The organism is Polaribacter sp. Hel1_85 (assembly GCF_000766795.1).
Classification (GTDB): Bacteria; Bacteroidota; Bacteroidia; order Flavobacteriales; family Flavobacteriaceae; genus Polaribacter.
In genome coordinates this window covers 1,100,757-1,158,427 of sequence record NZ_JPDS01000001.1, presented here as the reverse complement: position 1 = coordinate 1,158,427, position 57,671 = coordinate 1,100,757, and the positions used below count along the sequence as shown (strand labels likewise).

Annotated in this window: 51 protein-coding genes (2 of these 51 cut by a window edge); 18 read left to right on the top strand and 33 right to left on the bottom strand. The window is 29.0% G+C overall.

Features of this window, described 5'->3' with window-relative positions; translation table 11 throughout:
• The 7 genes from PHEL85_RS04985 to PHEL85_RS04955 form a co-directional block, all read right to left on the bottom strand.
• Nucleotides 1–641 carry the 5' portion of a Ppx/GppA phosphatase family protein gene (locus PHEL85_RS04985; protein ID WP_036821859.1) on the bottom strand. The gene continues 256 nt to the left of window position 1, outside the view, so only the first 641 of its 897 coding nucleotides appear in the window; the start codon lies at nucleotides 639–641; the stop codon falls past the left edge of the window.
• Nucleotides 642–647: 6 nt separating this feature from the next.
• A complete protein-coding gene (locus PHEL85_RS04980; RefSeq protein ID WP_036821855.1) occupies nucleotides 648–1,136 on the bottom strand; it encodes a SixA phosphatase family protein in 489 nt (162 codons plus the stop codon).
• A gap of 34 nt (nucleotides 1,137–1,170) precedes the next feature.
• The gene (gene pdxH, locus PHEL85_RS04975; RefSeq protein ID WP_036821853.1) at nucleotides 1,171–1,818 is read right to left on the bottom strand and encodes a pyridoxamine 5'-phosphate oxidase; all 648 of its coding nucleotides are present in this window, start codon (nucleotides 1,816–1,818) and stop codon (nucleotides 1,171–1,173) included.
• A 3-nt stretch (nucleotides 1,819–1,821) separates the two neighbouring features.
• Complete coding sequence (locus PHEL85_RS04970; protein ID WP_036821848.1) at nucleotides 1,822–2,247, bottom strand: hypothetical protein; 426 nt, start codon at nucleotides 2,245–2,247, stop codon at nucleotides 1,822–1,824.
• Between the two features lie 55 nt (nucleotides 2,248–2,302).
• Nucleotides 2,303–3,490: an aminoacetone oxidase family FAD-binding enzyme gene (locus tag PHEL85_RS04965; RefSeq protein ID WP_036821846.1), complete on the bottom strand. Its 1,188-nt coding sequence runs from the start codon at nucleotides 3,488–3,490 to the stop codon at nucleotides 2,303–2,305.
• 121 nt (nucleotides 3,491–3,611) lie between these two features.
• Entirely contained in the window at nucleotides 3,612–4,340 is a 729-nt protein-coding gene (locus PHEL85_RS04960; protein ID WP_036821844.1) for a sulfite exporter TauE/SafE family protein, read from the bottom strand.
• Nucleotides 4,337–5,773: a sodium:solute symporter gene (locus tag PHEL85_RS04955; RefSeq protein WP_036821841.1), complete on the bottom strand. Its 1,437-nt coding sequence runs from the start codon at nucleotides 5,771–5,773 to the stop codon at nucleotides 4,337–4,339. Before PHEL85_RS04955 ends, PHEL85_RS04960 begins: the two co-directional genes overlap by 4 nt.
• Before the next feature lie 129 nt (nucleotides 5,774–5,902).
• On the opposite strand from PHEL85_RS04955, the gene recR reads away from it, so the two are divergent.
• Nucleotides 5,903–6,520 (top strand): recombination mediator RecR, encoded by a 618-nt coding sequence (gene recR / locus PHEL85_RS04950; protein ID WP_036821838.1) that lies wholly within the window; start codon nucleotides 5,903–5,905, stop codon nucleotides 6,518–6,520.
• A 35-nt stretch (nucleotides 6,521–6,555) separates the two neighbouring features.
• Here recR and PHEL85_RS04945 read toward each other — a convergent pair whose 3' ends face one another.
• From PHEL85_RS04945 to PHEL85_RS04920, 6 genes are all read right to left on the bottom strand, one after another.
• Nucleotides 6,556–6,978, bottom strand: a complete 423-nt coding sequence (locus tag PHEL85_RS04945) for a lipocalin family protein (protein WP_036821835.1) — start codon at nucleotides 6,976–6,978, stop codon at nucleotides 6,556–6,558.
• A gap of 157 nt (nucleotides 6,979–7,135) precedes the next feature.
• Nucleotides 7,136–8,209, bottom strand: coding sequence for a serine hydrolase domain-containing protein (locus PHEL85_RS04940; protein WP_036821832.1), 1,074 nt, complete (start codon nucleotides 8,207–8,209; stop codon nucleotides 7,136–7,138).
• 55 nt (nucleotides 8,210–8,264) lie between these two features.
• Complete coding sequence (locus tag PHEL85_RS04935) at nucleotides 8,265–8,858, bottom strand: CopD family protein (protein WP_036821829.1); 594 nt, start codon at nucleotides 8,856–8,858, stop codon at nucleotides 8,265–8,267.
• 294 nt (nucleotides 8,859–9,152) lie between these two features.
• Entirely contained in the window at nucleotides 9,153–10,169 is a 1,017-nt protein-coding gene (gene hemH / locus PHEL85_RS04930; RefSeq protein ID WP_036821827.1) for a ferrochelatase, read from the bottom strand.
• Between the two features lie 52 nt (nucleotides 10,170–10,221).
• The gene (locus tag PHEL85_RS04925) at nucleotides 10,222–10,740 is read right to left on the bottom strand and encodes a TrmH family RNA methyltransferase (protein ID WP_036821824.1); all 519 of its coding nucleotides are present in this window, start codon (nucleotides 10,738–10,740) and stop codon (nucleotides 10,222–10,224) included.
• Nucleotides 10,741–10,742: 2 nt separating this feature from the next.
• Nucleotides 10,743–11,627 carry a helix-turn-helix transcriptional regulator gene (locus PHEL85_RS04920; protein ID WP_036821821.1) on the bottom strand — a complete coding sequence of 295 codons (885 nt, stop codon included), beginning with the start codon at nucleotides 11,625–11,627 and terminating at the stop codon, nucleotides 10,743–10,745.
• Between the two features lie 205 nt (nucleotides 11,628–11,832).
• Between PHEL85_RS04920 and hemA the strand changes: the two genes are divergently transcribed.
• The 9 genes from hemA (at nucleotide 11,833) to hemF (ending at nucleotide 20,642) form a co-directional block, all read left to right on the top strand.
• Nucleotides 11,833–13,068: a glutamyl-tRNA reductase gene (hemA, locus tag PHEL85_RS04915; RefSeq protein ID WP_036821818.1), complete on the top strand. Its 1,236-nt coding sequence runs from the start codon at nucleotides 11,833–11,835 to the stop codon at nucleotides 13,066–13,068.
• Between the two features lie 10 nt (nucleotides 13,069–13,078).
• Nucleotides 13,079–14,674, top strand: a complete 1,596-nt coding sequence (hemC, locus tag PHEL85_RS04910) for a hydroxymethylbilane synthase (RefSeq protein ID WP_036821815.1) — start codon at nucleotides 13,079–13,081, stop codon at nucleotides 14,672–14,674.
• A 79-nt stretch (nucleotides 14,675–14,753) separates the two neighbouring features.
• The gene (gene hemB, locus PHEL85_RS04905; RefSeq protein ID WP_036821812.1) at nucleotides 14,754–15,719 is read left to right on the top strand and encodes a porphobilinogen synthase; all 966 of its coding nucleotides are present in this window, start codon (nucleotides 14,754–14,756) and stop codon (nucleotides 15,717–15,719) included.
• A 1-nt stretch (nucleotide 15,720) separates the two neighbouring features.
• On the top strand, nucleotides 15,721–16,059 hold the full coding sequence (locus PHEL85_RS04900; protein ID WP_036821811.1) for a hypothetical protein: 339 nt from the start codon (nucleotides 15,721–15,723) through the stop codon (nucleotides 16,057–16,059).
• A 6-nt stretch (nucleotides 16,060–16,065) separates the two neighbouring features.
• Entirely contained in the window at nucleotides 16,066–17,355 is a 1,290-nt protein-coding gene (hemL, locus tag PHEL85_RS04895) for a glutamate-1-semialdehyde 2,1-aminomutase (RefSeq protein WP_036821809.1), read from the top strand.
• A 3-nt stretch (nucleotides 17,356–17,358) separates the two neighbouring features.
• Complete coding sequence (locus PHEL85_RS17255) at nucleotides 17,359–17,805, top strand: protease complex subunit PrcB family protein (RefSeq protein WP_052108451.1); 447 nt, start codon at nucleotides 17,359–17,361, stop codon at nucleotides 17,803–17,805.
• A gap of 5 nt (nucleotides 17,806–17,810) precedes the next feature.
• Nucleotides 17,811–18,839, top strand: a complete 1,029-nt coding sequence (hemE, locus tag PHEL85_RS04885; protein ID WP_036821806.1) for a uroporphyrinogen decarboxylase — start codon at nucleotides 17,811–17,813, stop codon at nucleotides 18,837–18,839.
• A 164-nt stretch (nucleotides 18,840–19,003) separates the two neighbouring features.
• Nucleotides 19,004–19,759, top strand: coding sequence for an EI24 domain-containing protein (locus tag PHEL85_RS04880; RefSeq protein ID WP_036821803.1), 756 nt, complete (start codon nucleotides 19,004–19,006; stop codon nucleotides 19,757–19,759).
• Nucleotides 19,740–20,642, top strand: a complete 903-nt coding sequence (hemF, locus tag PHEL85_RS04875; RefSeq protein ID WP_036821801.1) for an oxygen-dependent coproporphyrinogen oxidase — start codon at nucleotides 19,740–19,742, stop codon at nucleotides 20,640–20,642. The genes PHEL85_RS04880 and hemF overlap by 20 nt, the downstream gene beginning before the upstream one ends.
• Before the next feature lie 403 nt (nucleotides 20,643–21,045).
• Here the strand turns inward: hemF and PHEL85_RS04870 are convergent, their stop codons facing one another.
• Together PHEL85_RS04870 and PHEL85_RS04865 are read right to left on the bottom strand one after the other, a co-directional pair.
• Entirely contained in the window at nucleotides 21,046–22,383 is a 1,338-nt protein-coding gene (locus tag PHEL85_RS04870) for a hypothetical protein (protein WP_036821797.1), read from the bottom strand.
• A 21-nt stretch (nucleotides 22,384–22,404) separates the two neighbouring features.
• Entirely contained in the window at nucleotides 22,405–22,977 is a 573-nt protein-coding gene (locus PHEL85_RS04865) for a YceI family protein (RefSeq protein ID WP_052108450.1), read from the bottom strand.
• Nucleotides 22,978–23,584: 607 nt separating this feature from the next.
• On the opposite strand from PHEL85_RS04865, the gene PHEL85_RS04860 reads away from it, so the two are divergent.
• The 3 genes from PHEL85_RS04860 to PHEL85_RS04850 all read left to right on the top strand — a co-directional run bounded on the left by PHEL85_RS04860 (nucleotide 23,585) and on the right by PHEL85_RS04850 (nucleotide 33,861).
• Nucleotides 23,585–24,907 (top strand): dihydrolipoamide acetyltransferase family protein, encoded by a 1,323-nt coding sequence (locus PHEL85_RS04860; RefSeq protein WP_036821793.1) that lies wholly within the window; start codon nucleotides 23,585–23,587, stop codon nucleotides 24,905–24,907.
• Nucleotides 24,908–24,964: 57 nt separating this feature from the next.
• Nucleotides 24,965–32,992, top strand: coding sequence for a fibronectin type III domain-containing protein (locus PHEL85_RS04855; protein ID WP_036821790.1), 8,028 nt, complete (start codon nucleotides 24,965–24,967; stop codon nucleotides 32,990–32,992).
• A 134-nt stretch (nucleotides 32,993–33,126) separates the two neighbouring features.
• A complete protein-coding gene (locus PHEL85_RS04850) occupies nucleotides 33,127–33,861 on the top strand; it encodes a DUF6263 family protein (protein WP_036821787.1) in 735 nt (244 codons plus the stop codon).
• Nucleotides 33,862–33,936: 75 nt separating this feature from the next.
• Here the strand turns inward: PHEL85_RS04850 and PHEL85_RS04845 are convergent, their stop codons facing one another.
• The 5 genes from PHEL85_RS04845 to htpG form a co-directional block, all read right to left on the bottom strand.
• Nucleotides 33,937–34,839 (bottom strand): neutral zinc metallopeptidase, encoded by a 903-nt coding sequence (locus PHEL85_RS04845; RefSeq protein ID WP_036821784.1) that lies wholly within the window; start codon nucleotides 34,837–34,839, stop codon nucleotides 33,937–33,939.
• A 99-nt stretch (nucleotides 34,840–34,938) separates the two neighbouring features.
• On the bottom strand, nucleotides 34,939–35,448 hold the full coding sequence (locus PHEL85_RS04840; RefSeq protein ID WP_036821782.1) for a DUF3124 domain-containing protein: 510 nt from the start codon (nucleotides 35,446–35,448) through the stop codon (nucleotides 34,939–34,941).
• Nucleotides 35,449–35,583: 135 nt separating this feature from the next.
• On the bottom strand, nucleotides 35,584–35,760 hold the full coding sequence (locus PHEL85_RS17925) for a hypothetical protein (protein ID WP_200882313.1): 177 nt from the start codon (nucleotides 35,758–35,760) through the stop codon (nucleotides 35,584–35,586).
• A gap of 73 nt (nucleotides 35,761–35,833) precedes the next feature.
• The gene (locus tag PHEL85_RS04835; protein WP_036821779.1) at nucleotides 35,834–36,199 is read right to left on the bottom strand and encodes a hypothetical protein; all 366 of its coding nucleotides are present in this window, start codon (nucleotides 36,197–36,199) and stop codon (nucleotides 35,834–35,836) included.
• 90 nt (nucleotides 36,200–36,289) lie between these two features.
• Nucleotides 36,290–38,194, bottom strand: a complete 1,905-nt coding sequence (gene htpG / locus PHEL85_RS04830; RefSeq protein ID WP_036821776.1) for a molecular chaperone HtpG — start codon at nucleotides 38,192–38,194, stop codon at nucleotides 36,290–36,292.
• Nucleotides 38,195–38,461: 267 nt separating this feature from the next.
• Between htpG and PHEL85_RS04825 the strand changes: the two genes are divergently transcribed.
• From PHEL85_RS04825 to PHEL85_RS04815, 3 genes are all read left to right on the top strand, one after another.
• On the top strand, nucleotides 38,462–40,033 hold the full coding sequence (locus PHEL85_RS04825) for a GMC oxidoreductase (RefSeq protein ID WP_036821773.1): 1,572 nt from the start codon (nucleotides 38,462–38,464) through the stop codon (nucleotides 40,031–40,033).
• 111 nt (nucleotides 40,034–40,144) lie between these two features.
• Complete coding sequence (locus PHEL85_RS04820; RefSeq protein WP_036821770.1) at nucleotides 40,145–41,569, top strand: aldehyde dehydrogenase family protein; 1,425 nt, start codon at nucleotides 40,145–40,147, stop codon at nucleotides 41,567–41,569.
• A 216-nt stretch (nucleotides 41,570–41,785) separates the two neighbouring features.
• On the top strand, nucleotides 41,786–42,793 hold the full coding sequence (locus tag PHEL85_RS04815) for a 3-oxoacyl-ACP synthase III family protein (protein WP_036821766.1): 1,008 nt from the start codon (nucleotides 41,786–41,788) through the stop codon (nucleotides 42,791–42,793).
• Between the two features lie 212 nt (nucleotides 42,794–43,005).
• Here PHEL85_RS04815 and PHEL85_RS04810 read toward each other — a convergent pair whose 3' ends face one another.
• The 4 genes from PHEL85_RS04810 to PHEL85_RS04795 all read right to left on the bottom strand — a co-directional run bounded on the left by PHEL85_RS04810 (nucleotide 43,006) and on the right by PHEL85_RS04795 (nucleotide 49,018).
• A complete protein-coding gene (locus PHEL85_RS04810) occupies nucleotides 43,006–43,434 on the bottom strand; it encodes a hypothetical protein (RefSeq protein WP_036821763.1) in 429 nt (142 codons plus the stop codon).
• Nucleotides 43,434–43,892, bottom strand: coding sequence for a DUF4365 domain-containing protein (locus PHEL85_RS04805; protein ID WP_052108449.1), 459 nt, complete (start codon nucleotides 43,890–43,892; stop codon nucleotides 43,434–43,436). Before PHEL85_RS04805 ends, PHEL85_RS04810 begins: the two co-directional genes overlap by 1 nt.
• Nucleotides 43,893–44,019: 127 nt before the next feature.
• Entirely contained in the window at nucleotides 44,020–46,434 is a 2,415-nt protein-coding gene (locus PHEL85_RS04800; protein WP_036821758.1) for an outer membrane beta-barrel protein, read from the bottom strand.
• Nucleotides 46,435–46,576: 142 nt separating this feature from the next.
• Nucleotides 46,577–49,018, bottom strand: a complete 2,442-nt coding sequence (locus tag PHEL85_RS04795) for a TonB-dependent receptor domain-containing protein (protein WP_036821755.1) — start codon at nucleotides 49,016–49,018, stop codon at nucleotides 46,577–46,579.
• A 95-nt stretch (nucleotides 49,019–49,113) separates the two neighbouring features.
• Between PHEL85_RS04795 and PHEL85_RS04790 the strand changes: the two genes are divergently transcribed.
• Nucleotides 49,114–49,476 (top strand): CoA-binding protein, encoded by a 363-nt coding sequence (locus PHEL85_RS04790; protein WP_036821752.1) that lies wholly within the window; start codon nucleotides 49,114–49,116, stop codon nucleotides 49,474–49,476.
• A 169-nt stretch (nucleotides 49,477–49,645) separates the two neighbouring features.
• On the opposite strand, the gene PHEL85_RS04785 is transcribed toward PHEL85_RS04790, so the two are convergent.
• From PHEL85_RS04785 to pyrR, 6 genes are read right to left on the bottom strand one after another with little or no spacing between them, the layout of a single operon-like run.
• Nucleotides 49,646–50,416, bottom strand: coding sequence for a response regulator transcription factor (locus tag PHEL85_RS04785; protein WP_036821745.1), 771 nt, complete (start codon nucleotides 50,414–50,416; stop codon nucleotides 49,646–49,648).
• Nucleotides 50,417–50,437: 21 nt separating this feature from the next.
• Entirely contained in the window at nucleotides 50,438–51,352 is a 915-nt protein-coding gene (locus tag PHEL85_RS04780) for a ribonuclease Z (protein WP_036821744.1), read from the bottom strand.
• On the bottom strand, nucleotides 51,349–51,669 hold the full coding sequence (locus PHEL85_RS04775; RefSeq protein ID WP_036821743.1) for a T9SS type A sorting domain-containing protein: 321 nt from the start codon (nucleotides 51,667–51,669) through the stop codon (nucleotides 51,349–51,351). The genes PHEL85_RS04780 and PHEL85_RS04775 overlap by 4 nt, the downstream gene beginning before the upstream one ends.
• Before the next feature lie 11 nt (nucleotides 51,670–51,680).
• Nucleotides 51,681–52,013 (bottom strand): hypothetical protein, encoded by a 333-nt coding sequence (locus PHEL85_RS04770; protein WP_036821742.1) that lies wholly within the window; start codon nucleotides 52,011–52,013, stop codon nucleotides 51,681–51,683.
• 3 nt (nucleotides 52,014–52,016) lie between these two features.
• On the bottom strand, nucleotides 52,017–52,946 hold the full coding sequence (locus PHEL85_RS04765; protein ID WP_036821741.1) for an aspartate carbamoyltransferase catalytic subunit: 930 nt from the start codon (nucleotides 52,944–52,946) through the stop codon (nucleotides 52,017–52,019).
• Nucleotides 52,947–52,948: 2 nt separating this feature from the next.
• On the bottom strand, nucleotides 52,949–53,488 hold the full coding sequence (gene pyrR / locus PHEL85_RS04760; protein ID WP_036821740.1) for a bifunctional pyr operon transcriptional regulator/uracil phosphoribosyltransferase PyrR: 540 nt from the start codon (nucleotides 53,486–53,488) through the stop codon (nucleotides 52,949–52,951).
• Between the two features lie 193 nt (nucleotides 53,489–53,681).
• On the opposite strand from pyrR, the gene PHEL85_RS04755 reads away from it, so the two are divergent.
• Entirely contained in the window at nucleotides 53,682–55,052 is a 1,371-nt protein-coding gene (locus PHEL85_RS04755) for a tetratricopeptide repeat protein (protein WP_036821739.1), read from the top strand.
• 65 nt (nucleotides 55,053–55,117) lie between these two features.
• On the opposite strand, the gene PHEL85_RS04750 is transcribed toward PHEL85_RS04755, so the two are convergent.
• The 3 genes in view from PHEL85_RS04750 to PHEL85_RS04740 are tightly spaced (at most 20 nt apart) and all read right to left on the bottom strand, a layout consistent with a single transcriptional unit that may run on beyond the window.
• Nucleotides 55,118–56,284, bottom strand: coding sequence for an ABC transporter permease (locus PHEL85_RS04750; RefSeq protein ID WP_036821738.1), 1,167 nt, complete (start codon nucleotides 56,282–56,284; stop codon nucleotides 55,118–55,120).
• A gap of 7 nt (nucleotides 56,285–56,291) precedes the next feature.
• A complete protein-coding gene (locus PHEL85_RS04745) occupies nucleotides 56,292–57,251 on the bottom strand; it encodes an HlyD family secretion protein (RefSeq protein WP_036821737.1) in 960 nt (319 codons plus the stop codon).
• Nucleotides 57,252–57,271: 20 nt separating this feature from the next.
• Nucleotides 57,272–57,671, bottom strand: the end of a protein-coding gene (locus PHEL85_RS04740; RefSeq protein ID WP_036821736.1) for a TolC family protein. 968 nt of this gene lie beyond the right edge of the window; the window shows 400 of its 1,368 coding nt (coding positions 969–1,368); its start codon lies beyond the right edge, outside the window; the stop codon is at nucleotides 57,272–57,274.

Genomic DNA, 57,671 nt, shown 5'->3' with positions numbered 1-57,671 from the left:
AATAACTTGTTAATATTGCCTCCAGAACCAATTAAAGATACCTTTTTTAAATCTTTAGTGTTTTTCTTTACCCATTTTTCTACATTGGCAAAAATCTCTTTATTTACAGATTTTTTATTATTCAATAAACGAACGGTACCCATTTTAAAAGATTTAGAAGTAATAATCTTTCCATGTGAAAAAATAGTAAATTCGGTACTACCACCTCCAACATCAACATATAAATATGAGTTGTCTCCTTCTATTAAATCATTTAAATCTGTAGAAGAAATAATAGCAGCTTCTTCTTTACCACCAATAATATCTATTTTTACTCCTGTTTTATTAAAGATTTCCTCAACAACTTCTTTTCCATTCTTAGCTTCTCTCATTGCAGAAGTAGCGCAAGCTTTATATCTTTCTACACCATGTACATCCATTAATAATTTAAATGCTTCCATGGCATTAATCATTCTGGTTGTATTTTGTTTACTAATAATTCCGCTAACAAAAGCATCTGCACCTAAACGAATAGGAACACGTACTAAGGAAGATTTTTTAAATTGAGGTTCTTTGTCATCAGATACAATAACATTTGAAATTAGCAATCTAATTGCATTTGAACCAATATCTATAGCGCCGTATTTTTTTATTTCTAACAAACTATTTTATTTATGATTTTTAGGGAATTCTACCATAAAAGTTTTTCCTTTTTTTATGTTTTTCCAATGTTTTTCTTCAAACTTGATGCCAACTACTCCACAAGTGGTTACATGAGATATTGGTTTGCTTCCAAATTTATTTACAAATGAGTTGATGCCATGATCGTGACTGAAAATTATGGCAGAATTAAAGCTATCATCTAATGCATTTACAGTTTTTACCAAATAACCATCACTAAAACTATATAGTTGTCTTTTAATTTTAAGGTTAGATAAAGGATATTCGAAATTTTCGCAAAAAATTACTGCTGTATGTAATGCTCTGTTGGCACTACTAGAAACAAAAACGTCTGGTCTGTCAATTTTTTTTGATAAAAATTTAGACATTAAATGAGCGTCTTTTATTCCACGTTTTTTTAGAGGTCTGTCAATATCTTCAATACCAGAGTATTCCCAAGAAGATTTTGCGTGTCTAACAATATATAAAGTTTTCATTCAATTTTAATTGTTGAATTGTAAATATAAAAATTTATGGCGCTAATCTTTCTATTTTCCAAGAAAAATCTTTTTCTAATGTATATCTAATTCTATCATGCATTCTGTTGGGTCTCCCTTGCCAAAATTCTATAGAAATTGGCTTCACTAAATAACCACCCCAATGTTTTGGTCTCGTAATTTCATTTCCTTCAAACTTTTTTTCAAAAGTTTTTAAATTAGCGTCTAATTCTTCTCTAGATGAAACTACAGCACTTTGTTCAGAAGCCCAAGCTCCTAATTTACTTCCATTGGGTCTAGATTCAAAATAACCGTCAGATAAGTTTTCTGCTAAAATTTCTGCATTTCCTTTAATGATAATTTGTTGCTCTAAAGCCGGCCAAAAGAAAGACAAACAAATATTATTATTAACTTTAATAGCTTTTCCTTTTTCTGAATTATAATTGGAGTAAAATATAAAACCTTCCCAAGTATATTTTTTTAATAAAACCACTCTGCTTTTAGGGAAACCGTCTAAACCAATTGATGAAATTGTCATAGCATTGCTTTCATCAACCATTTCAGAATCATCTGCATTTAGAAACCAATCTCTAAATAATTCTAAAGGATTTTCTGGACAACTACTTTCTAGAAGCTCTTGCTTTTCGTAGGATTTTCGGTAATTACTTAAATCTTTTGACATTTTTTATTTGAAAATATATCTAATTCCTATTGAGTTTCTAATTCCAGAAGCATTATTAATATCAGAAAAATGATATGTACTTTCTAAAACCAATCCAAAATTTCTGACTTCTTTAAAAGGTGTTATTTCTATTTGTAAAGGAAGATAAAAACTTTCAAAAAACTTGATATTTTTTGAATGAAATGGAAATGTTGAAACTCCCATCCCAAAATTTAGATTATAATCCTCTTTAGAAACAAATTTATAAAGAAGACTTAATTCTGTATTGAATTCTATTCCTAAATTATCATTTACTCTTAATTCTGCTTGAAAATTTTCAGAAAAGGCATAATTAATACCAATTTCAGCATCAAAATAACCAGTAATTTTAAATTGACCGTATGAAGATATTGTGGTTAAAAGTAATGCGACGAATAATATTTTTTTCATAATTATTTTGAATTTAGTAAAAATACTGAATATTTAAATACTATAAATTTAGTTTTTATTTAATTTTATTGAGATGATTTGCAAGATAAACACCAGAACTTGCACAAGCTTGTATTAGGTATCCACCAGTTGGAGCGTCCCAATTTAACATTTCTCCTATACAATATTGATTTTTAATTTTGTCTAATTGAAAATTAGAATCAACAGCATTTAAATCAATTCCACCAACTGTAGAAATAGCCTCGTCTAAAACTCCTAAATCAATAATTTCTAAAGGAAATTTTTTAATATTTTCTGATAATAATTTAGAATCTAAATATGCTTCTTTGGTAAGGTGTGTTTTTAATAAATCAATTTGTGAATTGCTTAGTTTTAGTTCTTTCTTTAAAACTTGGGTAGTATTTTTAAATGTTGAATTTAAAATTTTTGTAGTAAGGTTTTCCAAAGTTAATGTTGGTTTAAAGTCGATATAAATAATTGCTTTTTCTTGTGACTTTAATTGTTCTCTAATTTGCGGACTTAGGCCATAAATAGCATTTCCTTCTAAACCAAATTTTGTAATTACGGCTTCTCCTTTTTGCTTTTTTTCTGAACAATAAATAGCAATATTTTTTAAAGGATTTCCTTCGTTTTGATTGATAAAATCAGATTTCCAATCAACTTTAAAAGCACAATTAGATGCTTGAAATGGAATTGTTTTTACCTCTTTTTTTTGAAATTTTTCTAACCAACTTCCGTCAGAACTTGTAACCTTCCAGCTTGCACCACCTAAAGAAAAAACAGTATAATTAGAAGTAATTGTTTTATCGTTTATAATTAAATTGTTTTGAGTATCCCAACCAGAAAAAGTGTGTTCATATTTAAAAATAATTCCTTTTTCTTTAATATGATTTAGAATTGTATTTAAAACTGTAATTGGTTTAATTCCTTCTTTTGGGTATACTCTTTTACTACTTCCAATAAAAGTTGGAACTCCAATAATATGTAACCAGTTTCTAAAATCATCATTCGTAAAATTTAATATGGAGTTTTCTAAAAAATCACTAGGAGTATAGCGTTTGATGAATTCAGTAATTGGTTCTGAGTGTGTTAGGTTAAAACCGCCTTTTCCAGCAACTAAAAGTTTTCTACCTGCAGTTTTGTTTTTTTCATAAATAGTAATATCGAATTTTTTAACATCTAAAAAAGCAGCCAAAAGTAGAGAAGAAGGTCCGCTTCCAATAATGGAAATCGTTTTTTTCATCTTATTATTTTGGTTTCTTTATTCAACTTTTAATCGATAATTTTTATGATGTTTTTTTTCTATAATATGTTTTATAGTTCTTAGAATAACTGTGATTGTAAACTTTATCAAAGGTATTATTTTATACCGTAACAATTTTTAAAACTGTAACTATTCCTATTAATAGAATAAAGATTAAAGACAGTTTTTTAAATTTATCCTGTGGAACGAAGTTTAAAATCTTTTTACCAATATAAGTTCCTATAAATCCTATTATTAGTAGAAAAGGAACATAAATCATTAAGTCTTTTTTTATGTACCCATTTTGATAGTAAACAAATGTTCTTGTAAAATCTATCATAAAGTCGATAAATGCAGATGTTGCTATAAAAACACTTTTTTCAAGATTAAAAGATGCCATTGTAAGCCCTCTAATCGCTCCTCCAGTTCCTAATAAACCAGCAGAAAAACCAGATAAACTACCACCAATAATAGAGTTTTTTTTATTTGGATTGAAAGAATAGTTTTTTTTAATTAAAAACAACAAACTAAATGCAATTAGAAAAATACCTAAGAAAATTTCTAGTTTAAAACTATCAATATATTTTGATAAAAGACCTCCAATAATTACAAATAAAACAGAAGGAATACCAATGTTTATAAGTAGTTTTTTATTTAATCCTTTTTTAAAAAGGAAAATCTTACTAAGGTTACTCGATAAATGAAAGATAGCAGTTAAACCTAAAACTTCATAAAATCCGAAATAAAAATTACCTATTGGTACAAAAAATACAGACGAACCAAAACCTCCAATCGTTCCTGTTATTTCTGCAAATAAGGCTAAGATTAAGAAGATTTCGTTTATTTTCATTTTTTCACTTTAAACAAATATAAACTTATAAAAGTTAAAAAACCATTAAGAACTAAAACAAAAAAACCAAAATCGAAACCTAATTTTTCTTTACTATAAAAGCTAATTACATAGGTTAAAATTGGGGCAATTAAACAAATAAAAGGAACTACTTTGTCTTTTACTTTTAGTTTGGTAAACATTCCAAAAGCATATAAACCTAATAAAGGGCCATAAGTATACCCCGCAAATGTGAATATTTTTGCAATTACACTGGCATCTGCAATAAAGTATTTAAAAATTAGAATGGTTGCTATTAAGACAAGAGAGAAAATAATATGAATTTTCTTTCTAATTTTTTCCTGTTCGTTTTTGTCTTTCTTTTTATCAATTTCTAAAATATCGATACTAAAAGAAGTGGTTAAAGAAGTTAAAGCAGAATCTGCGCTAGAATAAGCAGCAGCAATTAAACCTAATAAGAAAAATAGTGCAGTTGCTAAACCTAATATTCCTTTGGTTGCAATGATTGGAAATAATTGGTCTTTATGAGCATCAATTCCGTTTCGTTGTGCGTAATCTGTTAGTAAAACACCTAAAGCTAAAAAGAAAAAGTTTACAATCACTAAAACAATTGTAAACCAAAACATGTTTTTTTGAGCATCCTTTAGATTTCTACATGTTAAGTTTTTTTGCATCATATCTTGGTCTAAACCTGTCATAACTACGGCAATAAATGCACCAGCTAAAAACTGTTTCCAGAAATAGTTTCCTGCTTTTACATCCTCAAAAAAGAAAGTTTTAGATAATTCGTTATCAGCAATGTAAGAGAATAAATTATCTATTTTCATTTCATCAGAAATCGTATAAATACAAACTCCAACTGCAATTAACATAAAAAGTGTTTGCAAAGTATCTGTCCAAACAATGGTTTTAATTCCTCCTTTAAAAGTGTACAACCAAATTAATAATATAGTAATAGAAACTGTTACCCAGAATGGAATTCCATAAGCATCAAATAAAATAATTTGTAACACATTAGCCACTAAAAACAATCTAAACGCTGATCCAATTGTTCTAGAAAGTAAGAAGAAACTTGCGCCTGTTTTGTATGAATAGTTTCCAAATCTGTCTTGTAAATACGTGTAAATTGATGTTAAGTTTAATTTATAATAGAGTGGAAGTAGCACTAAACCAATAACAGCATAACCTACAACATAACCCAAAACCATTTGAAAATAGCTCATATTAGCACCTTCTACCCAACCAGGAACAGAAATAAATGTAACTCCAGACAGTGAAGCGCCAATCATACCAAAAGCAACTAAATACCAAGGTGAAGAGTTGTTTGCTTTAAAAAAGGTTTTGTTGTCTGCAGATTTACTTGTGATATATGAAATGAAAAATAGTACAGAGAAATAAGCAGCAATTAATAATAAAATATGAAGTGGTTGCATAGTGATTTACAAATGTTCAATTATGAATTACGAATATAAGTTTACTTAAGAAAATAGAATGTAGAATACAGAAAATTTATTATAAAGTCTTTTGTATTTTTTTCTTTGGAAGTTGTAATTTTGCAAACTATGGATTTTTCATCAAAACTTTTAGAAAATGCAGTAAATGAAGTTTCGCGTTTACCAGGAATTGGAAAACGAACTGCATTACGTTTGGTTTTACATTTGCTAAAACAACCTTCTGATAATACAAAATATTTGTCTGAAGCGTTATTGCATTTGAGAAATGATGTAAAAACCTGTGAAAAATGTCATAATATTTCTGACACTCTTTTGTGTGATATTTGTAATAATGTAAAAAGAAATCCAGAAATTGTTTGTGTTGTAGAAGATATTAGAGATGTAATGGCCATTGAAAGTACTTCTCAGTTTAATGGATTATATCATGTTTTGGGCGGAAAAATTTCTCCGATTGAAGGAATTGGGCCGCAAAATTTACAAATAGAATCTTTAGTTAGAAAAGTTTCTGAAGGAGAAATTAAAGAATTGATATTTGCGTTGAGTTCTACAATGGAGGGAGATACCACAAACTTTTATATTTTTAAACAAATAGAAAAATACGAGATTACAACAAGTACAATTGCGCGTGGAATTTCTGTAGGTGATGAGTTAGAATATGCAGATGAGGTTACTTTAGGAAGATCTATTGTAAATAGAATTCCTTTTGAGCAGAGTATTAGAAACTAAAAAAAAGCCCACTATATAAGTGAGCTTTTAAAATATTATACTTTTTTGTAAGTAATTACATATGTGTAAGTTACTCCATTATAAACATCTGTGTTAGTAATACTGAATTCAGTGTTGTTTTCTGAGAATGTTATTTTAGCGGTTTCAGTATCTCCATTACCATAGTCTACTTTGTAAGTTGAGCTTCCTAAGTTTTCCCAAGTAGCAGTTTCAGATTCTGTAATACAATTGTTACTTCCATCATTGTAATAATAAACTTCTGTTGATGTTCCGTTTTCTGAAAATGTAATTGTACTTTTTCTTTCACACTCTGTTGAAATTTCAGTACCATTTTCTTTGTCAGAAATAAGTTGCCATTTTCCAATAATAAGATCAGATGAACTAGGATTATCATCTTCATTAGTTTCACAAGATGATAATGTTGCTATTGCTAAAAATAAAAAAATAATTTGTTTCATAATATTAAGATTTAAAATTTAAATCAAAAATAGTACGTAGAATAGTATTTTAATATACCTATAAGTAGGTGTTTTACATGATTTAGAATACGAAAATAAGGTTCTTTTAAGAAGAAGTTTTGCGAATAGAATTCCTTTTGAGCAATCTTATTAGAAGTTAATCTATTTTAGATTGCCAAACTAGCGATATCATTTCATATAATTCATCCTCACTAAAGGTATAATCACTTTCTGTATCTACACGATGAACTAAAACCATATTTGAATCGGGATAAATTGCTAACATATGAACTCCAGTTCCTGTATGATAAAAAGAATTTGAAGGTCTATTTTTTGTTTTCATTAAAACTCCCCATAATATTCCATAAGCTAAACCAGCTGGTTTGTATGTTATAGAATATGGTTTTACCGAGTAATCTATCCATTCTTTTGGAATAATTTGTCTTCCTTTCCATTTTCCTTTATTCAAATAAAGTTGACCATATAAAGCTAAATCTCTTGCAGACATTCTAAAATGATATGCTGGATACTTAGATTTTTCTAACTCATATTGATAAAATCCATGAGAGTCTGGAATTTCAACATCTTCATTTTTTGTAACATAAATTTTCGAATATTCATTTACAAAATCCATTTCTAATGGTTGAGCAATGTGTTGATAATATAAGTCGTAAATACTTTTTCCTGTCTGTTGCTCAAGAATATGTCCTAATATATTGAACCCCCAATTATTATAATAGTAAGTTTCCCCAGGGTAATGAGATCCTCTTTTAGGCATTTTGTTTAACATGCCTTTTGAAACAGCCGCAGCATTATGATAAACTCCAGACTTAGACTTTAATATGTCTGCAATTGTAGCTTTTTTTTCTTGTTCAGTTAATTTAGGAGATATGTCATCTATTTTTAAATCACTAAGAGTTTTTGTTGTATCAATAGTTCCGTTTGTAATATAGATTCCAAGTAAGGAGTTGAGTAAAGCTTTTCTTATAGAGTGGATCGTATGTTTTTTGTTTGATTGTCCCCATTCTAAAACTGCTTTTCCATTAGATAAAATAATTAAAGATGATGAACCTGATTTTTTTAAAAACGAAGTTAAACTGTCAAGTTTTTCATGAGAGAATCCAAGTTTTTCTTTATTTCCAATCTTTAATTTATTAAAACCTTGAGCAAAAAATGGATTAGAATTAAGTATAAGAAAGAATAGAAAAACATAAATAAAAGGAATTTTCATAAAAGAACAGTTTTATAAAAGACTATTATGATTTTATTTTGTGACATTTTGTACTTTATTCTTTTGAAGTTTCACCATCATTTTCCAAAACCTCTTTCTCAGCTTTTTCCCAAGATTTTTTTTCTCTAATTTTTTTGTAAAGTCTAATACCTAGCATTAGTAAAACTCCGAAAAGAATAATTCCTACAACACCCCAAATCCAATTGGTTGCACTTTGTAAAGTCACTAAAAATACTACTGCAAATAAAATAATGGTTGGGACTTCATTTATAATTCTTAATTTAAAAGCTGAGTATTTTATAATATCGTTCTGTAATTGTTTGTATATTTTATGACAAAGACCATGGTAAACATATAGAGCTAAAACAAAAGATAGTTTCACTAACATCCATGGTTGAGATAAGTATTCGGGAAAATAATATAAAGTCCAAAAACCAAAGATTAGAGTTAAAATTGCTGACGGCCACGTAATAATATACCACAAACGTTTACTCATTAATTTGTATTGAGTTTGTAAAATTTCTTTTGCAGGTTCTTCTTTTTTTTCTGCTTCTACATGATACATAAATAATCGAATAATGTAAAATAATCCAGCAAACCAAGTGACGATAAAAATAATATGTAGTGCTTTTAAGTAGTAAAGATTCATAAGTTTTTAATTTAGTTCTTATGTTTGTTTATTAAAGCCAATGTCATTCCGAACGAAGAATGAGGAGGAATTTAAAGGTTTTATTTATAATGAGATTTCTCAATCGCTTAAAAAAGCTCATTTCGAAATGACAATTGTTATCGTTTTTGCTATTAGTTAGCAAACTAGTTTAGCCCTGATTGAAGCGGTATCCTTTTTTCTGTCAGTTCGAGTGAATTTGCTTTTTTTGCAAATTTGTATCGAGAACAGAAGAAAAAAGATATAGCGAAAAGCAGGAAATAGCTTCTAATTATTTTATTTATTTTTCCAATCATTAATCCAAGAAACCATAACATCTACCCAATCGTCATTGTCATTCATACATGGGATGTGTTTGTAATCTGTTCCTCCAAATTTTAAAAACTCGTCTTTTCCTTCCATGGCAATTTCTTCTAACGTTTCTAAACAATCAGCCACAAAAGCAGGTGTAATAACTGCTAATTTTTTCTTTCCTAATCCTGGAAATTTCTCAATTTCAAAATCAGTATAAGGTTTTAACCAAGGATCTTTTAATAAGCGAGATTGAAAAGAATTGCTATAAGTTCCTTCTTTTAAGTTAAGCTCTTTTGCAATTTCTTTGGTAGTTTCAAAACATTGATGTCTATAGCAAGTGTGATGTGCAACAGAACTTCTTTCGCAACAAGAACCGTCTATTTTACAGTGATTATTTGTTGGGTCGGATTTTTTAATGTGTCTTTCTGGAATTCCGTGATAAGAAAACAGCATATGATCGTAATCAAATCCTTTTAAATGATTTGCAATATTATTACTCATTGCTTTTATATAATCAGGTTCATTGTAAAACGGAGCTAATGTGTCTAATTTTACATTTGGATATTTTTCTGCTAAAATTTCTTCTGCTTTTACAGTTACAGTTTCAAAAGAAGACATTGCGTAGTGAGGATATAAAGGCGCTAAAAATATTTCTGTTACACCTTTGTCTACTAATTCTTTGATTCCTTTTTCCATAGATATAGAGCCATAGCGCATTGCTAAAGCAACAGGAATGTCTACTTTTTTCATCACTTTTTTAGTGAATCTTTCTGAAATTACAACTAAAGGTGAGCCTTCTTTCCACCAGATTTTTTTGTAAGCTGCACCAGATTTTTTAGGTCTTACTTGTAAAATAATTCCTTTAATTAATAACCAACGTTTCCAATACGGAATGTCAATTACGCGTTCATCCATTAAAAATTCACTTAAATATTTTTTAACGTCTTTGGTTTCTGTTGAATCTGGTGATCCTAAATTGTTTAGTAAAATTCCTTTCATTTAAAATGAGTTTCAAAGTTTTTAAAGTTTCAAATTTTTAAAAGTTGAAACTTTAATTTTTATTTTTGTTTACTGATAACTGATTTGTTACTTCATACAAAGTTATTGCTAAACTATGTATTACATTCATTGATGAATTTCTGCCATACATTGGTATTGCAATAGTTTCATCTACTAAATTTATATTTTCTATTCCGTTTCTTTCACTTCCCAAAAGTAATACGATTTTTTGATGTTTTTTAAAATTAAAATCTTGAATATTCATACTCTTATCAGTAATTTCTATACCAATAATTGTATTTCCTTCATTTTTTAATTGTTGGATGATTTCTTCAAAATCTTTGTAAACTGCATGTTTTATTTGATTTACTGTATTTCTTGCGGTTTTTTTTACAATTCTATTCTCTGTTGAAGGTGAGTTTTCATGAAAATAGATTTTTTGCACTCCAAAACTTTCAGAAATTCGAAAACACATTCCTATATTTTCTGGAGTTCTTATTGCATCACAAACAATTGTTATTGGAAATTGTTTTTGATCGTTTTCTATATCGTAATGTGTTAATTGTTCCAAATCTAACTTTTTAAACTCATTACATATTTTTTTGGAGTTGTTCCAAATTTCTTTTTAAAAGCAGCAATAAAATGACTAGAAGTACTGTAACCAACTTTTACACCAACTTCATTTACGTTAAATTGATTGCTTTCTAATAATCTTCTTGCGTGTTCCATTTTATAATCGAACAAAAAACTATAAACTGTATCTCCGTAAATTTGCTTAAAACCCTCTTTCAATTTTTTTAAGCTCAATCCAATTTCTTTAGATAGTTCTTGTAAAGTTGGTGGTTCTGCCATTCTAGAAATAATAATTTCTTTAGCTTTTCTAATTTTTAGCACATTTTGTTCATCTACTAAAAAAGGACAATATTCACCTTCTGTACTTTCTTCTGGTTGAAAATGAAGACTTAATAATTCATATACTTTTCCTTTTATATATAGGTCTCTTATAGAACTATTGATGTTAGAGTTGATAATTTGTTGTAAAACAATAGAAACAGTAGGTTTTATCTCTGTATCATCATAGTATTTTTTATTACTATTTTCATCACTTAAAAAAGGAATGTAACCAGATTCTTTAGAAAATAATGAGTGAAATTTTTCAATAGAAATTAATAATGAAACTAATGTTGTTTTTGGTTGAATTTCTAAATGAATCGGTAAAACCCTTTGTGGATTGTAAAGTAAAATTGATCTGTTGTCTAAAACATCAAAAGAATAAGAACCATTGTTAAATAAAAATTTAGAGTTTCCTCTTAAGCAAAAATGAATTTGTATAAATGTGCTATTAATCTCTCTTTCAAAATCTTGTACTTCTTTACTTTCATTTTGAAAATGAAATAGATAAAAGCCTTTATCTAAAATAATTTCTTCAAAAGTACTTTCTCCGACATTTTTAAACATATCTGTTCTTTTAATTAGGATTTCTTTTATTTAGAATCATTCTATATAGTAAATATTCAAAACCTTGATTCCTAAGCAAAAGTAGTGTTTTCCATGATTTTTTCAATTAAAATTTATTTAAAAAACATTTAACGTTAAAAAAAGAACCTTAAGCGACATTTTTTTCTAAATGAAGTTTATATTTTTGACCAACTTTTACAATTACATGCAAGAGGATAGGCAAGAGCACTTTTATAATATTGGCGTTAGTTACAAAAAAGCGGATGCTAACACACGTGGAAAATTTTCTTTATCAAAAGAGAATCAAACTGCTTTGTTGAAACTTTCTAAAGAAAAAGGCTTTAAAGGAGTCTTTATTTTGTCTACATGTAACAGAACAGAAATCAGTGGTTTTTCAGAACGTCCATGTCAATTAATAGAATTGTTATGTGAGTTTTCTGAAGGAACTATTCAAGAATTTGCAAAAGTTTCTAATGTTTATAAAAACCAAGAAGCAATTCAACAATTATTTAGAATTGGTACAGGTTTAGAGAGTCAGATTTTAGGAGATTATGAAATTGTTGGTCAATTAAGACAGGCCTTTAAAATGGCAAAATCTTTAAATACCACAAATGCATATTCAGAAAGATTGATAAATTCTGTATTGCAAGCAAGTAAAAGAGTTAAGAACGAAACTAGATTAAGTTCAGGAACTACTTCTGTTTCTTATGCAGCGGTTCAATATATTGTCAAAAATTTACCAGATTATAATTCTAAAAACATTTTAGTTTTTGGTTTAGGTAAAATGGGAAAACATACCTGTAAAAACTTAGCTGAATATACTCAAAATAAGTCTGTTTGTTTAATTAATAGAACAGAAGAAAAAACAACAGAATTTGTAAAAGAGCACGCTTCTATTAGAAAAGCAGTTGTAGAAAACTTAGCTGAAGAAGTTGAAAAAGCAGATGTTTTAATAGTTTCAACTGGGGCAGATAAGCCAACAATTACAAAAGAACATATTGCTAAAAATAAAGAATTACTTATTTTAGATTTATCAATGCCAGAAAATGTAGCAAAAGATGTTAGTTATATAGATGGCATATCTTTAGTAAATGTAGATGAACTTTCTAAGATTACAGATGAAACTTTAGCTGTTCGTCAAAAAGAAGTTCCTTTTGCAGAAGCAATTATAGATACACATAAAGCAGAATTTAATGAATGGTTAAATCATAGAAGGTTTACACCTGCAATTGCCGCTTTAAAAAAGTCATTAGAAAATATTAAAAACGACGAAATTAATTTTCAGAAGAAAAAAATTGCTGATTTTGATGAAAGTCAGGCAGAAATCTTAACTTCACGTTTTATTCAAAAGATAACCACACAGTTTGTGAAACATTTAAAAGATGAAGAAACATCTGTTTCACAAAGCCTACAAGTAATTAATAAGGTTTTTAAATCTTAATCAAAACTCAATGCAGAAAATAATAAGAATAGGAACTCGCGATAGCCAATTAGCGCTTTGGCAAGCTAATAAAGTGCGTAAAGAATTAACAGAATTAGGCTATGAATCAGTTTTGGTTCCTATAAAATCTTTAGGTGATATTGTTTTAGATAAACCCTTATATGAATTAGGAGTTACAGGTGTTTTTACCAAAAATTTAGATATTGCTATGTTGAATGGCGACATTGATATTGCTGTTCATTCTTTAAAAGATGTACCTACTGTTTTACCAGAAGGAATTAAACAAGCAGCAGTTTTAAGACGTGATGATTACTCAGATGTATTATTATTAAAAGGTACAGAAGAGTTTTTTGGACAACCAAATGGTGTAATTGCAACAGGAAGTTTGAGAAGAAAAGCGATGTGGTTAAATCGTTATCCAACACATAAAGTAGTTGGTTTACGAGGAAATGTAAATACGCGTTTAGAAAAATTAGAAGATAGTGAGACTTGGAATGGAGCAATTTTTGCAGCAGCAGGTTTATATCGTTTAGGTATAAAACCAGAAGGAACAATTAGCCTTTCTTGGATGATTCCTGCACCAGCACAAGGTGCAATTATGGTTACCGCTTTAGAAAAAGATGATTATTCTTTAGATGCTTGTGAACAATTAAATCATAGAGAAACAGAAATTTGTACAACAATAGAACGTGAGTTTTTAAACCAGCTAGAAGGTGGTTGTACTGCACCAATAGGGGCTTTAGCTTATATTGATTCTAAGACAGAAGAAATTAACTTTAAAGGAGTTTTATTAAAAAAAGACGGTTCTAAAAAACTTACCGTTAATAAAACAGCACCAGTTGGTCGTCATAGATATTTAGCTAAAGATTGTGCAGATTATATAATTAATAGAGGTGGAAAAGAGTTAATGGCAGAAGATGAAGAAACTGCTGAAGTTCCTTTACAAAACATATATTCTACCAAAAAACTTTCAGAACTTCAAAAAGAAACATTATCACCAGCAATAGGGATAAAAGATAGTGATTTTATTAAAATACGTTTTAATAGAATTCCACCAAAGGTGATGAAAAATGAAATTGAAAACGTTGTTATTACAAGTCAAAATGGAGTAGAAGCGTTGTTGAATTCTTTTACAAGAGATGAAATGAATTTTAAAAACATTTTTTGTGTTGGTAGAAGAACAAAAAAGTTAATAGAAAACAGAATAGGTAAAGTTGCTTATGTAGCTAAAAATGCTAAAAAATTAGCAGACTATTTATCAAAAGAGTTAAAAGTTGAAGAAGTAACTTATTTCTGTAGTGATGTACGATTAGATGTTTTACCTGCATTTTTAAAAGCTTATGATGTTGTTGTAAATGAAGTAGAAGCTTATAAAACGATGTTGAGTCCAGAAAAAATTTCTGACGAAGTTACTGGAGTTTTATTTTACAGTCCTTCAGGAATTGAAAGTTATTTAAAAGAAAACGGAACTGATAAAGTTGCTTTTTGTATTGGAGAAACTACCGCAAAAGTTGCAAGAAAACATTTTGATAAAGTAGAAGTAGCAAATATGCCAAGTGTAGACAGTGTTTTAGAATTGGTAAATAGTTATTTTTCAAAAGAGTAAAAATGTCTCCTCGAGCGCAGTCGAGAGGTTTTAAAAATTAGGTCTCGACTGCGCTCGACCAGACAGAAGTATAAAATTTATGTTTCGTACAAGAAGACTTAGAAAACATGAAGGAATTAGAAGATTAGTTAAAGAGGCTAGACTTTCTGTAGATGATTTTGTGTACCCACTTTTTATAGAAGAAGGAGAAAATATTGAAACAGAAATTGTTTCAATGCCAGGAATTAAACGTTTTTCTTTGGATAGAATTTCTAAAGAATTAGATGAAGTTGTTGAATTGGATATTCCTGCAGTATTATTATTTGGAATTCCGACTCACAAAGATGAAGAAGGAACAGAAACGTGGAATGATAATGGAATTATGCAAAAAGCAATTCGTTTTATCAAAAAGAATTACCCGAGTTTATATGTAATTACAGATGTTTGTTTTTGCGAATATACTTCTCATGGACATTGTGGAATTATTCATGAAAATGATGTTGATAATGATGCAACTTTAGTAAATCTTGCAAAACAAGTTATTTCTCATGCAAAAGCAGGAGTTGATATGGTTGCACCTTCAGGAATGATGGATGGAACAATTGACATGATTCGTCAATCTTTAGATAATACAGGTTTTGTTAATTTGCCAATTATGGCGTATTCTGTAAAATATGCATCTGCTTTTTACGGACCTTTTAGAGATGCAGCAGATTCTGCACCCACTTTTGGAGATAGAAGAACGTATCAAATGGATCCCTCAAATAGAGATGAAGGAATGCGTGAAGCAACTTTTGATGACCAAGAAGGAGCAGATATTTTAATGGTAAAACCAGCTTTATCTTATTTAGATATCATTAGAGATTTAAAAAATAATTTTGATCGTCCAATTGCATGTTACAATGTAAGTGGAGAATATGCAATGGTAAAAGCTGCAGCAGAAAAAGGTTGGATTGATGGTGAAAGAGTAATGATGGAAAGTTTACTTTCTATGAAAAGAGCAGGAGCAGATATTATTATTACGTATTTTGCTAAAGAAGCTGCTAGATTGTTAAAAAATAAATAAAATGAACCTTTACACTGTTTGTCGTTCTTGTAAAAAAAGCAATAGCATTAAATCTGATGCTATTACAAGACCAGATTTACAAATGGAAATAGGTTCTGAATTTACTTTTAATTGTAATAAATGTGGAAACATTGAAAAAGTTCATGTAAATGATGTTAGTGCAGAGCCAAATAAAAAGCATATTTTAATAGGTTTAATTTTAGGTGTAGTATCTGCATTAATTTTATATTTTTTCTATGGAGCAGTAGGGATTTTAAGTGGAGTAATTCCTTTACTGTTTTGGCAAGTAGAAATGAAATCAATAAAGTCGTTTAATTCTTATATGATAAGAAGAAAATAAATAGATATGAAATTCAAAAAATCAGAAAAATTATATAAAAAAGGATTAAAAAACCTTGTTGGAGCAGTAAATTCTCCTGTAAGAGCATTTTCATCAGTTGGTGGAAATCCGTTATTTATAAAAAAAGCAAAAGGGACAAAAATTACAGATGTTGATGGAAACAAATATGTAGATTTAGTACTTTCTTATGGACCAATGATTTTAGGTCATCGTCATAAAAAAGTTCAAAAAGCAGTTGAAAAAGCATTAAAAAATGGCTATTCTTTTGGAGCATCAACAGAAAACGAAATAAAATTAGCCAAAATAGTTTGTGATGCTTTTCCAGGAATGGATAAAATCCGTTTTGTAAACTCAGGTACAGAAGCTGTTTTAAGCGGAATTCGTTTAGCAAGAGCTTTTACAGGAAAAGATAAAATTATAAAATTTGCAGGTTGTTATCATGGGCATCAAGATGCATTATTAGTTGCAGCAGGTTCTGGTTTAGCAACATTAAGTTTACCAGGTTCTAAAGGAGTGCCAGAAGGAGCCGTAAAAAACACGTTAATTGCGAATTATAATGATCTAGAAAGTGTAAAAAAACATTTTGAAGAAGATGATAATATTGCAGGAGTAATTATTGAGCCAATTGCTGGTAATATGGGGGTTGTAATTCCTGAAAATAATTTTTTAGTAGAATTAAAAGCGTATTTAGAAACAAAAAGAGCATTGTTAATTGCTGATGAAGTAATGACTGGTTTCCGTTCTAAATTTGGTGGAGCTCAAGAATTATTAGGTGTAGAAGCAGATATTACTTGTTTGGGTAAAGTTATTGGAGGAGGTTTTCCTGTAGGAGCTTATGGAGCAAGAGAAGAAATTATGCAAGAAGTTGCTCCTTTAGGAGGCATGTATCAAGCAGGTACTTTAAGTGGAAATCCAATTGCAATGGCAGGAGGAATTGCTACTTTAACAGAATTAAAAAAGCAAAATCCTTATAATAAGTTTGAAGAAATAGGTAGTATTTTAGAAGTTATTTTATTAGAAACTGCTAAAAAATATAACGTAGCCTTAACTGTAAACAGGTTTGGATCAATGTTAAATCCTTTCTTTGTAAATAGTGAAGTAACCAACTTTGTAGAAGCGCAATTGTCTGATACAGATAAGTTTGCAGTTTTCTTTTGGGAAATGATTAAAAACGGAGTTTTCTTACCTCCAAGTCAGTTCGAAGCTTGGTTTTTATCATCAGCTTTAACAGAAAAGGATCTTAAAAAAATAGCAGAAGCAATTGATAAAGGTATGTTGGCAGTTTCTAAAATGTAAATTATGAAAACAATTATAACAATTATTTTTAGTCTATTATTAGTTGGTTGTCCTAAAAATGAAGAAGGAGGTTTTACTTCTCTTTCAAAAGGAAATTTATTTGGTAATGGAGCAGAAGGATTTAAAAAAGAGAATCTTGTTATTTCTTCTAAAGTAGAATGGAAATCTTTTTTATCTAAAATTGATACTATAAATAAAGTCTCTGAAACGTTTGAAAATGCTATTGATTTTTCAAAAGAAATGGTTGTTGTAGCAGTTGATGAAGTTAGAAATACAGGAGGGTTTTCAATTGAAATTGTTGAGGTTGTAAAAGAAGGTGATATTTGTTTAATTAAAATAAAATCGAAAGGCCCAAAACCAATGGATATGGTAACTACTGCAATAATACAACCTTATCATATTGTAAAAATTAACAAGACAAAGAAGGAAATAAAATTTATTGAGTTATAAAGATTATGATTAAAAACGATTTATTTTTAAGAGCATTAAAAGGAGAAACTGTAGACAGGCCACCAGTTTGGATGATGCGTCAAGCAGGAAGATATTTGCCAGAATTTCAAGAAATCAAAAAGAAATACGATTTCTTTACACGTTGTCAAACACCAGAATTAGCATCAGAAATTACAGTACAACCTATCAGAAGATATGGAATGGATGCTGCAATTTTGTTTTCAGATATTTTGGTAATTCCACAAGCAATGAATATTGAGGTACAAATGAAACCAGATTTTGGACCTTATTTACCAAATCCTATTCGTACTCAAAAAGATTTAGATCGCGTAATTGTTCCAGATATTCATGAAACTTTAGGGTATGTAATGGAAGCGATTAAAGCTACCAAAGAAAAGCTAAATGATGAGGTTCCGTTAATTGGTTTTGCGGGTTCACCTTGGACAATTCTTTGTTATTGTGTACAAGGGCAAGGTTCTAAAAACTTTGACAAAGCAAAAGAATTGTGTTTTACAAACCCAGTTGTTGCACATTCATTATTACAAAAAATTACTGATACAACAATTGCATATTTAAAAGCAAAAGTTGCTGCAGGTGTAAATGCCGTTCAGGTTTTTGATTCTTGGGGGGGAATGTTGTCTCCAACTGATTATCAAGAGTTTTCTTGGCAATATATTCAACAAATTATCGATGCTTTAAAAGATGAAATTCCTGTAATTGCATTTGGTAAAGGTTGCTGGTTTGCTCTAGGAGATATGGCAAAATCTGGCGCTTCTGCATTGGGTGTAGATTGGACGTGTTCTCCTAGAAATGCACGTTATTTATCAGGAGGAAGAATTACTTTACAAGGTAATTTCGACCCTACAAGATTGTTTTCTCCACCAGTAGAAATCAAAAAAATGGTGCATCAAATGATTAATGAATTTGGTAAAGATCGATATATTGTTAATCTTGGTCATGGAATTTTACCAAACATCCCGTTAGAAAATGCAAAAGCATTTATAGACGCTGTAAAAGAATATAAGGCAGACTAATATAAAACTAATTTGGGCGTTACTTTATCCTGAAGGCATTCAGGACCAAGTCGTGCTTTCCATTATATCTTTTTAATTTGTCACCTTGAGCGCAGTCGAAAGGTCATGATTTTAAAAGAAATTAAAAAGGATGCCATTTCAATCGCTAACGCAAGCCAACGCTAATGATTAAAAACATACTTTCTGCAATATCAGCCTATTCAGGTGCTTTTGGTTTAATATCTAAATTGAAGCTATGGAAATATTTTACAATTCCTATTATAATCAGTTTAATAACTGCTACTGTAATAGGTTTTACAGCTTATGGATTATCAGACAATATTGGTGAATTTTTAGCAAAAATCTGGATTTGGGATTGGGGTAAACAAGCATTTACAACCTTCACTTCTGTTATAGGAGCAATTTTTGTTTTAGTAATTGGTTTAATTTTATACAAACATATTATTTTGGCTTTATCAGCACCATTTATGAGTGCAGTTTCAGAAAAGATAGAAATCCATATTAATGGTAATTTAAAACATCAACATAGAAAAACATCTTTTCAAGAACAATTATGGAGAGGAATTAAAATTAGTACAAGAAATTTAACCAAAGAAATCTTAATTAGTCTTCCAATATTATTACTAAAATTTATTCCGTTAGTAAATATTTTTTCAACTATATTATTGTTTTTAGTGCAAGCCTATTATGCAGGTTTTGGTAATATGGATTATACTTTAGAAAGACAATATAATTATAAAGAAAGTATCAATTTTGTTGGTAAAAATAAAGGAATTTCAATAGGAAATGGAATTGTTTTTATGTTGTGTTTATTAATTCCGGTTTTAGGAATTATTATTGTTTTACCATTATCTGTAACAGCAGCATCAGTAAAAACAGTAGATTTATTAAATAAAGAAAATGAAAGAGCAGTTTTATAAATACATCGAAAATTTACAAGATACTATTACTTCTAAATTAGAAGAAGTTGATGGACTTGCAAAATTTGAGGAAGATCTTTGGAGAAGAAAAGAAGGTGGAGGAGGAAGAACTCGTGTAATTGAAAACGGAAATGTTTTTGAAAAAGGAGGTGTAAATATTTCTGCTGTTCATGGAGAATTACCAGAAGTTTTAAGAAAACAGTTTAAAGTTAAAGAAGGGAATTTCTTTGCTTGTGGATTAAGTTTGGTTTTACATCCTATAAATCCTTTTGTGCCAACAGTACACGCTAATTGGCGTTATTTTGAAATGTATGATGACACTGGTAATATTGTTACACAATGGTTTGGTGGAGGGCAAGATTTAACACCTTATTATTTGTTTGATGAAGATGCAACTCATTTTCATTCGGTTTGTAAATCTGCATGCGACAAACATAATCCAGAATTTTATCCAAAGTTTAAAAAAGTATGTGATGAGTATTTCTGGAATACTCACAGAGAAGAAGCTCGAGGAATTGGAGGTTTGTTCTTTGATTACTTAAAAGAAACAGATGAGTATACAATAAAAGAACGATTTAATTTTGTGACGGAAATTGGAAGTAGTTTTTTAGAAAGCTATATTCCAATTGTTAATAAACGAAAAAATAGTTCATTTTTAAAAGAACATAAAGATTGGCAAGAAATTAGAAGAGGGCGTTATGTAGAATTTAATTTAGTACATGATAGAGGAACATTATTTGGTTTAAAAACAAACGGAAGAATAGAAAGTATTTTGATGAGTCTACCACCAATAGTGCAATGGAAGTATAATCATCAACCTAAAGAAAATTCTGAGGAAGATAGGTTGTTAAAAATATTAGCTAGCCCAAAAGATTGGGTTTAATTTAAAAAATAAAAAGAGCAGAAATATTATTTCTGCTCTTTTTTTAATTAATTCAAATATAGTTTTGGGATTTTTTTACATATAATAATTGTTTTTATGATACAAATTTACATTAGATTATTATTTGATAATATGATAATAATCATGTTGTTTTGTTATTTATATGTAAATTTTAATCTTTAATTATTTCATATTGTTGCGTTATTGATAATTATTTGTTTTTTTGTATAAGGTAGCTTATTTTACGATAAATAAATATCCTTTAACTTAGATGTTAATTTTTGAATAGAAAGTATTATACCGATTTTGTCTCAAAATAAATTAAAAAAATGTTTAAATAATATAAAGTAAAAGAGCAGGAATATTATTCCTGCTCTTTATAATTAATTAAAATATATGTTTCTTAGAAAGAAATAATAGCTTCAATTACCATTCCATTCATTTCTGCACCAGATAAAATTGCAGGTGTCCAAGCATTAGGAGACCAAGCAGTAGCATCAGAATTATAAGATTGTTTTACATATTCTGCTTTCATTAAAATATTTTTTGTCATAAACCAACCTGCACCAATATTAGTTCTATTGATTTCTTGATCGCTTGGTTTAGTTCCTCCAGCAGCATAGTCTGCATTTCCTTTTACAGAATTATATCTACCAGCAACATAAAATTGACCTTGTTCTCCAAATCTGTATAATAATTCAGTTCCTAATTGTGTAAAAGAACCTTTCTCATTTCCTTCAGCTTTATTTCCTTTACTTGTTTCGTAAATTCCAAAGAATTCTAAACCTTTATATTGAATAAATGGATTAATTTGGTATGAAGTATTATTTTTAAATCCAGGAGTAAACCTTCCAGAGAAATCTCCACTAGAAGTAAAATCTCCACTGTTGTTATAATTAAATAAATTATAATATCTAGAACCAGCACGATCTCCACTATATAAATGATCTCCATTGTTATATCCGCTTTCGCTAATAAAAGAACCTGTTAAACGAACTCTTAAAGCTTCATTTATTTCTCGATCGATACCTAATTTACCATAGAAAGTAACTTTAAGGTCTTTTTCACCAACAATATTATCAGCTCCCCAAGGAGTAATAGTTTTTTCAACAGTAGGGTTTAACAAACCATTAGAAATACCAGCAACAATTAAGTAGTCTTTAGGCTGCATTGTAATTTCAACAAAAGGCTCTACAGTATAAGCATCCATTAAATAATTACCAACAAAAGGATTGTAAATAGCCATTGCGTTGTCAGATCTTCTAAAGTGAGCATCACCATAGTTTAATTGATCTACACCAACTCTAAGTGTTGTTACATCCATAATGCTTTTTAAGAAGTCTTTTTTTATGAAATCTAGTTTATCCATCTGAATATAACCACCTTTTACCCAAGTTTCATTGTGGTGTTTAGCAGAAAGAAAAGTTCTTAAATGCATTCTTACACCATCTGCTAATTGTACATCAAAATTTAAGTTGGCTGTTGGTAAGTTAACATTTCCTCCAATAACAGTTAAATTGTCCATATCATTAGATTGATCTACTGACTGAAATTGAATAGCAAAATCTGCACCGATTTTAACTGATAGTTTTTCAAATTCTATATCATTTGATTTTTTAGTTTCAAAAACGTTTAATCCATCATATCCTGCTGGTCTAAGATATTGAATGTTTTGAGCATTTGTATTAACTCCCCATAGAGCTAATATTGCAATTAAAATTATATTTGTGGTTGTCTTCATAATTATTAAATTTAGTTTATATTAAAATTTTAGGTTGAATTCGATTGTTATTTCATCACCAGTTTTTATTGTTCCTAGTAATGCTGTTGGTGGTTTTATACCATAGTCTGTCATTTTTAATTTATATTTCCCTATTAATGTAATAGTATCTCCTAATTTGTTTATTCTTGTAAGTACAGATACATTTTTTGTAACTCCAGCAATAGTTAAATCGCCATGGAGTGTTATGTTAATAAAGTCTGTATTTTCAGAAATTATTTCTCCTTTTTTAAAAATGAATGATATTAATGGATGTTCTTCTGCTTTTAAAGCTTTGTAAGTGATTTTATCCATGGTTCTTTTACCACTCTTTAAACTTGTTGCTTCAATTTTTACATCTATAGTTTCAATTGCTACTTCATCAAGGTTGTTTATGTTGATTGTTGCATTCGTTTTTTCTACTTTACTTTCCCAATCATGTAGTGTAGAGGTTCCTTTTACAGAAACGCTACTTGGTAGTTTGATGTCTAGAATTAAATTAGTAGCAGTTTGTTGACACAGCAATGAACTTGTTGTAGTTAATAATATTATTAATAAACTGGTAACTTTTCTCATGACCTATTTGTTTTATATAGCAAATTTATAGTAGATTAAAATTTAATAATATGATATTAATCATGTAATTTTTTTAATGATTTAATAATTTTAATCTTAAATAAGATATTTTTTTTATTAATATGTTATTTTAAGATTGGTGAAATGATTCTTGTAATATTTTTATGAGAATCTTTACAACCTGTTTTCAAGATTAGATAATTAATTTCTAAGTATAGATTCTATAAGTTATTTGTGGCAGTAAATTTTTTAAATATTACCTTAGACTATTATGATATTTTTTTTAAAAGCTGATTTTAGTAAATAAAGTATTACTCAAAATTTCAAGTGATAATTTGTTTTTAAAAATTAAATGATTAAAGTTGAAGTGGTAAAAACGAAATTGTTTTATTACTAAATGTAAATTAAGATTTTTAATTATTTAAAATTAAATTATTTACATTGTTTTGTATAATACATTGAATTAATCATTGTTTTTTAGTGATATTTTAATTAAAAAATACGAATAATATAATTACAAATATTTATTATTGTGAATTTTCACACCTAAATTTGATGAAGAATCAACCAATTTTTGTATTTTTGCATTCTGTAAAATCAGATATAAATGGCAAGATTTGAATTAAAGTTACCAAAAATGGGAGAAAGTGTTGCAGAAGCAACGATAACTTCTTGGTTAAAAGAAGTTGGAGACACCATTGAATTAGATGAAGCTGTTGTAGAAATAGCTACAGATAAAGTAGATTCTGAAGTACCATCAGAAGTTGAAGGAACCTTGATTGAAGTTTTATTTCAAAAAGATGATGTTGTTGCTGTAGGAGAAACTATTGCTGTTATAGAAATTGAAGGAGAAGGCTCTGAAACGGAAAAAGTGGCTATTACTAGTTCTGTTGATAAAACTCAAGTTTCAGAAATTGAAAAAACAATAGAAAAAGCTGTTGAGGTTGTTTCAAATCCAATAGCAAAAACTTCTGATTCAGTTAGATTTTATTCACCTTTAGTTAGAAATATTGCTCAAACAGAGGGAGTTTCTATGTATGAGTTAGAAACAATTGCTGGTTCTGGTAAAGATAATAGAGTAACTAAAGAAGATATTTTATCTTATCTTGAAAATAGAGGGGAATCTTCTCAACCAAAATCAGTTGAGATTCCTGTTAAAACTGAAGTGCCTAAACAAGTTGAAAAAGTTGTAGCTAAAGCTGCACCTGTTTCTGTAAATGGTGAGGATGAGATTATAGAAATGAGTAGAATGGGTAAACTGGTTGCTAAGCACATGGTTTCTTCTGTTCAAACTTCTGCTCACGTACAATCGTTTATAGAAATTGATGTTACAAATATTGTAAAATGGAGAGATAAAGTTAAAGATGCTTTTTTGAAGAGAGAAGGAGAGAAGTTGACTTTTACACCAATTTTTATGCAGGCAGTTGCAACTACCATTAAAAAATATCCTTTAATCAATATTGCTATTGATGGTGATAATATCATTAAAAAGAAAAATATTAATTTAGGAATGGCTGCTGCATTACCTGATGGTAATTTAATTGTACCTGTAATAAAAAATGCAGATCAATTAAATTTAGTTGGTATGACAAAATCTGTAAATGATTTAGCGACAAGGTCTAAAAACAATGCTTTAAAACCAGATGAAATTCAAGGAGGAACTTATACTGTAACTAATGTTGGTAGTTTTGGTTCAGTAATGGGTACACCAATTATAAATCAACCACAAGTTGCCATTTTAGCATTAGGAGCAATTAGAAAGGTTCCTGCAGTTATAGAAACATCAGAAGGAGATTTTATAGGAATTAGACAGAAAATGTTTGTTTCTCATTCTTATGATCATAGAGTTGTAAATGGTGCTTTAGGAGGAATGTTCATTAAAACATTAAAAGAAATTTTAGAAGCCTGGGATTTGAACCAAGATTTCTAATTTTTTTAATCTTTTTTTTCATATTAAATTCTTAAATTCGTTTTAAGAAAAAAAGCTATGAAAAAAAAACACACCCTACTTTTAGTATTATTGTTATGCACTATAATTTCTTTTTCTCAAGATATTTTAGAAAAAGAAAATTTTAGCAACTATAAAGGTAATATTTCTGAAAATGTAACAAAATTCAGACAATTTAAATTTAATAAAACTACATTTTTAAATCTCCTTTCTAATATACAGAATAGAGAAAATCAAAAACAATCTAATAGCATTATTTCTTTACCAAATGGTGATGGAAATTTTGTAAAATTTAAAATTTTTGAAGCTTCAGTTTTAAGTAAAGAATTATCTGCCAAATACCCAAATATTAAATCTTATGTTGGACGAAGTTTAAAAGGAAACTCTACTGTTAGGTTTAGTTATTCACCTTCACAAGGTTTTAATGCTGCTATTTCTAGTAATAAAAATTCAACAATTATAATTAAACCATCTAATATTAAAACGAATAGTTATATTTCTTTTTTGAGAAGTGATATAGAAACAGAATCTGAATTTGAATGTAAAACTATTGATGAAATAAAAAAAAAATCAAGTAATTACTCTAAAAGAACAAATGATGGTGCTTTAAGAAAATATAGATTAGCAGTAGCTACAACTGCAGAATTTTCTAATTTCTTTTTAGATGGTTCAGAAACCAATGATACAGAAAGAAAAACAAAAGTATTAGCTGCAATTAATACTTCCTTAACAAGAATTAATGGAATTTTTGAAAGAGATTTTGCAGTTACAATGGAGCTTGTTGCAAATAATGATGCTACAATTTACTTAAATCCAACAACAGATCCATTTACAGGAAACTTTAATCAAGAATTACAAAATACTTTAGATGTTGAAATTGGTAATGAAAATTATGATGTTGGACACATGTTTGGTTTTGAAAATGGTGTTTACGGAAATGCGGGTTGTATAGCATGTGTATGTACAACAGATTATAAAGGAAGTGGTTTTACAGTACATAGTGCTCCAGATTCTGACCATTTTAATTTGATAGCTAGTCATGAGTTTGGTCATCAATTTGGAGGATATCATGTTCAAAGTAGTTCTAATTGTAGAAGCTCTGCAGGTTTACAAGAAGTAGAACCTGGAAGTGGAAGTTCAATTATGGGGTATGCAGGAATTTGCTCTCCAAATGTACAAGAAACTCCTGATGATTATTTTAATTATGTAGACATTAGAGATGTACTTCAATGGACTAGAAATGATAGTTCATGTGCAGAATTAATAGCAACAGGAAACACAGATCCACAAGTGAGTGCAGGGAATAATTTTACTATTCCAAAATCTACAGCATATATTTTAGAAGGAAGAGGCTCTGATATTGATACTGATAATATATTAACTTATTGTTGGGAAGAGAATGATCCTGAAAATCCTAATTCATCAAATTTCCCTAATTCTTCTTGGGTTTATGGGCCATTATATAGATCTAGACCTCCTATTCTTGAACCTATTAGGTACATGCCTCAATTAAGTGATGTTCTTTCAGGGAATTTAACTCCCACCTGGGAAGTAACACCATCTGTGAGCAGAACACTAGATTTTGTTTTAACAGTTAGAGATAATGCTCTTATTGGTGCAAAAACAAATTCTGATGAAATGACTGTTACAGTAGATGATAGTTTTGGACCTTTTATAGTTACTTCACAAAATAATGAAGAAACTTGGAATGTTGGTGATAGTAAAACAATAACTTGGGATGTTGCTAACACAATAAACTCTCCTGTTAACGCAAATAATGTAGATGTTTTTTTGTCTGTAGATGGAGGTTATACATATCCTTATACACTTGCTACTAACATATCAAATGATGGTTCTGAAAATATTATAGTACCAGAGATTACTACAAATACTTCACAAGGACGTTTGATGGTTAAAGCGTCTAACAATATTTTTTATGCAGTAAATGCAGCAAATATAAATATTGAAAGTTCAGTATTTATAATGAGTTTTAATGAAAACTCACAAACCGTCTGTAATCAAGAATCAGCGACTTATAATTTTACATATAAATCTCTTTTAGGTTTTAATGAAGAAACTAGTTTTTCTGTAGAAAATATGCCAGCAGGAGTAACAGTTAGTTTCAACCCTGTTAGTGCTTCTATAGATGGCACTGAGGTTGAAGTTTTAGTAAGTAATGTGGATAATTTTCCAATAGGAGCAAACCAATTCATTATTAAAGGTACTTCGACAACAATAGTTAAGCAAGTAGCATTAGAAGTAAACGTATATAATGCTACTCTGCCAAAACCTTTACTTAGTTTTCCTGCTGAAAATCAGAGTAACATAGAAAAAGAGGTGGTTTTAGATTGGAATAAGGATGATAATGCTGAAAATTACTTTATAGAAATAGCTACAGATGATTCTTTTAATACTATAGTAGATGCTGCAACTATTGAAAAAAACAGCTACTCTTCTCTTAATTTACAATATAGTACAGATTATTTTTGGAGAGTAAAAGGAATAAATTCTTGTATAGAAAGTGTTTTTTCAGATATATTTAATTTTACAACCTTATGCTTGGAGCCTAAGAGATTAAGTGTAAATAACCTTACTACTACATCAGCAGATATAAAATGGGTAGAAGATGGTAGTGCTAGTTTATGGGAAGTAGAAGTTGTAGTTCATGGAACAACACCTTCAGGATCAGGAGAAGTGGTTTCTTCAAGAAATTTCACTGCTAATAATTTAAAATCTTCTACAAAATATGATGTTTATTTAAAATCATCATGTAATGAGTCTGATTCTAGTTTATGGGTTGGTCCTCTAACTTTTTCTACACTGGCAGATTTTTGCAACGGAGACCGTTTTTATGATTCTGGAGGAGTAGATGAGGATTATCAAAATAATGAATATACCACTACTGTAGTTTCTGCAAATAATGCGGATATTGTTGAAGTAACTTTTTTAAGTTTTGATTTAGGTTATGATGACTATTTATATGTTTTTGATGGTCAAGGGGTAAATGAAACATATATAGGTTCTTATTCTGGAAATAATTTACCACCTATACTTAGATCTACTTATGGCAATAACTTATATTTTTATTTTTTATCCAATAGTAGTGAGGTAAAAAGTGGTTGGGAAGCAGAAGTATCTTGTATTACAATAACTTGTCCAGCACCAGTAAACTTAATTGCAACAAATATTGAAGCAACTTCTGTAGACTTAAATTGGAATGTAAATGGAAGCGAAACTGTTTGGGAAATTGAGTATGGAGAAGCTGGTTTTACTCAAGGTAACGGTATTATTGTATCTACTTCAGAAAAACCTTTTAAACTAGAGGGCTTAAACCCATTAACAAGTTATAATATTTATTTACGCTCGGTTTGTGAATCAAATCCAGGAGAAGATGATAGTTTTTGGACAACTCCAATATATATAGAAACTCCATGTGGAGTTTTTAATGCACCATATTTTTACGATGTAGAACAACAGAATTCTCAAAATAATGAAAATTGTTGGACAATTAATCCCGAAGTTTATTCAACAAATTATTTTTGGAATATTTTTAATAGCAATTTTTATGAAACCACAACAGGTCCTTATAAAGCAAAAAGTGGTACTAATTATTTTGGAACCTATTCTTATTATGGAACTACAATAGGTGATGTTACAGAGTTAATTTCACCAACAATAAATATTGCAACTTTAAATGATCCTGTATTAGATTTTTACACATTTATGCATGGAGTTAATGTAGGTAGTTTGCATGTAGATATATATAATAATGGTATTTGGGTAGAAGATGTTTTTGTTTTAGAAGGAACGCAACAGGAAAGCTCAAAAGATTTTTGGAGAGAAAATATAGTAGATTTAAATGGTTTTGAAAATACGATTCAAATACGATTTAGAGCAATTGCAGGAGGTAACAGTTTAACAGAAATAGATATTGATGATATAAGTGTTATAGAAAGACCCACTTGTCCAAACCTAACAGAGTTAGAAGCTACAAATATAAAATCAAATTCGGTTGAATTAAGTTGGATAGCAAATGGAAGTGAAACTAAATGGGAAATAGAATATGGAGAAGTTGGTTTTACTCTAGGAAATGGAATTATACAAAACGCAAATGCAAATCCATATTTATTATCTGGTTTAACACCAATTACAAAATATGATATTTATGTGAAATCAATTTGTGGAGAGAATTCAGGAGAAGATGATAGTAATTGGGTGGGGCCAATTTCTATAGAAACACCTTGTGGAATATTTACTGCACCTTATTTTTATGATGTAGAAGAAGAACATCCTGAAGCAGTGGGTGATTGTTGGACTTCAACCCCAGAGCCTTATAATACTAATTATTTTTGGACTTCTTTTTATAATCAAAACTATGAGAATACAACTGGTCCTTATCAAGCAAAAAGCGGTTTTAGATATTTTGCAGCTTATCCTTATTATTCTTCAACTTATGGAGATATCACTGAGTTAACTTCTCCTCAAATTAACATTGGCTCCTTAAGCAATCCTGTGTTAGATTTTTACACCTTTATGCATGGAGAAAATATAGGGAGCTTACATGTGGATATTTTAAATAATGGTGTTTGGACTGAGGATGTTTTAGTTATTAATGGTCAACAACAAGATAATTCAAGAGATCTTTGGGAACAACAATTAATAGACTTAAATAACTTTGAAGAAGTAATTCAAATTAAATTTAGAGCTATTTCAGGAGGAAATGGTTTAAATGAAATAGATATTGATGATATTAGCATTATTGAAATGCCAACTTGTTTAAATCCTAGAAATTTTGAGGTTTCTAATATAACGTATGAATCTGCAGAATTAAATTGGGTTTCAGGTGATAATGAAACTACTTGGCAAATAGAATATGGGCAAGTAGGATATACACCAGGAAATGGCACAAAAGTAATAGCAACAGAAAACCCTTACACTCTTTCAGGATTAAATTCAGAAACAAGTTATGACATCTATCTAAGAGCAGTTTGTGGTGATAATCCAAATGAAGATGATAGTAATTGGGTTGGTCCAATTACAATAGAAACACCTTGTGGTATTTTTAGTGCACCTTATTTTTATGATGTAGAACAACAATATTCTACAGTTATAGATGATTGTTGGACTTTTACACCAGAGTCTTATTCTACTTATTTTTGGGCTTCTTTTTCAAATAATTACAACGAAAACACAACAGGCCCTTATAAAGCAAAAAGTGGTTATAGATATTTTGCAACTTATCCTTATAATTATTCAATTGTAGGGGATGTTACAGAATTAATATCACCAATGATAGATATTTCTTCATTAAACGACCCTGTGTTAGATTTTTACACCTTTATGCATGGAGAAAATATAGGGAGCTTACATGTAGATATTTTAAATAATGGTGTTTGGACAGAAGATGTATTAGTTATTAATGGTCAACAACAAGATAATTCAAGAGATCTTTGGGAACAACAATTAATAGACTTAAATAACTTTGAAGAAGTAATTCAAATTAAATTTAGAGCTATTTCAGGAGGAAATAGTTTAAATGAAATAGATATAGATGACATTAGTGTTATTGAAATGCCAACTTGTTTAAATCCTACAAATTTTGAGGTTTCTAATATAACGTATCAATCTGCTGAATTAAATTGGACTTCAGGTAATGATGAAACTACTTGGCAAATAGAATATGGGCAAGTAGGATATTCACCAGGAACTGGTACAAAAGTAATAGCAACAGAAAATCCTTACACTCTTTCAGGATTAAATTCAGAAACAAGTTATGACATCTATCTAAGAGCAGTTTGTGGTGATAATCCAAATGAAGATGATAGTAATTGGGTTGGTCCAATTACAATAGAAACACCTTGTGGTATTTTTAGTGCACCTTATTTTTATGATGTAGAACAACAATATTCTACAGTTATAGATGATTGTTGGACTTTTACACCAGAAGCTTACTCCACTTATTTTTGGGCTTCTTCTTATAGTCAAAATTATGAAAATACCACAGGTCCTTACCAAGCAAAAAGTGGTTATAGATATTTTGCAACTTTTTCATATAATTACTCTACTTTAGAAGAAGAAACAGAATTAATATCACCTTTTATTGATATTACTCCATTATCAGTACCAGCATTAGATTTTTATTCTTTTATGTACGGACAAAATGTTGGTAGTTTACATGTAGATGTTTTTAACAATGGTGTTTGGACGGAAGATGTTTTGGTAATTAATGGGCAACAACAAACAAACTCTAGAGATTCTTGGGAAGAACAATTAGTAAATTTAAGTGCCTTTACAGGTATTATTCAAATAAAGTTTAGAGCAATTTCTGGAGAGAATACATATGATAGTGAAATTGATATAGATGATATTAGCGTTTTCGAAATGCCAACTTGTCCGAGTCCTTCAAATCTTGAAGCACAAAATATTACTGACAATTCTATAGATTTAAGTTGGACTGTTAAAGGTGATGAAACTACTTGGGAAATCGAATATGGTGAAGTTGGTTACACTCTTGGTAATGGAACTAAAAAAATCATTGATGATAGTTCTTATACAGTCTCTAATTTAGATTCTCAGACCAATTATGATATTTATTTAAGATCTATTTGTGGTAGTAGTCCAGGAGATGATGATAGCAATTGGGTAGGACCAATTCAAGTAAAAACTACAACTAATTATTGTAAAGGGGATCACTTTTATGATTCTGGTGGAGAGCATCAATATTATAGTAATTATGAAAATGAAGTAACAGTTATTTCTCCTATTTCTGGAGATTATGTAGAAGTTAACTTTTTAGACTTTGATTTAGAAAGTTGTTGTGATAGATTGTCTGTTTATGATGGACCAGATGTTAATTCACCGTTTTTAGGTAGTTTTTCTGGAAATAATTTACCAGGTATGTTTACATCTACTCATGCTACAGGTAGTTTAACTTTTCATTTTACATCAGATGGTTCTTCTACTGGTAGAGGTTGGGATGCAGAAGTTAATTGTATTTCTCTAACTTGCCCCAAACCTACAAACCCTATTGTTTCAAATATAGGTGCCAACGAAGTAACTATTCAATGGGATAAAGGAGGTATAGAAAGTAAATGGCAAATTGAATACGGTTCACCAAGTTTTAATTTAGGAAATGGGCAAAGAGTAAATACAGCAAATAATCCTTATGTATTAAATAATTTAACTTCTGAAACGGCTTATCAATATTATATAAGAGCAGTTTGTGGAAATTCTGTAGATGAAGATGATAGTGAATGGATTGGACCTTATGATTTTACAACAATTTGTAGTATAGTAACAGCACCTTTTTATGAAAATTTCACAGCTTTTTCAACTCCGAATTGTTGGACAGAAATAGGAAGTGAATCTTGGAATTTTAATATAAATGCAAGTTATGATGCTTCTTCTGCTGGAGATCATTCATCAAGCGGAAACACCAATTATGCATGGATAGATGGTTCTTACCCTAATGGAGAAAATCAAATTAGTAAACTAAGAACACCGTGGATAGACATTTCTAGTTTATCTAACCCTGGGTTGGAGTTTTCATTATTTAGTGTAAATACTCAAAATGAAACCTATAATACTTTTAAAGTGATTGTTAATAATGATGATGGTGTAAGTTTAGAATTAAATACAGTACAGGAATCCACAGACGGTTGGAAAGTTTATTTAGTCGATTTAAGTAATTTAAATTTAACTAGTAAAATTCAAGTTGAATTTGAAATACAAGAAAATAGTCCTGGAGATGCTTATTTAAACGATATTTTATTAGATGATGTGAAAGTAAACGAATTGTCAGCATTAAATATAGAATCAAATAATTTATATAATTTAAAATACTATCCAAATCCAGTAAAGAATAGATTAACAATTGAAACAGCGGATCAAATTACATTAATTGAAATTTTTAATACTCTTGGTCAAAAAGTTTTTAGAATAGAGCCGAAAGAAAATAAGTCTAAAATTGATGTGAATTTCTCTTCCTTTTCAATTGGAACTTATATGGTGAAAGCTTTTTCTAAAGATAAAGTACAAACGTTTAGTATTGTTAAGGAGAGAAACTAAAAGATAATTATATTCTTCTAAGAAGAATGTTTTATTGAAATATAAAAAATAGAATCTTGGAAAATGAATAAATATTTTTAGTTTTTTTATTACAAAATACTATATTCGTTAACTATAAATTAAAATAAAAAAGAATGAAAAAATTGTTAATCTTATTTTTAGTAATTTCTGCAAACTTAAGTGTAGCCCAAGATTCAGTATTACTTAGATTGAATTATGAAAAAGGAGTAACTTATGATGTTTCTATGAAAATATCTCAAGAAATGGGAACTATGATGTCTATGGGAATGGCTATTAATATGGATATAAAAGTTTTAGATGTAAATGAAGATACTTATGATAGTGAAATGAAATTTACTAAAATGACAATGGACATGTTACAAGGAGGACAAATAATGAGCTTTGACTCTTCTAAAAGTGATGATGAGTTAGATGAAGCTGGTAAAATGATGAAAACTCAAATGGGACCAATGTTAAAAGCTGTAATTTTTGCAAAGGGAAATAATTTGGGCGAAATTATTGAAGCTAAAGCAGAACCTAATGTTCCTGGAATGGAGGATATAGCAAAGCAATCTAGTAATGTTGTTTATCCTAAAGAGGCTATAAAAGTTGGTAGTACTTGGATGATGACTAAGAATGAAAAAGGAATGAAAATGGATTTTATATATACAGTGAAATCTATTTCAAAAGAAAATATAATTGTTGATTTAACTGGAGAAGTTTCTGGGATGGCAACTGGTAAAATAACTGGAAATATGGAAATTGAAACACAATCTGGAATTCCTGCAAACTCTCAAATAAATATGGATATGTCTGTTAGTGGGCAAGATTTAAAATCTAAGGTAACCATGACAATGGCTAAAAAGTAATCTTATTGCTTTAAACAATAAAAAGCTTCAGAGAAATCTGAAGCTTTTTTATTTAAAATTAAATTATAGCGTAAATTATAATGATCTCGCGTTAAAAGTATCTCCTTGATTAACATCACCTGTATCAAACCCTTTTTTAAACCAACGCATTCTTTGAGCAGAAGTTCCGTGTGTAAAAGAATCTGGTACAACTCTTCCTGTAGAGTTTTTTTGTATACGATCATCACCAATTGCATGTGCTGCATTTAGAGCTTCTTCCAAATCACCATGTTCCATCATTTTGTTAATTCTTTGAGAGTGATGCGCCCAAACACCTGCATAAAAATCTGCTTGTAACTCTAGCATTACAGAATATCTATTGTACTCAGTTTTACTAACCCTACCTCTAAGTTGTTGTACTTTTCTGTTAATACCAGTAAGATTTTGGATGTGATGCCCAACTTCATGAGCAATTACATAGGCTTGTGCAAAATCTCCAGGAGCATTTAATTTTCTCTCCATTTCTTGAAAAAAACTTAAATCGATGTATAGTTTTTCATCACCAGGACAGTAAAAAGGTCCTGTTGAACTTGATGCGCTTCCACAAGCAGAATTTACAGACCCAGAGAAAATAACTAAAGTAGGTTCTCTGTAGTTTGGTATTATTTGGTTCCAAATATCTTCTGTATTTGCTAAAATAGTAGCACTAAAATCTGCCAATTCATTTTCTTTAGCAGTTCCTTTGTAATTAGTAGAAGATTCTATTTGATTATTGGTATTACCTGTTATAAAATTTAAAGGGTTATTGCCTGTAAAATACATTACAGCCAAAACTATACCTACAATAATTAACCCTTTTTTAGAGGTTACTAATTTTAAAAGTAAAGGAATTAAAAGTTTTAGCATTCCCCCACTTAACATTCCTCCAGAACTTCTACCAGAAGACGCGCCTCTTCGATCATCAACATTTGCGCTTTTTCTATTTCCTTTCCACTTCATAAATTTTATATTTAAAAAAGATAAATCTACTATTTATTTTTTAGTTGATAAAATTCAATTTTAAAGAATATATCAAATACAAAATTTTACGATTAATTTCTATTTAATTCTTTTTGATTGGGTAGAAAAAGATAAACCTTGTTGGCCTTTTGTAGAATTCATAATTCCTTCAAACAAAGGCTCTGGACAGTTTTTTGGGATTTTCCATTCGAAAATAAAATTAGAACCAGTTCCTCCTTCAGTATCAACTTCGTCTATTATAATTTCTGTGGTTTCTAGTGGTGCTAAATAAATAGGTTTCTTAAAATAAGTACGCACTGATTTACCATGAGTGTCATAATACTCTGCTTTTAGTATATAAATAGTGTCAGAATCACTTGTATTTCTCAAACTAACCATTGCTGTTAGGTTATGCCTTTTATGTTCTGAAACACTGTAAATTTCTGAGTAAATAGAAAGATAAGATTTTCCATATTCTAGAGAATCTATCGTATTTATATTTACAAATCTTTTTGTCCAATTTTTTGCATTTATAGAACTAACTTCTTTTTTTTCATTACAACTTAATATTAAAAGACTAAGTAGTAAAAGCAGTATGTATTTTTTCATTTTAGTTTTTTAAAATAAGATTATTATCCTTTTAAAAGGTTTTAACGAATTTACTTGTTTTTATTTATAAAATCAAAAAACCTCACTAAATTAACAGAGAGGTTTTATCTTTTAAAGATTTTTAATAAATAACTTTTAATCCCTTTTATCTTGTTGTTCTATATGATAATGATTGCCAAAAGTAGATGTATCTTCTTCGTTTATAGAGTTAGAAAAACCCAACATAAATGCAGTGATTATTAGTAGTGTTTTTCTTTTTAACCAAAGTAATAACTGTTTAGTTTTAACTAAATATTTTTTCTTTTTATACATGTTAATAATGATAAATGGTGAGACATTAATTTTATCATCGGATGCTTTTCAGCATTTGCCTAAAAAAGATATTTTAAGCTATATATAAAGGTGAAATTGAATTACTAGAAGTAACTTTATTGATTAAGAAAATATGTTGATCATTTTTTAAAGCAATCTTTTGGTACAATTGCTTTTGTAGTTTTATAATACTCTGAATTTTGTTTTCAAAAGCACTTTTTAAATAAATATTTTGAAAGAATAAAGCCAGAAAAAAATCACTAGATAATAAATGCTTTCTAAAAACAATATGTTTAGTGTTTTTAGAATTAAATTTTTTATGCTGAATTATTTTAGAAGACTCAAAATAATTAGAAGTATGATTTTGAGCATAGAAATTAGATTCTGCAACTGATAGAAGGAATACTAAGAGAAAAACAAAAAAATGTTTTAGTTGCATTTTGATTTTGAATCTGTTTATATAAATATTTTTAAAAATAAACCTCTCTGTTTTCACAAAGAGGTTTAAAACTTATGTGTGGTATTACCACTATTTTATCAGCTCGTAAGAACGTTTAATAAAGTTTGTTAACTCTTCTCCATGTAAAAGGTTTTGAGATAATTTTGCTAAATCAAAAGCTTGAGAAATTAAACGTTTTTGTTTCTTTTCTGTTTTTGTATTTAAAATTTCAGAAACTAACGGGCTATTTGTGTTTACCACTAAATTGTACATGTCAGGAAAATTACCCATTCCCATCATTCCACCACCACCAGAAGCTTGCATTTCTTTCATTCTACGCATAAATTCTGGAACTGTAATTATAAACGGTGAAGAAGCAGAATCCATAGCTTCTAATTGAACTGTATATGTTTTAGAAGGAACAGCAGCTTCAATAATAAGCTTTAAAGTCTCTTTTTCTTCATCAGATAATTTAGAAATTACATTATCGTCTTTCTTAATTAAATTATCAATATGATCTGCATCAACTCTGGTAAATTTAATTTTTTCACCAGCACCTTCTAATTTCTGCATTAAATGCGAAATAATAGGAGAATCTAATAACAATACTTCATATCCTTTTGCAGTTGCTTCTTGAATATAACTATGTTGTCCTTCTTTATGTGCAGCATATAAAATAACATGATTTCCATCTTTATCTGTCTGAGAATCTTTTGTTTTTTCAATTAATTCATCAAACGTATAGTAAGTATCTGCAACTGTTGGGTATAGAGCAAATTTTTTCGCTTTATCGAAGAATTTATCTTCAGACAACATTCCATATTCAATAATTACTTTAATGTCATTCCATTTTTTTTCAAAATCTGGTCTGTCTTTTTTGAATAAAGAAGTTAATTTGTCTGCTACTTTTTTAGTAATGTAACCAGAAATTTTCTTTACAGCTCCATCTGCTTGTAATCCAGAACGAGAAACGTTTAAAGGAATGTCTGGAGAATCGATAACACCTTTTAGCATTTGTAAAAAGTCTGGTACAATTCCTTCAACATTATCCGTTACAAAAACTTGGTTTTGGTACAATTGGATTTTATCCTTTTGCATGTCCATGTTTTGAGATAACTTAGGGAAGAATAAAATTCCTGTTAAGTTAAAAGGATAATCTACATTTAAATGAATGTGGAATAAAGACTCTTCAAATTGCATTGGATACAATTCTCTGTAGAAATTATCATAATCTTCATCGTTTAAATCTGCAGGTGCTTTTGTCCAAGCAGGTTCTGTATTGTTGATAATTTTATCAACCGTAATTTGTTTATGAGGCTCTGTAGTTTCTTTACCGTCTTTATCTTTTGTAGTTTTTGGTGTAAACTCAGGATCGTTAATTTCTTTCGTTCCAAATTTAATTGGCACTTGGTTAAAACGATTGTATTTGTTTAATAAACCTTCAATTTTACTTTCTTCTAAAAACTCTAAAGAATCTTCTGCAACGTGTAAAATAATTTCTGTTCCTCTGTCAGATTTATCAGTTTCTACTAAAGTATATTCAGGAGAACCATCACAAGTCCAATGAGCAGCAGGAGCATCTTTAAAAGATTTTGTTTTAATTTCTACTTTATCTGCAACCATAAAAGCGGAGTAAAAACCTAGTCCAAAATGACCAATAATTCCTGCTTCATTGTCTTTGTATTTATCTAAAAATTCTTCAGCTCCAGAAAATGCAATTTGGTTGATGTATTTTTCAACTTCATCTGCAGTCATTCCTAAACCTTGATCTTTAATTGTAATTGTTTTTGCATCTTTATCAATGCTTACTTCCATTTTAGTATCACCTAATTCAGTTTTTGCTTCACCAATAGAAATAAGGTGTTTTAATTTAGAAGTTGCATCTGTTCCGTTAGAAATCAACTCACGTAAAAAGATTTCGTGATCAGAATACAAGAATTTTTTAATCAACGGAAAAATATTCTCTACCGATACATTAATATTTCCTTTTGCCATTTTATGTTTATTTTGTTTTTTATTGATGTTATTCTAATTTGTCTTTTCGACTTTATGGAGAAATCTAAAAATTGATGTAAGATTTTTCGACTTCTTTTCATTTCGCCCAAAATGACAATTACAAATAACAGTTTATAATTATTTTTATATTTTACTATTAGTCAAAAAAAATACCAAAAGTAGTTTTGTGACAAGATGACAGAAATTTATTTTATAACCTGAATTTTTGCTACATTTAGAATCTATCAAATTAAGATTTTATCATTTATGAATGATTTAGAATACGATTATGTAATTATTGGAAGTGGTTTTGGTGGCTCTGTAAGTGCATTGCGTTTATCTGAAAAAGGATATAAGGTTTTAGTGATTGAAAAAGGAAAATGGTTTGAAGCAAAAGATTTTCCGAAAACAAATTGGAACTTAAAAAAATGGTTTTGGAAACCAAATTTTGGATTGCATGGTATTTTTAAAATGACTTTTTTAAACCATGTTACAGTACTTTCCGGTGTTGGTGTTGGTGGAGGTTCTTTAACTTATGCAAACACTTTACCAATTCCCAAAGAAGATTTTTTTAAAACTGGGAGTTGGGCAAACTTAAATTCTTGGCAAGAAACATTAAAACCTTTTTATAAAACTGCTCATAAAATGTTGGGAGCAGAAGTAAACCCTAAGTTATTTGATGCCGATTTGTTGTTAAAAGATATTGCAAAAGATTTAGGAAAAGAAAAGGAATTTGAACCCACTAAAGTTGCAGTTTTTTTTGGGGAACCTGGTAAAAAAGTGAAAGATCCATATTTTAACGGTAAAGGTCCAGATAGAAAAGGTTGTATTCATTGTGGTGCTTGTATGACAGGTTGTAGGTACAATTCTAAAAATACGTTAGATAAAAATTACTTGTATTTAGCCCAACAATTAGGCGCTAAAATAATTGCAGAAAAAGAAGTTTTTAATGTAGAAACTATTGATGATAATAATTCTTCTAAAGGATATAAAATAAGTTATAAATCTAGTATTGGTAGAAAAAACAAAGCAAGTGTTACTGCTAAAGGTGTTATTTTTTCTGGTGGAGTTATGGGAACAATTCCATTACTATTAAAGTTAAAAGAAACCTCTCTTAAAAAATTATCCAACTTTGTTGGAAAAGATATAAGAACAAATAATGAATCTTTATTGTCTGTTACTTCTACTAAAGATGATGACAAAGATTACTCTAAAGGTATTGCCATTGGCTCAATTTTACATACTGATAAAAACAGTCATTTAGAACCTGTTAGATATGCAAAAGGGTCTAGTTTTGTAAAGCTAATTACATTACCAACTGTAAAAGGAAAATACGGAATTTTTAGGATTATTGGTGTATTGGGGGTTATAATAACCAAACCATTTTATGTTTTAAAAACCTTGTTTACTAAAAAATACGCAGAGAAAACCACTATTTTATTATTTATGCAAACTTTAGATAGTACTTTACAAATAAAGAAAGGTAGATTTACAGAAATGAAAACCATTGCAAAAGAAGGAGAAAAACCAAATGCATTTATTCCTGAAGCAATTACATTAAGTAAAAAAGTAGGTAAAAAGATAAAAGGAATCCCTTTTTCAAATTTTACAGATGTTCTTTTAGGAACTACTACAACAGCTCATATTTTAGGAGGTTCTGTAATGGGAGCAGATAGTAAAACGGGTGTTATAGATAAAGAATGTAATGTTTTTGGCTACAAGAATATGATGATTTGCGATGGTTCTATGATTTCTGCAAATCCAGGAGTGAATCCATCTTTGTCAATAACTGCAATTTCTGAATATGCTATGAGTAAAATACCAAGCAAAAAAGAATAATAAATAAGGAATGAAATTATAAAGTTTTTAATTTTTAAGAATTCTGTAATAGAATTCCTATTTTAGTAAAATCGAATCGTAATATTTTAAGAATTTTCAAAGCTATAATTTATGAAACCTATTAAGGATGAGTTAAATAAAGAAGCAATTACTGCTATTTTTAATGCTCACAAAGCAAATCAATTTGTAGTTGGAAATCAATCTATAAAAGAAAGAAGAAAGAAATTATTAGCTTTAAAAAAAGCAGTTGAGGTTACTTATAGAGATGCTATTAAGGAGGCACTTTATAAAGACATGAGCAAGCCAGCAGCAGAAGTAGATTTAACAGAAATTTACCCAGTTACTAGTGAAATTAAACATACTTTAAGACATTTAAACTCTTGGGCAAACAAACAAAGTGTATCTACACCATTGGCTTTTGTGGGGTCTACTTCCTATATAAAACACGAGCCTAAAGGAGTTTGTTTAATTATTTCTCCTTGGAATTTTCCTGTTAATTTAACATTAGCACCTTTGGTAAGTGCCATTGCAGCAGGTAATACTGTAATTTTAAAACCTTCAGAAATGACACCTCATATTTCTAAGGTGATGAAAGAATTAGTAACTGCTGTTTTTAATGAAAATGAAGTAACTTTAATAGAAGGCGCTATACAAACATCTACAGATTTATTATCTCTACCCTTTAATCATATCTTTTTTACAGGATCGCCAGCAATTGGTAAAATTGTAATGGTTGCAGCTGCAAAGCATTTAACATCTGTAACCTTAGAATTAGGTGGTAAATCACCAATAATTGTTGATGAAACTGCGTCTATAAAAACGGCAGCAAAACGTATTGCAGTTGGTAAGTTTGTAAATGCTGGTCAGGTTTGTATTGCGCCAGATTATATTTATGTTCATAAAAGTAAAGCAAAAGAATTGGTTGCAGAATTTAAAAAAGTACTCGCTACTTTTTATGAAGGAGATGCAAATAGCTCTAAAAGTTATACGTGTATTGTAAATGCATCTCACAAAAAACGTATTAGTACTATGATTTCTGATGCGAAATCACAAGGAGCAAAAGTTGCTTTTGGTGGTAAAGTTGATGAAAATACAAATGCAATTGAGCCTACTATTTTAACAAATGTAGATTTGAACTCTAGCGTTATGCAAGAAGAAATTTTTGGTCCCATTTTACCAATTATTCCTTATGATGATGTTACCAAAGTTATTGATGCCATAAATACGAAAGAAAAACCATTGGCTTTGTATGTATACAGTAAAAACCGTAAAAATATAGCTCATATTCTAAATAATACAAGAGCAGGTGGTTCTTGTGTAAATAATAATGCTGTTCATTTTTACAATAATAACTTACCTTTTGGAGGTTCTAATAATAGTGGAATAGGAAAATCTCATGGTTTTTTTGGCTTTCAAGAGTTCTCAAATGCAAGAGGTGTTTTAAAGCAAAATATACCAGGAGCGTTAGAATTATTAGTGCCTCCTTATACTAATTTTAAAGAAAAAATTATTAACTTTACTTTAAAGTGGCTTTAATTAGTTTAAACTTAAAAAAATAATTTCACTTTCATTTTTACCTTTATTTAATTAAAGTTATTCATTAAAAAAAGAAGGCAGTTTTCTAAAATTTCGTTATTTTATTAGATGTATATCCGTTACTTACACCAAATAAAAAAATTGATTTGGAAAACACGTTAATTTATCCCTATTTTAGCTTTCTGCAATCTAACAATTAACTAAAAATATTAATATATGTACAATTCTAAAATTATAGGACTTGGATATTATGTTCCAGAGAATGTTGTTACCAACAACGATTTAAAGGAATTTATGGAAACTTCTGACGAATGGATTCAAGAAAGAACGGGGATAAAAGAAAGAAGGTGGATTGACCCAAAATCTGGAGATACTACAGCAGTTATGGGAGCGAAAGCGGCTAGAATTGCTATAGAAAGAGCAGGTTTAACTAAAGATGATATCGATTTTATTGTATTTGCAACTTTAAGTCCAGATATGTATTTTCCTGGAGGTGGCGTGCAAGTGCAAGATATGTTAGACATGCCAACTATTGGTGCTTTAGATGTACGTAACCAATGTTCTGGTTTTATTTATGCAATGTCTGTTGCAGATCAGTTTATAAAAACTGGGATGTATAAAAACATTTTAGTTATTGGAGCAGAAAACCATTCTGGAGGATTGGAACGTTCTACAAGAGGAAGAAATGTTTCAGTAATTTTTGGTGATGGAGCAGGAGCTGCGGTATTATCTAGAAGTGAAGAAGCAGGAAAAGGTATTTTATCTTCTCATTTACATTCTGAAGGAAAACACGCTAAAGAATTGGTTTTAGAAGGTCCTTCTACACAAAGATGGGTACCAGAAATTTTAGAAGCAAACGATCCAGATGATGTTTCTTATTACCCATATATGAATGGACAGTTTGTATTTAAACATGCCATTACCCGTTTTTCTGAAGCGATTGTAGAAGGTTTAGCGGCCAACAATTTAGAAAAAGAAGATATAGATATGTTAATTCCTCATCAAGCGAATTTACGTATTGCACAGTTTATACAAAAGAAGTTTAGATTGTCTGATGATAAAGTTTTTAATAATATTATGAAATACGGAAACACTACTGCTGCTTCTGTAATTATTGCGTTAACTGAAGCTTGGGAAAAAGGAAAAATTAAAGATGGAGACTTAGTAGTTTTAGCTGCTTTTGGTAGCGGATTTACTTGGGGTTCTGTAATTATACGTTGGTAATATTTTACGATTATTTTTAAATATTAAAAAAGGTGTTACATTTTGTAGCACCTTTTTTATTTGATTTTTATTGATTCGCTAACGGTTACGTATAAGAATTGTGCGTTTTTGTGTGCGAGGATTTTCCGCAGGAAAATCAGAAGTAACAAAAGTGCACTGTTCTTTATTTAAGTACTAATCTACGCATTATTTTTATGCGATGTTGTGAGCAGTTATTTTTCAGCGTACCATTTTTCAATACTATTCATCTTCATTTTAAAATTCTCTTTGTTTAATTTGATGAATTTGAATTCATTTCTAATTAAAAGCTTATTTTCTTTAAAAGAAGGAAATACTAAAAAGTCAAATTCGCTTTCTTCTTCTTTTTCATCTACTTTTATCAATAAAACAGGAATATTAATTAGTCCTGCATCACGATACGTTTTCAACGCACTCATTTGTTTATTAATTCTACTTTGAAATCTTATTTTTGTCTTAACCTCAATTGCAAATTTAACATTAGAATTAGTTTTAAATTTAACAAACAAATCAAACATTGGTGTCGGAAATGTTTCAATTTCAAATTTGAAACCAGATTTCAGCAAAAACACTTTTACCATTTCTTCTGCTCTCCATTCTTTAAAGTTCTGAATATTGCTCATTAGAGTTTATGTTTAAAAGTTCGTTTATGCGTTTTTATATTCGAGTCAAGCCAAAACTTTTTTACTTCATCAAAAAGTTTGGCTCTATTAATTTTATTCAGATTGAAATTAGTTGGAAGACTACTAATTCCTTTTCTTCGTTTTGTGTTTACGGAAACTAAATAAACCTCGTCAGTATCATTATCCACTCCTGCTACATAAGTAGGACAGTAGTATTCGTTAAGTTTATGAAGCTTTTCTTTAGGAACTTTGACTTTTAAGTTTCCATTTCGATTTAATCCGCTGTGAGTTGCTTTAACTTGAACAATAAAGAAGAAAACTTCCGATGGTCCGATTAATTCTACATAAAAATCAGAAGCAGGCCATTTTTCGCCTAAATGTCTTGGTCTAAACGTATAATCACGTGATATTTCAACGTTGAAAATATGTTCTCCTAAATCTCCAATTTCGTTACTCATTTTTGTTTTGAGTTCTGTTTTTTAATTGCTTACAACTTAAGACGATTATGATGTCGTTTTAATGACTTATAATCGGCGTTAGCGAAGTTCGTTTTTTTTAAGTTTAGAAACAAACTAAACTAGTTTGTTACAAAACGCCACCACTTCCTTGGGTTTCGTTTTTTTCTCTGTATTTTCTATCTCTAGCTCTGTTTTTTCCGCTTCCAAAATCATAAGAAAAACCAAAATATATAGAACTGTATTCTAACGTAAAGTTTCCTGTTTGTGCAAATGGGTTGGTTGCAGAGAAATCTAATTTATAACCGTCAAAAATATCGGTTCCTCTTACTGTAATGGCGCCATTACCATCTAAAACAGATAATTGTGCTGCAGCATTTACTAAGAAAAAAGGTTTTACTTTAAACTGTACATTTTCGTTTTTTCCTCTATACATACCAGACAATTGAAAGCTTAATTTTTTAGTAACTTTAAAGCTATTGCTAATATTTGCTGTAAAACGATTGTTTTTAATACGTTCGTTTTGGTTGTTTATAATACCCTCACTTTCTTGAAAATACAGGCTAGAACTTGGTCTAAAACTCCACCAATTTGTCAGTTTAAAACTAGAAGAAAACTCTGCACCATAACTGTCTGAAGTATCGTAATTTTCATAAGAAAGCAATTGTCTGTCTGTATTGGTAAGATCTTTATTTATAATTCTTCCAATTTTGTCTGTAGTATGTCTGTAAAAAGTACCAAAAGTTAGGTATCCATTTTTAATATTTCTGGTATAATTTATTTCAAATGAATTGGTAAATTGTGGTAATAAAGTTTGGTTACCAATAGAAGTGGTTAGAGGAGAAGTCCACTCTTGTATTGGTGTTACTTGCTCAATACCTGGTCTGTCTACTCTTCTGCTATAACCTAACTGAAATTCGTTTTTATCTGAAACAGAATAGGTGAAATAAGCAGAAGGATATATGGTAAAAAACGTATCTTCATAAGGTTTTGTAGCTGTTTGCACTGTGTTTTCAAACAAACCATTTACTGTAAAATGTTCTAAACGCAAACCTCCTTGAAAGGTAAGTTTTTGAAATTCTTTGGTATAATTTACATAACCAGAGTAAATATCTCTATCGTAATTAAAAGTAGTATTTCCTCTAGGTACAATTGCAGGAGTTCCACCAGTTTCAATTTCTTGATCTGTAATAATGTTATTAAATGTAGTATGAATTCTTGCTTCAAATCCCAACTCTAAATTTCCTCCAGCAATTGGTTTTGTGTAATCTAAATTGGCTAAAAAAGTATCGGAATTATTGGTAATTGTATTCTCGTAATTATATAGTTTAGAACTTGGGTTTACAGTTTCTATCACAAAATCGTTTTGAGGATTTGTTGTTTTTGTATAATTAATCTCGAATTCTATATTTTGTCCTTTATCATCAATATCTAGTTTGTAATCAATATTATACGCTTGTTCTTTTGTGTTGTATTTTGATAGGTTGGGTGCATTAAAAACAAGATTGTTATTTTCTACCACTTTACTGTTAATGCTAAAATCTGTATCCGCAAAATTTTGCGAGGTATAAAAGGACAACGTATTTTTTTTGTTGATGTAAAAATCGATTCCTGTTTTTAAATAATGACTAGTAGTATTGTCTACATAATCGATGTTTTGATACAGTTCTTTATCAGTTCTATCAAAAAAGGAAAAGGTTTCAAATTCCCCTAAATCGAAACTGTAATTTGCATACATATTTACTTTACCAGTTCTGTAATTTAAATCTAATGAGCTAGTTGGTCTTGTATTTATGCTATGTTCTACACCAATATTTATAGAACCGTTAAAACCTATGGTAGTATTTTTTTTTAGAATGAAATTGATAATTCCACTCATACCTTCAGGATTGTATTTTGCAGAAGGATTTGTAATCAATTCTACACTTTTTACAGAAGCAGCAGGAATTTGTTTTAATAATTGAGCAGGAGATAAGTTGGAGGGTTTGCCATCAATTAAAACACGCACATTATTATTACCTCTTAAATTAATAGTACCAGAACTAAAATCTACTTCTACAGAAGGTATATTTTCTAATAACTGTAAAGAGTTGGTACCTGCAGAAGCTAAATCTTTACCAACATGTATTATTTTTCTATCTATTTTTTGAACAATTTTAGAAGATGCTGCTTTAACAACAACTTCATCTAAACTTTTAATGTCTTCTTCTAAATGAATGGTTGCTAAATCTATTTCTTGTTGAAGGTTAGAAAGTACAATTTTTCTCTTTATGGTTTTGAAACAAATAAACTGGAATTCAATAAAAATAGAGTCTAAAGGAAGTTCCTTGATAAGAAAAGTCCCTTTATTATTTGTAATTCCACCAGAAATTATAGTTTCTATATGGTCTTTAATAACAATGTTTACATAAGGTAATGCTTTTTTTGATTTAGAATCAACAACTTTTCCTGTAAGTATTCCTACTTTTTTTACACCTTCTGTTTTTGTTTGAGATAAAAGAGTAAGTGATAAAAAGAGTAGAAAAAAGGGGATACACTTTTTCATATTCTTCAAAATTTAATTTGTAATTTTCATAGCAAATAAAAATTATAACAAACTAGGATAAAAGTAATTAAATTTTGGAGAATAAAAAACCTCAAGCTTTAAATTATTGCTTGAGGTTGTAATTTAGAATTATTATGCTTTATTAAAAGCCACCACCACTTTGTTTGGTGTTATTATCTCTTTGTCTTCTTCTTTTTGCTTTGTTTTTTCCACTACCAAATCTGTAATTAAAACCTAAATAAGCAGTTTGACTTTCCCAATTAAATTTACCATTTTGTACAAATGGACTAGAAGAGTTAAAGGCAAATTTCATTCCTTTAAAAATATCATTTACTCTTAAATTTACAGTTCCTTTTCCTTTTAAAACTGTTAAACTTGCACCAGTATTTACCATCCACATGTTTTCTACTTTCCATTGTATATCTTCTTGTGGACCTCTGTACATTGCAAATAATTGGAATCTTAAGTTTTTAGATGCTTTAAAACTATTGCTAATTCTTGCATTAAAAACTTCGTTTGTAACTTCTATTCTTGTAGCATTTGTATTATTTTGATCTACAATACCTAATTGTTTTTGAGAGTAAAAATCCATACTAGAATTTATTCTCCACCAATTATTTACTTTATAGTTTGCAGAAAATTCTAATCCGTAAGAACTTGTGTCATCAAAATTAGCGTGAGAAAGAATTTGTTTTACATCAGGATCTAAAGGATCTGCAAACGTTACACGAGAAATGTTATCATTTATTTTTCTGTAAAAAGTACCAAATGTTAATGATCCGTTTTTAATTTGACGCGTATAATTAACTTCATACGAATTGGTAAACTGAGGGTTTAATTCTGGATTACCAACAGACGTAATTAAAGGTGTACTCCACTCTCTAATTGGATTTAATTGTCCAATACTTGGTCTATCAACTCTTCTGCTATAACTAACTTGAAATTGGTTTTTTTCTGATGGATTGTATGTGAAAAATGCAGATGGATATACTGTGAAAATTTCATCGGTTACTTTTTCTATAGCAGCATTTTCCTGATTAAAAGTTCCTTCGATTTCATATTGTTCTAATCGAGCGCCCAACTGCATCGTTAATTTTCCGAATTTATGACCATAGTTTACATAACCAGAATAAATTTTTCTATCATAATCAAAAGAAGAATTTCCTACACGTTCATAAATATCAGCATCTGCTGTTTCTCTTTCTTGATCTGTAAGGTTAATGTTTGCAGTATTATTACTTCTATACTCTAAACCTAATTCTAATTTTCCTTCTTTAGAAACTGGGTTTGTATAATCGATATTAATTAAAGTATTATTTCTATCGTTTTCAATATCATTTGTATAATTAAAAACTTTATAATCTGGATCTGTTACCAACTTTAAATCATCTGTATTTTCTGCATCTTCAGGATTATCTGTTTTAGAGTAAGTCGCTTCAAATTCTAAATTATGACCTTCTTTTTTAAAGTCTACTTTATAATTTACATTGTAGGTACCAGAATTATTGTTTTGATCTTGTATGTTTCTGGCATCAGAAATTAATGTTCCATTTCCATCAATTATTGTACTTCCATTTCCACCACCAATAAACTTGTTTTGAGTAGTATAAAAAGACAACGTATTTTTATCATTTAAATATATATCTGCACCAACTTTTAATAAATGGGATTGGTTTTTGTTTACAAATTGAAAGTTTTGCAATACATTAGTAGAAGGTCTATCTACAAATCCGTAGTTAAAATTATCACCGCCATTGTATCCATAGTTTCCAAAGAAATTTACTTTTCCGGTTTTATAATTCATGTTAGTTGATGCATTATAACGTACATAATGACCAGCCGTAATTCCAGTATCTACAGAACCATTAAAGCCCATATTTGCATTTTTATTTAGAATTATATTGATAATTCCACTCATTCCTTCTGGGTTGTATTTTGCAGAAGGATTTGTAATTAATTCAATACTTTTTATAGAAGTTGAAGGAATTTGTTTTAGTAATTGAGCCGCAGAAATATTGGTTGGTTTTCCATCAACTAAAACTCTTACATTGTCATTACCTCTTAAACTAATAGAACCTGTTTGGCTATCTACACTTACAGATTGTACATTGTTTAAAAGTTCTGATGCTGTTGTACCAGCAGAAGTTAAGTCTTTACCAACATTTATTACTTTTCTGTCTACTTTTTGTACTACAGAAGAAGTTTCTGCTCTTACAATTACTTCATCTAAACTAGCACTGTCTTCTTCTAAAGCGATAGTTCCTAAATTGATATTTTTATTTTTTTTAGAAACGCTAATTTTTTTAGAATAGATTTTAAAGCCAATAAATTGTACTTCTACCAAACTATTTCCTTTAGGAATGTCTTTAATTTTAAAGTTTCCGTTTTCATCTGTAATACCACCAGTAATAATTTTTTTTGCAAAATCTCTTATAACAATATTTACATAAGGTAGTGCTTCATTATTGGTTTTGTCTATTACTTTACCTGTTATTATACCCGGTTTTGGTAAGTTGTCTTTTGCCATTTGTGCAAATGAATTTGCAGAAATAAATAAAATTGCAATTACTAATATTTTTCTCATCGTGGTTGATTTAATTATTTTGGTTGATGTTTAATAGACGAGGCTTTGTTTATATTTGTTACGAACATTAACGCTGTTTAACGTATTATTAACAAATGAAAAATGTAACACTAGTTTTAGGAGCTTCTTTAAAAGAAACACGATATTCTAATATTGCTATTAAAAGATTGAGAAGTAAAAGGTTACCTGTTGTAGCAATTGGTTTAAGAGAAGGAAAGGTTGAAGATGTGACAATTGAAACTAAAAAAATACCTTTTAATAATATAGATACTGTAACATTATATCTAAATCCCAAAAGGCAATTAGAGTATTACAATTATATTATAAGTTTGAGTCCAAGAAGAATTATTTTTAATCCTGGAACAGAAAATATGGAATTTGTAAAATTATTAAAAAAGAATAATATTGAATCGGAAGTTGCTTGTACTTTGGTTTTGTTAAGTACAAATCAATATTAAAAAGTAAATCGAATTGGATTGGAGGACATTTTCTTTTAAAGAATCTTGTGATTTCTAATATATCTTAATAGACAATTAGTGAGACCAATCCAATTTACTTTGTTGTAAAAATACTTTATCATTAAAGTTTATACAATACTCATAATGAGTATATTGATGTAGCTATATTTTATATAAGTGATGGAGTATTCTTAAAATAACTGATTAACTCAAAGGTAGAAGTTAAATTTAATTTTTTAAGAATATTTCTTCGATGAGTATCTACAGTATGTTTGCTAATATTTAAATTTTCGGCAATTTCAAGACTTGTTTTCTTAGAAATTAAAAGACGAATAACATCTCTTTCTCTATTGCTAATAGAATCTAATAAATTGGAATTAGACATGTTTTTATAAAAAACAGTTTCGTACTCATTTGCTTCATTTAAATATTTAGCAGATGCACAAATATCCATATTTAAATCACCATCTAAAACAGTATAATGTGCCAGACCAATAATAGGCTTATGATCTTTATCAAATTGAAGAGGAGTTGTATTTTGTATGATTGTAATGTAGTTTCCTTTGGCATTTTTAATTCTATAATTCCAAGTATAACTCATTTTTTTACGCTGCTCGTCATTCAGATCATTCATTGTGAAAACCATGAGTTCATTTAAACAAGAAAGCCATAGTTTAATGTCTTCTGGATGAAAAAGTGACCAGAAATAATTCATGCCACCTTCTTGCATTTTTTCTATAGATAAACCTGTACAAGCAGTAAAATTTTTACTGATATATTCAAAATTTTGTTGTGCAGTATTTGTTATGCAAAAAAAAGTAGTGTTATATGGATAATAAAAATCAAGTTCAATCAATTTTTTAATGTGTTCTTCAATCTCTACTTTAGAGTAGGTATCAAAAATTTCATTATAAATTGAATTGATGTTTTTCGTTTTCAAATAAACTTTATTTCTATTTAATTATACTGTAAATACTTTACCAGGTTCTGCTAATGCTGTGTTTTCAAAAGTTTCTTGAGCCTCTTTTTTAAACAAACTAATGTCTTTGTATCTCCCAGAATAATGACCAATAACTAATTGGTTTACATTTGCAGCTTTTGCAATTTCTGCAGCTTGTTTAGAGGTTGCATGTTTTGTTTTTTTAGCTAAATCTTCTCTATCACTTAAAAACGTAGCTTCATGATATAATAAATCTGCGTTTTCAATGATGGGTACAATATCTGGTTTATAACTTGTATCACTGCAAAAAGCAAAGCTTAATGTTTTTGGTGGGTCTAATGTTAATGCTTTATTTGATATAATTTCTCCAGAAGATAAAACAACATCTCTACCAGCTTTTATATTTAAAAAATCAGCTTTGTCAATTTCTGGATAACCGCTAATATTTAACATGTTCAACTTTCTTGGTTTCTCTTTTTCTGTAAATAAATAACCATTTGTATAAACTCTATGAGTTAACGGAATTGTTTTTACAGAAACTTTATCATCTTCAAAAATAAGTTCACTTTTTTTAGAAGTTAACTCATGAAAAATCATGTTATATTTTGCGTAAGATTTAGAAACTTTTAATTGTAGTAAAGTAACTTCTTTAATCCCTTTTGGTCCATAAATATGGAGTTCTTTTTCTCTGTTTAACATTCCGTAAGTAGAAAGTAAACCTACCAAACCATAAAAATGGTCTCCATGTAAATGAGAAATAAAAATATGATTTATTTTAGAAAAACCAACTTTATATTTTCGCATTTGACGTTGTGTTCCTTCTCCACAATCAATTAAAAAATGACTGTTATTAATTTCTAAATATTGAGAAGTTGGAAAAGCGTTTACTCTTGGTGTTGCAGAATGACAACCCAAAATAGTTAATGAGATACTCATCTAATAACAAAACGTTTTGAGATAATTTTCTTTTTATCTTGAATACTGTATATGTACATTCCTGTTGGTAAATCATTCTTGTAAAAAGGTATGGAGTTTTTACCAAATTGGACTTTTATATTTTTTTTAAAAACAGTTTTTCCTAAAACGTTTTTAACTGTAAAATAAATGTTAGCATTAGAAGTTGAAGTAAAACTAATCTTTGTAGAATTTGTAAACGGATTTGGAGCAGCAGATAAACCATCAATTGAATTTTCTTGAGAAAACCCTAAAGAGGTAATACTTAAAAATAAAATAAAAAGTATTTTTTTAATCATGCTTGTTTGGTTTAAAATCCTAAATCTCTTTCTATATCTTCCATTTCTATAACATCTTCTGCTTCTTGTAAAGTAGGTACAATGTTAAAATTCTCTGGAAAATCGTCTATGTCAATTTCCGAATTTACTACTACAAATGATGTGCCATTTTCTTTTTTTTGCACAGCTATATTCAAAAATAGTAAAAATTCTTTAGTAGTTGGGTTACTAATACTAGAAATTTGTAGGATTAGGTTTTCTTTTTGAAGTTTTTTTTCTTCAATTAAGAAAGAATTATAAAACTCAGAAAAATTATTTTCATTACTTGTAATAAGTGTATATGTTTCTTTTTTTTCTATTTGCATAATTTATCTTTTAACTTGTTGAGCCAATAAATAAATTACAGCCATTCTAACTGCTACACCGTTTTCTACTTGATTTAAAATGATAGATTCATTAGAATCTGCAACATCACTTGTAATTTCTACTCCACGATTTATTGGTCCTGGATGCATAATTACAATTTTCTTGCCAAGGTTGTCTAAAATCTCTTTATTTATCCCAAAAAGTTGTGTGTATTCTCTAGTTGATGGAAAATATTTAATATCCATTCTTTCATGTTGCACACGTAAAACATTAGCAACATCACACCATTCTAGTGCTTTTTTAAGATTGGTTTCTACTGCAACACCTAAACTAGAAATGTATTTAGGAATTAACGTTGTTGGTCCACAAACTTTTACTTCTGCACCTTGTAATTGCAAAGCAAATATGTTGGATAAAGCAACTCTAGAGTGCAAAACATCACCAACTATAAGAATTTTTTTACCTTTTACACTTCCTAATTTTTCTCTAATAGAGTAGGAGTCTAATAAAGCTTGTGTTGGGTGTTCATGCGTTCCATCACCAGCATTTATAATTTTTGCATCTACATGTTTAGATAAGAAAACGCCAGCACCAACACTTGCGTGTCTCATAACAACAATATCTACTTTCATAGCTAAAATGTTGTTAACAGTATCAATTAACGTTTCTCCTTTTTTCACGGAAGATTGACCAGCAGAAAAATTAATTACATCTGCAGAAAGTCTTTTTTCAGCCAATTCAAAACTCAATTTTGTTCTTGTACTGTTTTCAAAAAACAAATTGGCAATAGTAATATCTCTAAGAGAAGGTACTTTTTTAATAGGTCTATTAATTACCTCTTTAAAATGATCTGCTGTTTTAAAAATAAGATCAATATCAGTTTCTTTAAGATACTTTATTCCCAATAAATGTTCTACACTTAATTCTGACATAATTACTTAAATTCTATATAAACTGCGTCTTTTTTGTGTGTTTCTTTCCAAGTTACTAAAACTTTTTCTTCGTTAATGGCATCTACTTGTCTGCCTCTATAATCTGGCTGAATTGGTAAATGTCTACTAAAACGTCTGTCTATTAGTACTAATAACTCAATATTATCTGGTCTTCCATAAGCTTGCATTGCAGTTAATGCAGCTCTAACACTTCTACCAGAGTATAAAACATCGTCAATAATTACTACATTTTTACCTTCAATTAAAAAGTCCATTTTAGTGGCAGTTGCAGCTAAAGGAGCATCTCTTCTTCTAAAATCGTCTCTGTAAAAGGTAATATCTAAAAGACCTAATTGTAAGTCTTTAACTTGGTATTCGTTTTTTAATATATCAGCTAATCTATTAGCCAAAAAACTACCTCTTGGTTGTAAACCAATTAAAACGGTATTAGAAAAATCGTTATGATTTTCGATTAACTGACAAGCCAATCGATGTAGAATTATTTCAATATCTTTTGAGTTAAGTAAGATTTTTTTGCTCATAAGAAAGCTATCAAATTAGCTTGATAGTTATTGAAAATCAAAATTACTGTAAATAAATGTATGTGCAAAATTTATAACTACTAAAAACGGGTGTGTTTTAATGTTAACTAAATTGTTGAAAACAAAAAAAACGAAATTAAAAGAAGGATAAGAGTTGTAGTACTTTTAATGTACTAATTCAAATCTCATAGTTATGTCTCTATTAAAGTTTGAATCCATGCTCAAAACCAACGCAGTTTACTTTTTCGATTTGGTAGAGTTTGAAGAAATTATCATCCATTATTTAGATGCTGGTAAACATGCTTTGGCTAAAAAAGCAGTAAAACTTGGGTTGCAACAACATCCTGCTTCAGTAGATTTAAAACTATTGCAAGTAGAAATTTATGTTTTTGAAGATGAGTTAGATAAGGCGTCTATGTTGCTGAAAATAATTGAACGATTAGAGCCTAATAATGATGAAGTTTTTATACAAAAAGCAACTATTAGTTCTAAAAAAGGAAACCATAAAGAAGCTATAGAACTATTTAAAAAAGCGTTAACTTTTACTGATGATAAAGTAGATGTTTGGTCTCTTTTAGGAATGGAATATTTGTACTTAGACGATTTTAAAAATGCACGTTTAACCTTTGCAAAATGTGTGCATGTAGATTTTGAAGATTATTCTGCATTGTATAATGTAATTTATTGTTTTGACATGGAAAAAGAGCATGAAGAAGCAATATTATATTTAAATGGGTATGTAGATATAAATCCATATTGCGAAGTTGCATGGCATCAATTAGGAAGACAGTATTTTATATTAGAAAATTACGAAAAGGCATTAAATGCTTTTGATTATGCTGTTATAATTGATGAATCTTTTATTGGTGGTTATTTAGAAAAAGCAAAAACACTAGAACAATTAGAGCGTTATAAAGAAGCAATTGATAATTACTTAATTACTTTAGAATTAGATGATGCAACAGCGTTTGTTTGTATTAGAGTAGGTGAGTGCTATGAAAAATTAGAAAACTTTGAGCAAGCGATTTCTTTTTATAAAAAAGCAGTTCATGAAGATCCTTTGTTAGATAAAGGTTGGATGATGCTTACTAATATTTATTACCAGCATGAGAACTATCAAAAAGCATCTTATTATATTTCTAAAGCGTTAAAAATTGAAGAAGATAATGTTTTGTATTGGAGACGTTATTCTGAAATTAATCTAAAGTTAAATTTCTACGAAGAAGCTGTAACAGGTTTCGAAAAATGCTTGGGTTTAAATGACGATGCATTAGAAATCTATATTGGTTTAATAGATGTTTTGTCTTTTTTAGGCGAATTTACAGATGCTTTAAATGCTTTAATAAAAGCACAGAGAATTTATAAGGATTCTGCAGAAATAGAATACAGATTAGCTGGTTTATTTTTTATTCTAAATAAAGAAAAGTACGGTTATAATCACTTAATATTAGGTTTAAAAATAGATTACGATTACAATATTGTTTTAAAAGAATTGTATCCAATTGTATTTGAAAATGAAAAAGTACAAAAGCTTTTAATTGATTATAAAAAAGCGACAGAATAGAGGTTTATTCTTCTTTTGAATAAGAAAGTCTGTATCTTAAAATACAGGCTTAAATCTAGTTTTTTCTAATGATTAACATTTTTTTTGCCAAACAAGTATATTTTATATTGTAATAATATTATCATTAGAGTAAAAGACACCATAAAAATGAGTAGCAAAGTGTTAATTTCAGGTTTAATTGATGAAATATCTCCACCATAAAAAGCTATTTTTCTAAATCCACTTAAAAATTGAGTAGAAGGTATAATTTGAGCAAAACTTGAAATTGCATCAGGAAAAGCAAGTGTTGGCCAAGTAAAACCACTCAGAATAAAAGCAGGTGTAGAAACGACCATTAATAGTTCTGTTACTTTTAATTGACTCGGAATTGCAATTGAAAACAACATTCCAATACACATAGAAGCTAAGGTTAAAATTGCTGCTAAGAGAAACATTGGTAAATTATAAATATCTGCATCAATTTTAAAATAAGAAAAAAGTGAACCTATAAACAACCAAATTATAGGAATCATTATTAGAAATGGTGTAGCTTTTAATGCAATTAAATAGAAAGAAGATTTACTCTTTTTTAATAATACTCCAAAATGGCCATCATCAAAATCTCTTGCAAAAACCAAAGCCATAGCTAAAAATATTACTTGTTGAATAATAGCGACTAATAAACCTGGAAACATAAAAGTGATATAATTTCCTGAAGAATTATATAATTTATTAAAATTGATTTTAAAACTTTCATAACTTGCTAAAGCTTGAGCTGGATGAAGTCCACTTTTTTTAAGACTTTCAATTTCTATTCCTGCATTTAAAGTTACTAATACTGACTGAATATTTTTGCTTGCAGTGTTTGCATTTAAAATATTTGCCATATTTAAATCTACTCTAATTTCTGGGTGTCTTTTCTGTAAAATATCTGCTTCAAAGTTTTTTGGGATGGTAATTACAGCTTCATATTGTTTTACAGGCATTTCTTTTAAAATATTACCTGCAGTGTAACGCACATCATTTACTAGTAAAACTTCATTGTCTTGAAAAGCTTGAATAATTTTATCTGAAATCGGACTGTGATCTTCATCAATAACAACTATAGGTAAGTTTAAAACTTTTGCTTGCTTATAAACATAGCCAAATAAAATTCCATAAAAAATGGGAGCACCAATAAAAATGGCCATTAAAACTCCGTTAGAAAAAATACGTTGAAATTCTATTTTAAGTAATTTTAAAAAGTCTTTCATTATTTTATTATTTGATTAGAACTGTTGTGTTTAAATAAAATTTTTGTTTAGAATTAATTGAAATAGGAACAACTTTTAATTCATAAATACTTTCAGATAAATTATATAAAGGCGCTGTACTTGTAATATTTGCATATTGTGCCAATTGTTTAATATTATTGATTTTAGCAGTAATTTCTTCTTTTGTGTATGGATTTACAAGCGTCAATTTTTCACCTATTTCAAAATTGTAGATTTTAGATTCTGGAATTGTAAATCTAAAAAAGACACTATTTTTTTCATATCCATTAAATAATGAATAACCAGGAGTTAATAATTCTCCTTCATGTAAACTAATAGTTTCAATAGACATATTTGTAGGAGCAATTACAAACTTTTCTTTAGCTGCTGTTAAAATTTCCTCTTTAGTACCTAAAGCTCTATTTAATTGACCTTTTGCTTGGTCTAATTGCTCAGTTCTAACACTTTTATTTATTTCACTAAGTTTTGCTTCTAAAGCAGCAACTTGTGCTTTAGCCATATTTCGTTTCATTTTTACTTCATCAAATTGTTGTAAGCTAATTAATGAATCTCTATACATGTTTTGTAGCCTTTTATAAGATTTTTGAGCAAAATCTAACTGTGCTTTACTGGCTTCGATTTTACTATTTATTTGTTTTAATTGATCTGATGTTGCTCCATTAGAAGCCATATTTAACATTCCATTTGCAGCTGTTACAGCTCCATTTGCTTGCATCATTTTAGCATCTAACTCTGGGATATCTAGCAAAGCTAGAGTGTCGCCTTTTTGTACAGACTGTCCTTCTTCAACATATATTTTGTCAATACGTCCTGCAATTTTACTACTGATAGAAATGGTTTCAAATTTCACTTTTCCTCTATTGTAAGTTATTGTTTCCTCAGTATTACAAGCACTTATAATTAGTAGTGTTAAACTGATTATAAGTAGTTTTTTATGTAATTTCATTTTTTATTTCTTTAAGTTGATTAGTATTTAAGAGCTCCTTTTGCATGCAATAAATTGGTGAATGCTCTTCTTTCATTATAGTAAGATTGTTGCAATTTAAAATTGGCTTTTTCTAAATCATTTAATGCATCTAAAACATCATTTATAACTACCAGATTATTTTTATACTGTTTGTCTATCATTTTATAAGTTTCAAGAGCTATCTCAATTTCTTTTTTCACTATTTTGGTGTTTTCAAGAGAAGTTTTATAAGTTAATTGTGCATTTACAATACTGAGGGCAATCATTTCATTGGCTTCTTTAATTTGTTCTCTGTATTTTTTGCTTTCAAGTTGTGTTTTTTTGCTTTTTAAATTGGAATTAAATCCATCAAAAGCATTCCATTTTAGGCCAACACCAACATACCATTTTGGGTCTAAT

Bases quoted from the DNA above. Each gene is read 5' to 3' on its own strand.
- PHEL85_RS04980 (WP_036821855.1), bottom strand. From the start codon at position 1,136: ATGAAAACTTTATATATTGTTAGACACGCAAAATCTTCTTGGGAATAC.
- pdxH (WP_036821853.1), bottom strand. From the start codon at position 1,818: ATGTCAAAAGATTTAAGTAATTACCGAAAATCCTACGAAAAGCAAGAG.
- PHEL85_RS04970 (WP_036821848.1), bottom strand. From the start codon at position 2,247: ATGAAAAAAATATTATTCGTCGCATTACTTTTAACCACAATATCTTCA.
- PHEL85_RS04965 (WP_036821846.1), bottom strand. From the start codon at position 3,490: ATGAAAAAAACGATTTCCATTATTGGAAGCGGACCTTCTTCTCTACTT.
- PHEL85_RS04960 (WP_036821844.1), bottom strand. From the start codon at position 4,340: ATGAAAATAAACGAAATCTTCTTAATCTTAGCCTTATTTGCAGAAATA.
- PHEL85_RS04955 (WP_036821841.1), bottom strand. From the start codon at position 5,773: ATGCAACCACTTCATATTTTATTATTAATTGCTGCTTATTTCTCTGTA.
- recR (WP_036821838.1), top strand. From the start codon at position 5,903: ATGGATTTTTCATCAAAACTTTTAGAAAATGCAGTAAATGAAGTTTCG.
- PHEL85_RS04945 (WP_036821835.1), bottom strand. From the start codon at position 6,978: ATGAAACAAATTATTTTTTTATTTTTAGCAATAGCAACATTATCATCT.
- PHEL85_RS04940 (WP_036821832.1), bottom strand. From the start codon at position 8,209: ATGAAAATTCCTTTTATTTATGTTTTTCTATTCTTTCTTATACTTAAT.
- PHEL85_RS04935 (WP_036821829.1), bottom strand. From the start codon at position 8,858: ATGAATCTTTACTACTTAAAAGCACTACATATTATTTTTATCGTCACT.
- hemH (WP_036821827.1), bottom strand. From the start codon at position 10,169: ATGAAAGGAATTTTACTAAACAATTTAGGATCACCAGATTCAACAGAA.
- PHEL85_RS04920 (WP_036821821.1), bottom strand. From the start codon at position 11,627: ATGTTTAAAAATGTCGGAGAAAGTACTTTTGAAGAAATTATTTTAGAT.
- hemA (WP_036821818.1), top strand. From the start codon at position 11,833: ATGCAAGAGGATAGGCAAGAGCACTTTTATAATATTGGCGTTAGTTAC.
- hemC (WP_036821815.1), top strand. From the start codon at position 13,079: ATGCAGAAAATAATAAGAATAGGAACTCGCGATAGCCAATTAGCGCTT.
- hemB (WP_036821812.1), top strand. From the start codon at position 14,754: ATGTTTCGTACAAGAAGACTTAGAAAACATGAAGGAATTAGAAGATTA.
- PHEL85_RS04900 (WP_036821811.1), top strand. From the start codon at position 15,721: ATGAACCTTTACACTGTTTGTCGTTCTTGTAAAAAAAGCAATAGCATT.
- hemL (WP_036821809.1), top strand. From the start codon at position 16,066: ATGAAATTCAAAAAATCAGAAAAATTATATAAAAAAGGATTAAAAAAC.
- PHEL85_RS17255 (WP_052108451.1), top strand. From the start codon at position 17,359: ATGAAAACAATTATAACAATTATTTTTAGTCTATTATTAGTTGGTTGT.
- hemE (WP_036821806.1), top strand. From the start codon at position 17,811: ATGATTAAAAACGATTTATTTTTAAGAGCATTAAAAGGAGAAACTGTA.
- PHEL85_RS04880 (WP_036821803.1), top strand. From the start codon at position 19,004: ATGATTAAAAACATACTTTCTGCAATATCAGCCTATTCAGGTGCTTTT.
- hemF (WP_036821801.1), top strand. From the start codon at position 19,740: ATGAAAGAGCAGTTTTATAAATACATCGAAAATTTACAAGATACTATT.
- PHEL85_RS04870 (WP_036821797.1), bottom strand. From the start codon at position 22,383: ATGAAGACAACCACAAATATAATTTTAATTGCAATATTAGCTCTATGG.
- PHEL85_RS04865 (WP_052108450.1), bottom strand. From the start codon at position 22,977: ATGAGAAAAGTTACCAGTTTATTAATAATATTATTAACTACAACAAGT.
- PHEL85_RS04860 (WP_036821793.1), top strand. From the start codon at position 23,585: ATGGCAAGATTTGAATTAAAGTTACCAAAAATGGGAGAAAGTGTTGCA.
- PHEL85_RS04855 (WP_036821790.1), top strand. From the start codon at position 24,965: ATGAAAAAAAAACACACCCTACTTTTAGTATTATTGTTATGCACTATA.
- PHEL85_RS04850 (WP_036821787.1), top strand. From the start codon at position 33,127: ATGAAAAAATTGTTAATCTTATTTTTAGTAATTTCTGCAAACTTAAGT.
- PHEL85_RS04845 (WP_036821784.1), bottom strand. From the start codon at position 34,839: ATGAAGTGGAAAGGAAATAGAAAAAGCGCAAATGTTGATGATCGAAGA.
- PHEL85_RS04840 (WP_036821782.1), bottom strand. From the start codon at position 35,448: ATGAAAAAATACATACTGCTTTTACTACTTAGTCTTTTAATATTAAGT.
- PHEL85_RS17925 (WP_200882313.1), bottom strand. From the start codon at position 35,760: ATGTATAAAAAGAAAAAATATTTAGTTAAAACTAAACAGTTATTACTT.
- PHEL85_RS04835 (WP_036821779.1), bottom strand. From the start codon at position 36,199: ATGCAACTAAAACATTTTTTTGTTTTTCTCTTAGTATTCCTTCTATCA.
- htpG (WP_036821776.1), bottom strand. From the start codon at position 38,194: ATGGCAAAAGGAAATATTAATGTATCGGTAGAGAATATTTTTCCGTTG.
- PHEL85_RS04825 (WP_036821773.1), top strand. From the start codon at position 38,462: ATGAATGATTTAGAATACGATTATGTAATTATTGGAAGTGGTTTTGGT.
- PHEL85_RS04820 (WP_036821770.1), top strand. From the start codon at position 40,145: ATGAAACCTATTAAGGATGAGTTAAATAAAGAAGCAATTACTGCTATT.
- PHEL85_RS04815 (WP_036821766.1), top strand. From the start codon at position 41,786: ATGTACAATTCTAAAATTATAGGACTTGGATATTATGTTCCAGAGAAT.
- PHEL85_RS04810 (WP_036821763.1), bottom strand. From the start codon at position 43,434: ATGAGCAATATTCAGAACTTTAAAGAATGGAGAGCAGAAGAAATGGTA.
- PHEL85_RS04805 (WP_052108449.1), bottom strand. From the start codon at position 43,892: ATGAGTAACGAAATTGGAGATTTAGGAGAACATATTTTCAACGTTGAA.
- PHEL85_RS04800 (WP_036821758.1), bottom strand. From the start codon at position 46,434: ATGAAAAAGTGTATCCCCTTTTTTCTACTCTTTTTATCACTTACTCTT.
- PHEL85_RS04795 (WP_036821755.1), bottom strand. From the start codon at position 49,018: ATGAGAAAAATATTAGTAATTGCAATTTTATTTATTTCTGCAAATTCA.
- PHEL85_RS04790 (WP_036821752.1), top strand. From the start codon at position 49,114: ATGAAAAATGTAACACTAGTTTTAGGAGCTTCTTTAAAAGAAACACGA.
- PHEL85_RS04780 (WP_036821744.1), bottom strand. From the start codon at position 51,352: ATGAGTATCTCATTAACTATTTTGGGTTGTCATTCTGCAACACCAAGA.
- PHEL85_RS04775 (WP_036821743.1), bottom strand. From the start codon at position 51,669: ATGATTAAAAAAATACTTTTTATTTTATTTTTAAGTATTACCTCTTTA.
- PHEL85_RS04770 (WP_036821742.1), bottom strand. From the start codon at position 52,013: ATGCAAATAGAAAAAAAAGAAACATATACACTTATTACAAGTAATGAA.
- PHEL85_RS04765 (WP_036821741.1), bottom strand. From the start codon at position 52,946: ATGTCAGAATTAAGTGTAGAACATTTATTGGGAATAAAGTATCTTAAA.
- pyrR (WP_036821740.1), bottom strand. From the start codon at position 53,488: ATGAGCAAAAAAATCTTACTTAACTCAAAAGATATTGAAATAATTCTA.
- PHEL85_RS04755 (WP_036821739.1), top strand. From the start codon at position 53,682: ATGTCTCTATTAAAGTTTGAATCCATGCTCAAAACCAACGCAGTTTAC.
- PHEL85_RS04750 (WP_036821738.1), bottom strand. From the start codon at position 56,284: ATGAAAGACTTTTTAAAATTACTTAAAATAGAATTTCAACGTATTTTT.
- PHEL85_RS04745 (WP_036821737.1), bottom strand. From the start codon at position 57,251: ATGAAATTACATAAAAAACTACTTATAATCAGTTTAACACTACTAATT.